Here is a 45,859-nt window from a genome sequence, read left to right on the forward strand (position 1 = left end):
TACGCCATTCTTCAGTTCGATGCCGGTACGTCGTTCCCAGGATGGCATGCGGCGCTCCCCACTCTAGGGACCGCGATGATGATCTACGGCGGGCGCAACGCCGTCGCTGCCTTGCCGCTTAAAACGGCACCGGCGCTATTGCTTGGCCGAGCAAGCTATTCGATCTATCTCGTGCACTGGCCCATCGTCGTCTTTTGGCTCCATGCAACCGGGCGCGACCTCGACACGTTCCAGGGCGTTGCCGCCATCGCTTTATCGATACTGCTTGGCTACTTGCTGCATAGTTTCATCGAACGTCCGCTAAGATACTCCCATGCCTTGCAGGGCTGGCGGCTGGTGACGATCTGCGCTTCGGCCACCGCGCTGATTGTTGCACCGTCATGGCAAAGCTGGGCTACAAAAGGCTGGACTTGGCGATTGCCAGAAGCGCTTCGCGGTGTGAACAGCTACGATCTAGATGCTCTCATGAAATACGTATGGTCGAATCACATCCGCCTACGCAGCAATACCTTTAAGCCTGGCAGAAAACATATCCTTATCGTGGGGGACAGCCAGTCCGCTGATTTTACGAACATCCTCGTGGAAGGAAACCACGAGCGGAACGTCGACATAGTCACCTATGCGTTCAACTATGGCTGCAACATTCCGTATGCCGATGATCAGCAGTATTGGGACCAAGATAATATCTACACCACGTCAGACCCTTCCCTTGAGGAGCAATGCAAAGAGAGAAGCAACGCGCTCCTTTCCAGCTCCGCACTCAAAAAGGCGGATGTGGTTATCGTCGCGTTCCTATGGGAACGATACGGTGCGAAGCGCTTGCGTGCTGCCGCCGACAAAATTGAGTCAATGAGCCCAGCTCGCGTATTTGTCCTAGGTAGAAAGAACCTCCTCAAGAGCAGCATCGATTTCGTTAACATGAACGGGAAGTTGGACGGGCTCGGGAGCTTGGCTGCGCGGTTCAAGGCTTCCGACACTCTCTTTATAAACAGCATGCTGGCTCAGCAATTTGGCAATCGCTATCTGGACATCTTTTCATCAGTTTGCCCCGACCAGGATAAGTGCGTGGTGCTAGATGAAAAGCAACACCCCATTTTCTATGATCCGGCTCACCTGACCCAGAGCGGTGCACGATACTTCGCCAAGCACGCCGCTCGAAAGCTCATCGATCTCGCCAACTTGTGAGCAAGATTGGCATGGGCCGTGTTGTCTTGTACACATTCTCGGCCACATTAGTCTCGCCAGCAGCAGGAGCACCGCCGGTGGATTGCCAAACGCAATGCTGCCTACCGAGGCCCGCTACAGCGGATGACCATAGCCAGAGGAGATTGGAGCCGCTCGTGGTGAGTGTGGCTCGCGAGAGTTGGTAGAAGGTTGGCCTAAGCGACCGAATCCTACGCCAATCTTCTCCCGACACGCTGTGATGACGGGCTAGCGGGCCTCGGCAGTGATTTCTTGGCTGAGCGTCCTGAAGGCTGTACCCCGCTGAACAGTTAACCCGTCCTTCAGTGGGCTTGCATAGGCTTGCGCTGCAATGAAGCCTGGGAAGCAAGCTAGCCCGTCCATGGACCTGAAGATAGAAGACACGCTGGAGGCCAGAATCCGTCAGGATCAGCTTGCTGACCTGAGGGCCGGTCTCTTCGTGTCAATGCCGATAAGCGCTATCCTATCAGGCCTCATTTTGACGGTGCAGGCCCTTTCAGGCAACGGCTTTGGCGCCGCGATCTGGTTCCTGGTCGTCAATGCGATAAATGTCGGCCGCCTTGCACTCGCCCGTTATCAGCTAAAGCAAACGGGACGCGAGGACGATCTGACAGGGATTTCGCCTGGGCTTCGCTGCTTTGGCATCCTTGCTCTTCTGGCAGGGTTCGCCTGGTCCTTTCTTGCTGTCCTGACCGTTGGATACACGACACCTCACGCACCGCTGCATCTGATTATTCTGGCAGGCATCTCAGCTGGTGCTGTTACATACGGCAGTTCATATGCCCCGGCTGCGACCAACTTCATCACACCCCCGCTCCTCATCACAGCGGGGTGCTTGCTGGCGAAAGGCAACTTTGAAAACTACATTTTGGCTTTTACCGTTCTGCTCTTCCTGTGCGGCCTGGTTCGAGCCTCGTTTGTCGGACAAGCGCGCTTTCGCGATGCGAGCCGCCTGAGGCATGAGGCCGAGCGGCTTGCGGCCGAAATGGAGGCCAATTCCAGGCAGGACCACCTGACGGCCCTTCTCAACAGGCGTGGCCTCGAACACGCTATCTCTCGGTTCGAGACTGCAGACGGCCCCTTCGTTGCAATGCTGGTTGATCTGGACGGGTTCAAATCCGTCAACGACACCTACGGTCACAGGACCGGTGATGAACTGCTTGTCAGGATCGCCCGCCGCGTAGAGGAGGAAGCACCGGAAGGCTCAACGCTCGCCCGCATCGGCGGCGACGAATTCGTGCTGTTTTTTCCCTCACTCAGGAGTTCGCTTTCTGCCAGTGATCTCGCATCCAACATCATAGCCAAAATTGCCCGTCCCTATCCTGAGGTCGCGTCCGTCCGGGTCGGGGCATCGATAGGAATATACTTGGCCGAAAGCCCGGGACTGACGGAAATGTTGTTGCGGGCCGATATCGCCCTTTACACGGCCAAGCGTCGTGGCAGGAACGAATTTTGCCTGTTCGATGCCGAACTCGACAGGGAACTGCAACGCCGCCAATCCATCGAACGCGACCTTCATTCAGCGATAAAGACGAGAAGCCTGGGGCCTTGGTTCCAGCCCATCGTGAAACTCGACACTGAGGCCGTGGTCGGTTTTGAAGCCTTGCTAAGGTGGTCCCATCCGATTCATGGTCCCATCTCTCCACCCGAAATCATCACAGCCGCACGCCAAACCGGAATGCTTCAGCTGCTGACCCAAACGGTATTCGCCGACTGTTGCGCTCTTATCGACGGCTTGGTGAAAGCTGACCGTCGGGATCTTCGTGTGGCGATGAATGTTTCACCGCGCGAACTGGAAGCCGGCGATATCGACGACATGGTTCTGGATGGTCTGGCGGCAAAAGACCTCCCTGCAACGATGTTCGAAATCGAGATTACCGAAGAATCCCCCGTTGACCCGGACAGAGTGGATGAAAAGCTCGGACGGCTTTCACATGCCGGCATTTCCATCGCGCTCGATGACTTCGGCACCGGCTTTTCCACCTTGGCATCGCTCAAGGACAGCCGGATACGCAAGGTGAAAATAGACCAGGGCTTCATTCGCGGCTTGGCCAAGTCCCGAGAGGACCGGCTGCTTGTCAAAACGGTCATCGATCTTGGCAGGACGCTCGGCATCGAGGTCATGGCCGAGGGCGTCGAAACAGAGGCGGATCGGCAAACTCTGCACAAGCTTGGCTGCAGAACCGCTCAAGGGTTCCTGTTCTCCAAGGCGGTGCCTCTGAACCAAGCGCTCGATTTGGCAGTAAAAGAGCACGCGAAGGAGTCGTGACCGGCACCCGCCGCCGCCGTCTCTCGCGGCCCTGCGCTCGTGAATGGTGGGTACCGAGACTTCCCTTTTTGCAACGCGTGGCAGTCCACGCTGTGCGTCAGCCGGCGAACAGTTCCTTGTAGCCGGTGAGGCGCAGGTGGCTGAGAAGCTTGGTCGTCCGCAATCTTTCGTGGCCAAGTACGAGGGCGGAGAGCGGCGTCTCGATGTCATCGAGTTTCTCGAGGTAACTGCGGCGCTTGACGCTGATGCGTGCGAGATTCTGTCCAGCCTGCGGTCCTAGCGGGCGCCCGCGCGCCTGACGGCGCGCGCCGGGTGCTCGTGAACCGAGCCCGCTTTTCTTCGCCAAGCTCAGGCGGTCTCGGCCATTCGGCTTCGCCCCCTGCCGCGGGCAGCCTGTCGGCTGCTGACGGTCGCCGGCCAGGCGGCCGTCGCGGTCTGTCTGTTGGCCTTTCCCGGCGGCGCGCGGTGGGCGGCTCTCCCTTCTAGGCCCGCCGCGGCATCCCGCAACCCTTCGCTTGGCGCTTCGGGTCCTCCTCTTCGTTCCGGTCCTTCGGATGCGGTCCGCCTTCGACGGCGGGCCTTTCCGGTCGCGACTCGCCGCCCACCCCGCTTCCGGGGAAAGGCGCGGGATTGAAGAGCGGAGGACGAAACGATGCGTGCAAATAGTAAGCGTTCCGCCAGCGGAGAGGCTGGCGCAGGCAAGGGCGGGCGCTCGGGCGCCAGCCTTTATCAGGAGATCACCGACCGCATCATTGCCGAGCTGGAGCGCGGCACCGTGCCATGGGTCAAGCCATGGGGCAGGGCGAAGGCCGGCCTTGGCCTGCCGAGGAACGCGGCCACCCAGCGCGCCTATTCCGGCATCAATATCCTGATCCTGTGGGGCGCGGTCATCGAGCGCAGCTACCCCAGCCAGAACTGGCTGACCTTCCGGCAGGCGCTTGGCCTTGGCGGCAATGTCAGGAAGGGCGAGCGCGGCACGACCATCGTGCATGCCGACCGCTTTGTTCCCAAAGACGAAAAAGAACGCGCAAAGGCCGCTGGCGACGAACCACAGGCCGTGCCGTTTTTGAAGCGCTTCACCGTCTTCAATGTCGCGCAGTGCGATAACCTGCCCGAACATCTCCATGCCGCCGCCGAGCCGCTGCCCGAGCGCGAGATCGTCCCGCAGGCCGAGGCTCTTATCCGCAGAAGCGGCGCGGATTTCAGGATCGGCGGCGACCGCGCTTTCTACATGCCGGGCAGCGATACCATTCAGGTGCCGCCGCAGCCGGCGTTCCTTCACCAGATCGACTACTACCGCACCTGCTTTCACGAGCTTGGCCACTGGACCGGCCACCCGGCAAGGCTTGCCCGTGACCTCTCCGGCTCGTTCGGCTCCAAGGCCTACGCGCGCGAGGAACTGGTCGCCGAAATCACTGCCGCCTTCGTCTGCTCCAGTCTCGGCATCGAGCCGACAGTGCGCCATGCCGACTATATCGGCTCATGGCTGAAGGTGCTGCGCGAGGACAACCGCGCCATCTTCCGCGCCGCCAGCCACGCCTCCAAAGCCGCCGATTTCCTGCTTGGCAGTGACGCCGATGCCGAAGGGGCGGACCTCAGGGAGATCGCGGCATGAGCGCGCGCGATCCCGACATGCCGCAGAGCGAAACGACACGGCGAGGCGAGCAGACGCTATTCACGGCGTCCGCCCGCTCACCATGCGCGCTCCGCTTGCCCTTCTGATCGGCGCGCCGATGCGCCCGCGCGCGGCGCAGAAGCCGCGCGCAACCAACTCGACCTGTTCTGACGAGGAGCTATCACCATGATCCTGATCACCGATGAACTGCGCGCCCGGCTTCTCGCCAATGGCGCAGCCGACACCGAAACCGACCATGTCCCCGTCGCAAAACTGTTCGACCCGACCGGGGCGGCGACCTGGCTTCTGACCGAACTCGACGCCGATGGCGACACGCTGTTCGGCCTTTGCGACCTCGGCTTCGGCTTTCCCGAACTCGGCAGCGTCAGCCTTGCCGAGCTTGAAAGCGTCAAGGGCCGGCTTGGCCTCGGCATCGAGCGCGACCTCTATTTCAAGGCGCGGTTTGCGCTGTCGGTCTATACCGAGGCCGCGCGTATCGCCGGCCACATCACCGAGGCCGAGCGGCTTCTGCGACAGGCAGCAGAAGCACTTTCAATCCAGCATTCCGAGCTTCCGCCCGACGCGGCGGGACCAGCGCGCCGATAGGCGCAAAACCGTCCCCGCCGCGCCGGCCTTCGGCCTCTGCGGCGGGGACAACATTTCCGCCGTGAACATGGAAAACGCGCGCCTGATATCTCCGACATCCTGCCATCGGTCCGCGCGCGCGGCGTCCTTGTGCCGCTTCTCGTGCGGCCCAACGGATCGCCGGAAAGCTTCGAGATCGTTGCTGGACGGCGACGCTATTTCGCGGCGAAGTCTGTCGCCGATGAGCGCGCCGAGGGCGATCCCTTGCCCTGCGCCATCATGGAGGGCGGCGACGACGCCGATGCGCTCGAGGCCTCGCTCATCGAAAACATCGCCCGCCTCGATCCCGACGAGGTGTCGCAATGGGAGACGTTTTCGCGGCTTATCGGGCAGGGTCGCACCGTTGCCGACATCGCCGCGACCTTCGGCATCACCGAGCTGATGGTCAAACGCATTCTGGCCCTTGGCGACCTCTTGCCCAAAATCCGCGAGGCCTATCGGCGCGAGGAGATCGACGCCGAGACCGCACGCTATCTCACCATGGCCTCGACGGCGCAGCAGAAGGACTGGCTGGCGCTGTTCGCCGATCCCGAACAATACGCGCCGCTCGGGTTTCAGCTGAAGCAGTGGCTGTTCGGCGGCCAGTCGATTTCCACCAAGGTCGCCCTGTTCGCCATCGAGGACTATCCAGGCCTGATCGTCTCCGATCTGTTCGGCGAGGACAGCTATTTCGCTGATGCGGACCTGTTCTGGCAAAAACAGAACGAAGCGATTGCCGCCACACGCGACGCCTATCTGGAAGCCGGATGGTGCGAGGTGGTCGTGCTGGAAACGGGGCAGCATTTCCACTCATGGGACCACGAGAAGGCCCCGAAGAAAAAGGGCGGCAAGGTCTTCATTGCCGTTACGCATCGCGGCGAGGTCGAGTGTCACGAGGGCTGGCTCTCGCGCAAGGAAGCCCGCCGCGCCCGCGAGAAATGCGACGGCGGCGAGAATCCCGAAACGCCCGACAAGCTGTCGCGTCCGGAACTCAGCGGCCCGATGCAGAACTATGTCGATCTGCATCGCCATGCCGCCGTGCGCGCAGCCATGCTCGACCATCCCGCCGTGGCGCTGCGCCTGATGGTGGCGCACGCCATCACCGGTTCCGGCCTGTGGCAGGTGCGGCTGGAGCCGCAGCGCGCCGCCAACGAGACGGTGGCGGCAAGCCTTGCCGGCTGCAGGGCCGAAGCCGCATTCGCCGAGAAACGGCGCGAGGTCTTGGCCCTGCTCGGCTCGCCGGACGAGGAGGGCGCGGTCGCCGGCGGCAATGGCGACGCCTTTGCTATCGCCAGGGTCTTCGCTCGTTTGCTGGCGCTCACCGACGACGATGTCATGCGTGTTCTCACCGTCGTCATGGCCGAGACGCTCGAAGCCGGCAGCGCCGTCATCGAGGCGCTCGGCAACCATCTGAACGTCGACATGGGCGCTTACTGGCAACCCGATGACGCCTTCTTTGACCTGCTGCGCGACAAGGAAATCGCCAATTCGCTGCTCGCCGATGTCGGCGGCAAGCATGTCGCGGACGGCAATGTCGCCGAGAAGGTCAAGACGCAAAAGAAGATCATCCGCGACTTCCTCTCGGGCGAAAACGGCCGCAGACAAGTCGAGGCCTGGCTGCCGCGCTGGATGAAATTCCCGGCCGAAAGCTACACTGATCGAGGCGGCTTCCGCGCCGCCGATCAGTGGGCCAGAGTGCAGGCGTTGTTCGCGTCCGAATGAATCGATCAAGCCCCGCGGCGGTTCTTTCGAATGCCGCCGCTTGGCGCCTCTTCGGGCGGCGCCGGCTGCACATTGGCCGTCCTTCAGGCGCGCACCGCGCGAGAAATCCCGACGCCAATTCCACGCTGTTCGGCAGCACCGCACCACGCCGGCATGCCTGCTGGGCGCCAGGCGCATGGGCACTTCTGCCGATGTGGCACAGCGTCCGAGCCTCCGCAAACCCGACACCCGCACGCCGCCTGCTTGTCGTGCTCGCCCGATCGCGCAGCCTGTCTCCATGCTCTCGCCAAGGACCATTTCCCTGCGGCTGGCTTGTTGACCTATGGGCGGGTCCGACCGCCCGAAACCCTCGCCACCAGCTTTTTTCCCCGCCGCCTGCGGCGGCTTCCTCGCGCCGCTTCGCTTCAAAAAAGCTGCCCGCTCGGGTCCTTCGCTGCCGCTGCGGCCCTGTTGGGTTCGGGCGGTCGGGACGCGCCCATCACGGTCCGCCATCGCAGGGGAATGGTCCCCGGCGACAGCAAAAAAGGAGACTTCAAATGACCGCGATCGGTTACGTCACCAGCCAAGAAAACGGCGGCTACAAGGGCCAGCTCAAGACGCTCAGCGTCCGCGCCGACATCGACATCGTGCCCAATCAGGCCAAGAGCGCCGACAACCATCCCGACTTCCGGGTGCTGACGCAAGGGGTCGAAGTGGGTGCGGGCTGGATCCGCACCGGCGAGACCTCCGGCAAGGACTATGTGAGCCTGTCGATTGCCGCCCCGGAGTTCGGCCCGCGCAAGCTCTACGCCAATCTCGGCCGCGCCGCCGGCCAGGACGATGACGACACCTACGCCATCATCTGGAACCCGGTCGACTGAACGGCCGAACTCGAGCCTCGCGCCGCAACCGGCGCGGGGCTCTTTCATTGCGAAGCAGGTCCGCCCAAAAGGCGGCGAAAACTCTCCCCCGACTCTTCGCCCGTCCCCGAGACGACCTCGCTCGCCGATCCTCGCCTTCGCCTCCCGACAGCGAAACGAGGATCATCATGGACGACGAAAACGAACGCGCGGCCCGCGCCAAGAAGGGCAGTCCGTTTCTCAGCACCGCCCAAGCCGCCTTCTATATCGGGCTCTCCCAGCGCACGCTGGAAAAGATGCGGCTGACCGGCAACGGCCCGAAATTCCGCAAGCACGGCCGTTATGTCCGCTACCACATCGACGAGCTCGACGACTGGTCGAAAGGCCGCCCGCAGGACCCCACTCCCCACGATGGCGAGGGCAGTTCCGGTTCCGCCGGCGAGGGAGGCCGCTCATGAGCCGGCGCCCTTCCATCCGTCTGATCGGCAGCCGGCTGCGGCGCATCCGGGCGCGCAAGGTAATCATATGCGCCACGATAGGCTTGGGCCTGATCGGCTTCCCCGCCTTCGTCAAACTATCGCCTTGGCTGGTCTGGAACGCCTCGGCAAGCGCGCCCGTCGGCCTTTATCGCATCGCGGCTGGATCACCGGCTCGCGGCGATCTGGTGCTCGTGCGCCCGCCAAAATCGGTTGCCGATCTCGCCGCCGAACGCGGCTATCTGCCCCGCAACGTGGCGCTGGTGAAGCGGCTTGCCGCGCTGCCTGGCGAGCATGTCTGCGCCTTCAACGACGCGATCATCATCGGCGGTGAGATCGTCGCGCGCCGGCTCGCAACCGACACCAAAGGCCGTCCGCTGCCATGGTGGAACGCGTGCCGAAAGCTTGGCCGCGACGAGGTCTTCCTGCTCGGCAGCGACAAAAATCGCTCCTTCGACAGCCGCTATTTCGGGCCGGTGCCGGCCGCAAATATCATCGGGGGGCTCGTGCCGCTATGGACCGAGTGACCCTCCTGATGCTTGGCATGATCGCCATTGCGCCATGCGCCTGTTCCGCCTCGACCGGCGCTGAGCCGGTCGACATCTCCCATAGTCCGCAGCTTCAACGATGGCAGGAGTTCACAGCGGAAGCAAGCAGACACTTCCGCATTCCCCAAGCCTGGATCCATGCCGTCATGGATGCCGAAAGCAGCGGCAAGACCACGCTCGACGGCCGCCCCATCACTTCGCGCGCCGGCGCGATGGGCCTCATGCAGGTGATGCCCGGCACCTATGAGGAGCTGCGTGTCGAGCACGGTCTGGGCACCGATCCGCACGATCCGCGCGACAATATTCTGGCCGGAACCGCCTATCTGCGCGCCATGTATGTCCGTTTCGGATTCCCTGGCCTGTTTGCCGCCTATAACGCCGGCCCGGATCGCTACGAAGACCATTTGAAGCGCGGAAAGCCGCTGCCGAAAGAGACGGTTGCCTACCTCAAACAGCTCAAGGCGGCCGGGGTTTCGGCGGCCGACATGCACCAACTCGAAGGCGAACCCAAGATACAAAAATGGCAAAACGCTCCTTCCGGACGCTCGCTCTTCTTCCTCCATGATGGTGTTCACGCCCGCGAACGCAACGGCGACCTTTTCGTGCCGCTCGGGAAGGACGGCGCGCGGCCGAAGGAGCCGGATCGCTAGCGATGGATGGGCGGGGTGTCCCGGAGGGGAGGGCGCGCAGCGGGCGGGAAGTGGCGGGCGGTGAGGCGAGCGGTAAGGCGAGCGGTAAGGCAAGATAAAGGTACCGCCTCCAAGAGGCGGTCAAGTATCTGCCTGCACATCGTTTTCGCCGGAGGCTGCCTTCAGCGCCTGGAGGCTGCGGCGCGTAAGCGCCTCATCTCGCTACGATTATCCAGGAGGCTGGCATGACAGATGACGAGTTCAGGCCGAAGCTCGGCAAAATTGGGTCACGCGGCTCGAAAGCCGGCAAGCGCTACGCCGGTCAGGTCCGGGCAGCGATCAACAGAGCAGGCGGCGGGCACCTGCGCGGCGGCCGTTTCACCGGAAGCCGGGCAGGTCGCGGCGGGGCGGCTGCGGCGCTGCTCAAATCACGCGACAGATATGCTGCTTTTCGCCAGCGCCGGGTGATGGTCAAGGCCCGCATCGTCAAGCTCGCCGGAAAGGGCTTGGACGGAGCCCGTGCGCATCTGCGTTACATCCAGCGCGACGGCGTTACCCGGGAGGGTGAACCCGGCGAGCTCTACAGCGCCGAGAAAGACCGTGTGGATGGCAGCGACTTCCTCGACCGTGCGAACGGCGACCGCCATCAGCTCCGCTTCATAGTAGCACCCGAAGACGGCATCGAGTATGACGATCTCAAGCCGCTCACCCGGCGCCTTGTTGCGCAGATGGAGGAAGACCTCGGCACCGAGCTCGACTGGGTCGCCGTCGATCATTTCAACACCGGCCATCCCCACACCCACATCATCGTCCGCGGCAAGGATGACCGCGGCGAGAATCTCGTCATCGCGCGCGAGTACATTTCGAGTGGAATCCGGGAGCGGGCCGCCGAGCTGGTCAGCCTCGATCTCGGTCCGCGAACCGACCGCGAGATCGAGCAACGCCTGTGTCAGGAAATGGAGCAGGAACGCTTCACCAGCATCGACCGGCAGCTGCTACGCATGCGCGATGGTGACGGCCTAGTCTCGCCGGACGGCCGAGACGTGTTTCGGCAGACGCTGCACCAGGGCCGCCTGCGCAAGCTCGAACGGATGGGTCTGGCCGAGGAGACCAGTCCGGGTCGCTGGCGCCTGGACGATGAACTCGAAGCGACGCTGCGCCGCATCGGCGAGCGCGGCGATATCATCAAGACCATGCATCGCGAGCTGACCGGCAAGGGGCTCGCCCGCAGTGCCGCCGACTGCGTCATCCACGATTTATCCGGCGAGCCGGCTCAGCCTGTCGCCGGCCGTGTTGTTGCGCGCGGACTGGCCGACGAGACCAACGACCGGCATTACCTTATCGTCGATGGCGTGGATGGCAGAACCCATTACATCGACATCGGCAAAGCCGAAGCCATTACCGAACCGATGCCCGATGGCTGCATCGTGCGGGTTACGCCGAGGAACACTGAACCCAGGCGAGTCGACCGCACAGTCGCCGAGATCGCCACGGTTTATGATGGCCGCTACGACGTCGATATCCATCTGAAGCATGATCCGTCGGCCACGGAGCGCTTCGCTGAAACCCATGTCCGTCGCCTGGAAGCAATCCGGCGCGCGAACGGCGGTGTGGAGCGCGAGCCGGACGGCACCTGGATCATCGCACCGGATCATCTCAGCCGCGTGGCGGAATACGAGCGTCAGCGTGCCAGGGCTGTGCCCGTCACAGTCGACAAGCTCTCTTCATTGAAGCTGGAGCAGCAGGTCGGTTTCGACGGCGCCACATGGATCGACCGCGAGCTGGTCTCTGACAGACCTGAAACCTTGCACAGCTCGGGTTTCGGCCGTGACGTGCGGGAGGCGCAAGCACGCCGGCGGCAGTGGCTGATTGCACAAGGGCTCGCGCGTGAAGAGCAGGATCGGATAGTCTACCGCGCCAACATGCTGGCGGTTCTGCGCCAGCGCGAGCTGATCCGCGTTGCCGGTCAGCTCTCGGAAGAACTAGGTCTGTCCTATGCCGAAGCGAGACCCGGAGACCGAGTAGAGGGCACGCTCCGCCGCTCAGTTGAGCTCGCCAGTGGCAAATACGCCGTCATCGAGAAATCGCGTGAGTTTACGCTGGTGCCCTGGCGGCCGGTGCTTGACCGACATGTCGGCAAGCAGGTTACCGGCTTTATGCGGGGGGAGGGGATTTCCTGGACGATCGGACGGCAGAGGAGTGGGCCCAGCGTTTCGTGAGCTGGCTGCACGGAACCCTGTGCGCCGAAAGGGCGCTCCGTTGAGAGAAATAAGTTAGCCGGATAAATTAACTGAGACAGATTTCGAAAATAGCCAAACAGCTGATATTGCAACATTATCGTTCGTTGTCCTGCTCCGACAGGCTGTGCGTTTTGGCGCGAAAATCATGGCGGAAAGCGCACGGGCGCTTTACCCTCCAAAACCATGATTCGCCTCGATCCCGCGTCCGCCAGCCCCGCCGCGCCGCCGACCGTGCCGGCTTGGGCGCTCGCGCCCGGCCGTAACGCTTGCGACGCCGACGCGGCTTTCCGGGCCGGCGACGCCTTGGCGTCGCTCGACACGCTTGCCCGCGCGCAAGCCAGCTGGGCCGGCGCCTGGCGCCAGCGGCTGGCGCTTCGCTGTGCCGCCGCCAGCATGCGGCTCGTCGGCCGCTCCGAGGACGCGGCCGCCCTGCGCGATGCCTGGCACTTGCGCCCGCCCGGCACCGACCCCGGTCCAGCCGGCGCTATTTTTGGCGCCTGGCGGCAGCTGGCGCTGCAGCCGCCTGTCGCCACCGCCGATCGTTTGGCCAAGATCGTCGAGCTGCTCGGACTCCGTTGGGACGGTGCCGCGCTCGCAGCGCTTTGCGTGGAGGTCAATACCCTAGCGGAGTCGCAGCGGCCGGCGCCATTCGCCGCCGCGGCGATCGCCGCTCATGTCGTCGCTATGAGGCCGGATGCCGAGCTCTTTGCCTGGTGGCTGGCCGACGTGGTGCTGGCGCAAAGCCTGCGCTGGCCGCGGCCGCTACCGCTGCTGATCGCCCAGGCCTTTGGTCCGGCTTTTCGCCGCGAGGCCGGCGGCAAGCGCATTCGACCCGGCGAAAAAATTTTTGAGCGCGCGGTCTGCGTCGCGCTGGTCCAAGCGGCGGCGGAGGCCTGCCGGCTGGCCGCCGATTTGTCGCGTTGTGCCGAAAGGCTCATCGCCATCGCACCACAATTGCGCGCCAAGGGCGCCGGCGACGTGATCTTTTCGCTGCTCAACGAAGACGCCGTCTCCGGATCGCTGACGACCAAAAACCTGTCCCGCTTTGCGGCGCGACGCCTGTTCGAGCGGCTGCAACAACTCGATGCCGTGCGCGAGCTTTCCGGCCGCACTACTTTTCGGCTGTTTGGGCTTTAACGATGAGCGAAGCCGCTGCCCGCCGCAAGCCGAACGATCAGCCGGCGCTTCTGGACACCGAGCTTGAGCACCTGCCGCCGGAGCTGCGCTGGCGCGAATGGATGGTCCGCGTCGAAGCGGTGATCTTTGCCGCCAGCGAACCGGTGACACGTAGTGTCCTCGCGCGGGTGGTGGGAAGAAACTGCAATCTCGAGCTGATCATCGACGACATCCGCGCCGAGCTCGCCGGCCGCCCCTATGAGCTGGTCGCGGTCGCCGGCGGCTGGCAACACAGGACCAAAAAAGCCTTTGCCGACGTCATCCGCTCCGCATTCGGCAGCACCGCGGGGCAGGGGTCGAAAGAATTGTCACAATCCGAAGCGCTGGTTTTGATGTGCATTGCCTACTTCCAGCCGATCACCCGTGGCGAGCTCTCCAGCTTCTTCGGCAAGGAGGTGTCGCGGGATCTGATCGGGGTGCTGCGCGCGCAGGAGCTCATCGCCTCGGGGCCGCGCAGCCCGCAGCCCGGGGCGCCCTACACCTATGTGACGACCAAAAATTTTCTGTCGCAGTTCGGGCTCGACACGTTGCGCCAGCTGCCGGATTTCGAGGCGCTCGAGGACGCAGGGCTGCTGTCGAAGGAGAAGCTGCTGGCCGGGGATATACCGATCGGTCTTGGCCGGGGGGAGGGCGACGGCGAAGAGGGCGAGCCAACGACAGGCGTCGTTGAGGATGAGGCGCTCTGAACTGATCGAAAAACAGGTTGCTTACGACAGCTAGCAACTCAGGGCCAAGATGACTGGTCGTGCGGCAGCCGGTCATCGGGATCGTGAACCGCGACATGGTCGCCGTCGACAAGATTGGCCGGAAAGATCACCAGATTGGTGCCGCCGGCGTGACGCAGCGACGGGAACAGGATGCCGCGAAGCCCGGCCGTGATGATCGGGTCCGCGAGCTTCCACGATGGCGGGATTTTTTTGTCGATGCGAGCGATCTGGCGCCAGGCACAATCCCATTCCTGCCAAGCGCTGTCCCAGATTTCCGGGTCGAATCCCTGCGAAAGGTCGGCCACCTCAGCGAGCGTGATCTTGTAGGCGGCAAGCGTTGCCGGCGGGACGATGCTGGCGCCCTGCTTGTATTCGTCAAGAGCCGTCTGGGTCGAACGGGACAGATAGAGTGCTTCGACGCCTGGCCGGTTGAAACGACCGCCGTCGATCGCCGCGCCTGCACCGCTGGTGGGCAGGAAAGCCCATTTGGGTGTCAGATAGCGATGGAAGATCTCGTCCGACCCGACGCGGGTGACTTTCACCCGCGCGCCCCGTTCTCGAGATCCCGGATGAAGGCCAGGACTGCTTCGACCTGGCCGTCCGCGACGAGTTCGGCCGCCGTGCGATGGCCATAGTCGGCGATCGGCTCATTGCGATACCAGTAGATTGCCTTGTCGACGTCGCTGGTGAGCTCCGTCGCGGCCGAGATCACCTTCACCATCTCGCGCATCCGGCCCTGCAGGCGCTCAGATGAGGGATTGCGCAGCGTGTTGCGATGGACGCCGGTCAATTGCGCCAGATTGGCCACCTTCACGCCAAGCGCCTGCGACAGGCGTTTCGGCGAGATATAAGGCGTGCGCGGCTCCTGAAGGCTATCGACAAAGCCTGAGATCGCGGTGGAATGTGCGAGCTGTGCGTGGGCCACGGCAAATCTTCGACCTCTCATATGCACAATATATGCACATTCCAACGCATAGCAAGTGAACAGTGGCCTGGCGCCTTCCAGCGACCTGTTTGTCCTTCCTCATCCTCGCAGCGGTTGCCGGCTGGCGGCAGCAATGCGCCTCAAGTCGGACGCTGGCCGGACCATGGTGGCGCCGTAAAGCGGACGTGCGACACGACGCAGAGGCGACGCTGTCCGGCGACAGCGACGTAAGGATGCGACCGGCGACGAAGGGAACACCCTTCGAAGTAATTCCACTTCCCGCGGACGCCTTGTACGAGTAAGTTAGACTGAGGTACTGAGGCGCTCTAGAAACGTTCGCCAGGTGTGGCAGCTGGAGACGGATTTCCGAAATTGGCCGATAGCTGTTCCGCAATATCGCTGTAGGTACCCGCTTTCTCCACATCACGGGTGAGGGACGCAAACGTCTCCGATTTCTGCCGGGCTAGTCGGAAAGCTTCATGGGTGCGCTTGTCGACATAAGTGACGTCGGCATAGGCTGAGAGACAGGCAAGGTGCCGGTCGTTCAATTCGCTCCCGTCCCATTTCCGCGTATCCGGGTGGAATCTCCTGATGGCGTTGGAAATGATGCCGGACGGCAGGCGGTCCTCCTTCACCCTCGCTATGACGTCCGGAAGCGAGAGGCGGAGTCTTTCGTTCAGCACGCCCAATTTCTTTCGAAACGTGGCCATATCGCCGACATCGGCAACCGTTGTGTCGGGACCAACCTCGGACAAGTCGACACCGACGGCCTCTAATATTCGCAAGGCTGGATTGTCAGTGTGGATCATGCCTGTATGGCGCCGGACTTCTTCCAGAAATTCTCGTGACGCCAGTTCGGGGTCAGGGATACGCTCGTCCCCACGCTCCTGGATATCCGCCGCAAGACGGCCTTGCAGATGCCGAAACTGCAGTTTCATGTCGTCCGGTGTGCGAAGCCGCTCTTTGAGGAGGTCAACGATCTTCGCATCGGAATTGTCTGCGAAACCGGATTTCGATATTGCAATCACCTCCTGGCTTCGTTGTTCCCCCTCGATGAAACCAGCGCGGAGTGCCGACCAGTTTTCCAGGAAGGGCCGAACGAGATCGGCGCCGCTGGCGAGCCGAAACATGCTCTTGGCAACTGTGTTGCGCACCGCCACGGCATCCGCTGCCTTATTCTCGAACGCCGACGCAACTTCAAATGCTTGCAGGTCAAGGATTGAACCAATCAAGTCGTCTTTTCGGTACGAGGCGATGGTAGCGACCATTGGAGTGATTGAAGATAGGCGACGCGCTGCGCCACCACATCCTCGCCTCGATGCGAGAACAGCTCTTCGAAGTGATGCCAACAAAGCAGCAGCACTCCACCGCTTTCTTCGAAGCCTTTTCCGAAAGCCGCAGCACGCTGGCGACGCGCGCTATCCTTGCTCGCTTTGTCTTCCGCGACCTTACCAAGATGCGAGGAATCCAGAGCAACGAATTTCGGCCGAATTAGCAGCATGGGTTGGTCATGTTCATTCGAAGCGACCGCTCTCCGCCCGGTCTTCCTCCAACTCGTCCCGTCGTTCTTTGGCTATCGTTGCGGCAAGCTTGGCGCGCGTTTCCTTAACGGCCGCGATTAGGCCCGGGTTAGGCCCGGTCTCAAGCCGGTCGAGCAAGCGGAGTCGAATTTCGCATTCTGTCGCAAACGACCCTTCAAAGCTTCTTGGCCAGAGGTTTATCGCTTGGAATACCGCGATCGGGTCAGGCGCGCGCTCCAGAAGCGCTTTGATGATTGGCCGCCATTCCAGATCTGCCTTGTCATCGGAGCGGGTGAACAACTGGGCGACGGCAGCGGCAAAGGGATAGCGCAGTTCCGGGTCGGCCGCGCACCATTCCAAGATGACGTCATCTGAAACCACACTGACGGGATTTGGATGGCCGTGCATCACATCCTGGACGATATCGATATTGTTCTCGCGATCCTGGTCGCTACCCGCAGCAAGCTCATCCAGCATGGTTGCAGGTTGGGTCTTGAATAGACCCTGCAAGAAATCGTCGTGGTCCCAGGCATAGACATCGTGTTTCTCAATCGCCGTTTTGAGGTCGCGCCATGCCCTGCGCGCAACGGGAGCGCCCTCCGGTCCGTTTAGGCAGGTCCTCGCAATAACGCCCAGTGTGTGGTCACTGCGATCAATACGCCTGGAGTCTGGCTCGAACGTATGCCGGCTAAGAAGAATGCGGCCAGCCTCAAGCGTTTCAGGCAGTGGCTTTCGCCCTGCGCTGCCGTCCGAATGGAGCCGCATCAAAAGGATTTGCAGGGCGATGGGATTGCCGTCGCGTTTGGCGCCAATCGCAACTACCAGATCACGAAATGCAGGTCCCGGAATTGGATCACAGACGCGCCCGCCAACCAGAACGAAGAAGTCATGGGTGGTGGCCTTGCCAAGCTCTAAGGCGCGATGGAGGCGACCAACACCTGCCTCGTCGATCGTGACGCTCGCCTGAAGATCGACTAGCCATTTGCCGAGCACGGCATCTTCTACGGCTTCGTCAAGGAATACCTGTGTTGCCGTGGGGTCCTTTGTTTGGAGCCCATTTAGGAAACCACGTAGCAGTTGCACATTTGGCTGTTCCGCTGAAGCCACTTGAGCGGCCAATCGCTTCCACATGATGCGCGGTTCGTCTGCGCCCAGGGCAAGTCCCTGCCCAAATTCGAAAAGCCGCCCATGGCCGCCAATGAGTTCCGGAAGGAGTGTGGCGAGCACCTTTTCGTCGGCAGCGACTTCTTTTCCAAATTCCACAACAGCCTCGGCGACGCGCTTCAGCCGCTCGACAATGTCCATTTCGTCATCATCCTCGAAGTCATCAAGGCTGCCGCCTCTTTCTCCGAGCACGATTCCCCGCACGCTATCGATCAAGTCCTTCGGTCTTAGAAATTCCCCCAGTTTGGTAAGGCGTTGCAGTGCCCCGGTATCCAGCATTTTTGCGCTATATCGCCGTGTTTGCCGCGTTGCGATCCAACCCTCGCGCCAGAAACCGTCCTTGGCGATTGCCCTGGAAACGCGCTCCAGCGTGTCGAACTGGCCCGCATTCGCCCACAGGCCCCGAAATTTACGGGCGATGCTTTTCTGTACACGCGCTCTGACTTTGCTGTCGTGTAGAGCGAAAAATTCTGCTGTTCTAAGAACATTGACAAACCACTGATCGTACTCGGCTTTGCTCTTCGGATGGTATCCATAGTCACGCGAGCGCGCGCCGAACTCAAAACTGGAATAGGGCCTGAATTGCTCGGTCGTCATCATGGCTTCCAACGCCTTGACGCCGAGATGGCATTCAACCGGTTTGTCTGATTTTAGAAGTTCTGTCGCTGCGTCGAGGCGCATCGACAACGGTGCGTGGGTCGCGGAAAAAGCGACGTAGAAGAGGGGCGCGATTGCCTTCTCGGCGTCGCTCTCAACCACCTCACCATGCATGCCTGCGAACTTGCACAACAGTGCCACAGAACGTTTGAACAATTCAGCGTCATAGGCGAGCGCATGCAACAGCCGGATAAGAGGTGCGCCGGCCAGCAGCGTATCCCCGTCTGCATTGGCGAAGCTATTCTCAAGCGCGGAAAGTGTTGCTCGAGGCTGTACCGGCGCGACGTTTTCAAGCATCGCGTGGCCAAGCGGATTTAGATTCGACACATCGGAAAGAAGGCCGCCCGGTGCAAGCCAGCCTTTCGCAATCGTCTGCGCCTCCTTGCTGCTGTCGAGGTAGCCAAGACGGCGCGAGAAAGAGCGCAACAGGCGTTCCGATGACCCATTCACGATCGCGGCTTCGATAACGGAATAGGGGATATTCTGAAGAGCCAGCTCCGCTAGCCGATTTGCGATGGCGTGCGGCAAGATCGCGCGCCATTCCCCACGCTTTTGCAAAAGATCGCGCCGCTTTAGTTCGGCCGCCGCAGTGAATACCTGCTGTGCGGTCTTGCCGATCAACCCGCCGAGCACGGGCAGTTCCGCATTTTCGCCCGTCAGGTCTTCCCCCTGAAATGAGTAAATCAGCGAACAAGCTTCCGCGATTTGCAACAGCCCTGCATCATGCTCGTGGCGTTGCTGGAAGAGACGCTTGAACAGTTCGGTGTGAGTGAGGCCAGAGACCGTCTCCGTTTTCTTTACTGTACTCGCAAGTGCAAGCGCTATCCGCGCGTTGCCACCGGAAAACTCGGCAATCCTGCGGCTATCGAGCTGTGATAAGTCCGGGAAGCGCCCCGCCACCAATTTTGCGATCAAAGGCACCGACGATGTTTCCAGCGAGAAAACGTCTGTGCCTTCTGGCTGGTCCTCGCGGATGTCATATTCAACGGTGATGGCGCTGACCGTTGAGCCCGCGGCGCGCACGACCTCCGATAGGTGCCTGTGCGTTTCCGGAGGGCAATTATCGATCACCAAAATCGCGCGCGTGCCGGCCGCGATCAGGTCGGAGGCAAGGCCCTTGGGTTGTGGATCAGGCGCATCTGCAATGTCGGTATAGTAGGCAAGGGAAGGGTCCAGCGCATTCGCGCCCACAGTATTGTCAAACAAGGCTTCGACCAGCCGTGTCTTGCCAACACCTGAAAGGCCGACCAGGCGAACAACCTGCCGTGGATTTCGCAGGGCATCTCGTAGGCGGTTGATGCCATTTACGGCCGACAGGCCTTCACCATCGTCTTTGTTACCCGTCTTGATGCGTGCCTCGTCATCAAGAAGATAGCGTTTATCCGCGCCCGCCGGCACGCTCGACCAGTCCCCGTAAGACTTCCACCCCGGGATGGGCCTTCCAACTCGGGAACGAACCCACGCGATTAACCCCGGATGGTTACGCACCCAGCTCGCAATGCGGTTGCCATCGTAGAAGTCGAGATGCAGCCCTGCGGCATCTCCAATACCTTTCATCGCTTCTGCCATCGCGGCTCGGCGATCGTCTAATGCGGAGTCTGCCGCAGAGCTGGTTGAGCTGACAATGATATAGGCGCCTTCCTTGGTGGCCATTTGCTCAATCACCGGACGAATGAAGCCCTTCGGCTTCATCTCCTTCGGGATTTCCGATGGTGGCATGTTGGGTTTCTTCACCTGAAACCCGGTTGCAGCCCTTGGAATGAAGCCCTCGATGTGGGTCCCGGTGGGCAGCGCCACACGCACATCAAGGCCGCCATCCTTAGCGGTTTGGTTGCCGCCCCAGGTCACGGCTGAGATAGGCAGGTCTGCGCGCAGGAGAGTGGCCTCGCAGAGAAGGCCAATCAGCGTCCGCAAATCCTCGTCGTTCAATGCAGCAATATCGTCGCGGGTAGTTTCAAACATTGGTCGAAACTAGGGGAGAGCTTAACGGCGCGTCAAATGATGTAGTCAAAGCGATAGAAGTTTCCACAAATAGGCCGATCCAGCAAAAACTAAGCGCATAAATGCCCGTCGTGAAAGGTGCTGGCGCGGGAATTTGGTCAGGAGCCAGAATCCGCCTGCCGCTGCTGCGGGGCGTCTTCAAGCGTCTTGATTGCTCGCACTGCTAGGTGCCCATGCCTGGGATGAATTGACCAGGCCCGAAGGAGTTGGATGTCGTTTGCGTTGCCGGAGTGTTCCAGGTTTGCCAGCGCTTTCTCGATTACGTCGTCGATGCGGAAAAACTCAAAATAACCCGTTTGGCGTGTCGGCTGTTCAAGCGCAGCACGGTAGATGGCAGCGATTTCATCTGGAAAATCCCGGGCGAATGATGTCACCAGCGGCTCCGGTCCTGGAAGCCGCTCCGCTCTGTCAATATGCTCGAAGTTCGAACGGAAGAATTCGCCGATAACGGCTGCCGCCACACCATATTCATGCCGCGACAAGACCGCCAGCGGCCCCGCGCAGTTAAGCTTACGTTCGGCCTGTGAGAGGTCATCACGATTCAGCCAATAGATAATCGCACCACAAGCCAGAAACGCCTGATCCGCCGGAGGCTCTGCCTCTGCCGATCGGTCAGGCAACGGATAGTGCAGACGTGCAAGCGCTGCATGCGCCATTTGGAAGGTGCGAACGGCGTCCTGCATCATCACTTCCTTTTTCGGCGGCAGGGCCGTCCATCGCACGATGGCAGGACCGGCGGCTGGGTCGCCGCACTTTGCCACTTCCGCAAGCAAGGGAGCCGAGAACGTCGAATGGCGGTCGACATCCTGCGCTGCCAGTAATAACAATGCGTTGCGGTCATCGCTCGACAAGCCGCCCCACGCTTCCCAATAGGCGCCATCATAGGGATGGTCGAATTGAGCGCTCCACAGTCCAGCGGCAGCGCCAGCCATCAAAGGATCCTCACGGTTCGCCAATACCGCGTCCATTTCGGCCTTGACGTTTGCGACATGCCCGGCCTCGTCATCATCGAGCGCGCCGAGAAATTTCAGCGCATCAATCATGCCTGTTGAATCGAAACCATTATTTGTAGGCATCAAGTCGTGGATGACGTCAATCAAGGCCTGACGTTCATCATCGGTGAGAGCGCGGGCACTCATGCCGGCCGCTTGCATAAGTGCCGAGCGCAATTGATGGGCAGCTTTTGCCCAAATGCGTTTCAGGATAGCCGGCAAAAGGGGGCCGATTGAATCAGCGTCCCGCTGGGAATATCTGTCGAGCTCGATGAGCAAGCCGACCTGGCCGGGGCTCAATGTTTTCTGAACCCAACCGTTCCCGCAGATTGGCCTCAGCCGCGATGTTCGGCCCAGAATAGAGGTGGCCGCTATTGATTGGGTTGCAAATGCATGCAAGGCCGATCTCGCACCCCCCAAACCCGGTGTAACTCATCGCATAGAGGCCGCTACGCAGGTTTATCTTCTGTTTTTTTGCTTCGTCAAAGAGCCTGTTGTATTCCTCGGCCAGCCGATCATCCATCTTTCCAACCAGATCAAGCACTTGATCGAGACGTCGGCCTGCCACAAGTTCACGCGCAATGGCCCCAAGAACCGAGCGGTCCTGGTCTGTCCATTCCTGCAAAGTCTCCGGTTTCGACAGGACGTTCCAGGCGATATCTTTCGATAGGTCAAATCGCACCGTTTCGATCTCTTGCCCGGCACGCGAAAGCACGTCGTCGCAGCGTTGGTTGGCCCAGAGCCGGGCGTCTCCGCCGAATTGCCCGGCAAGGCATGCGCTCACGATCCAGACATCCGAAAGCTTGGACAACACCTGCCGGCGAAGGCCGTCATCATCGATTGCCCCCAGCACGAAGGGCTTCATTTCAAGATGCCGTGACAGGCGCAACGCTGACACCACTGCATCCGGGTTGTCGCCAGCGCGCCGCAAAATCGCCTCGGCGCCGAATACGTTCAGGAACATTTCGTGGCTGAAACTCAGCCGGTCGCCGCGCTTGTCCAAGAGGTTTACGACCTGAAGTGTCTGCAACAGAGCTCCGGAAACACCTTCACGATCTGACAACCTATCAAGATCTCGAACCGACAGGCCGAAGCTTACCCGGTCGGTCATCATCCCTGCGATGCGCGACAGAGCGCGGATACCATCCGAAGCAGCGGGGCCAAGCCTTTCGCGCACATAAGCATCGAACAGGCCGTACTTGGTAGTTCCAGCCGGGAGGTTCTGTCCAAGCTGCCCGACCATCCTTGCCTCAAGGCCGCTTCCCACGGTGTCCAGTAGTTCGGAAAATGCTTCTGCCGATCCATTGCCTGCGGCTTGCCGGGCAATAGCCTGCTTCGTTTTCATGTCGGGCGCCTGCACGCCATAAGTATCTACGGGCAGAAGATCCTTGCGCTCAAGCTCTATCCTGCTCGAAATAACCACCGTTGCATCGTACCGCTTAACGGCGGCAGCGATGCTTCGCGTCAGGCGTTGCCGTTCCGATGGAGTGCATTCGTTGTAACCATCGACCACAAGCAAAAGGGGTCGATCCAGCAAGCCTGCAGCCCGGATCAAGGCAACGGCTGAGCGCGCGTCGAGCAGCGTTGCCTCACGGTTTGCCACCTCCCGCAAATTGCCCTCGAAATCCTTTGCCGGAATGACAATCGGCACATCCCCGCGGGCAAGCGCGATGAGAGCCCCCGTATAGGAAAGAAGGCTTTTGCCGCAGCCGGAAGCGCCCATAAGCAGAAGGTTGCCGCCCGCAATACCCCGTTCGGCAACGATGTCTGATGCAAGCGTCTCACCATCATGCACGCAACTCACCGGGACCATGGCAGACGCAAGCGGGCCGTAGGTGAGCGTGAAAGCCTCGCTATATGCGTTGAGTAGCCGTTCGGCATCCAGCAGTTCTGGGCTCAAGGCTGCATCGAGCGACGGGACTGCGATCAGGCGACGGTGCGCCGCAAATGCGCGCCACCGATCCAATGACCAGCCACGCTGTGCAGCAGCCGACGTAATGAATGCAGGCAAGGCATCGAGGCCGCAAACCGAAACCTTGAAATCACCCTTTGGGACCGTCGAGCCGACTGGGATGGCGGGAACGAATACCAGGGCCGCATAAGGGTAGGGGACCGCTGTTCCGGCAAACGCTGCCATGGCATCACGGAGCGCATTTTTTTCGGCGAGGGCCTGCACGTATAGATTGGGAATTTCTTTCCACCGCCCGGAAGCGCGGCCCACATGCCAGTCGCCGTTTTCCTCACCTCGCACGGCCGACATGAAGCCCTTTGACTCGACAACGAGTGCGCGTTGGTCGAGACCGATAACGAGATCAATCTGCCGGCCACCGAAGTTTACGTTGGCAAGGATAACCGCCGGAATGCCCTGCGCTGTTAGAAACTCGACGGCGCGCGCAAGCACGGCGCGCTCGGAAGCATGCTCGATGGGGGCTCCAATGAAAATTTCGATAGAGGCCACTCGCAACTCTTTAATGCCGGTTCAGCCCGATTATGCACGAAAGGCCGGGGGAACGCCCACCAGAGATTTGTAGATTTCTTACTTGAAAATCGCCTTACCGACGAGGGCAGAGCCAGAGTGTATATCGAAGAACTTCGTGCTATCTGACCGCCTCAGTCCTAGGCTATATGCGATCGCACGGATATAACGGGAGCTTGGAGAAGCTCCAATCCCAAACTGAATATGGCCAAGTGCTGAAGCAAGTTTTGTTTTAGTCTCTACCCCATTTTTTCAAGGTTGTTTTCAACGATGACTACGCCTGCCCATCTCGACTGGCTTGTCGATACCGGCCAGCGGTTGAAAACCGCTGACGGTGTTGAAATTGAAGTTTGGGAGCTTCAGCACGTGGACGATTCGACCGTGCTTTCTGCCTGGGCGAAGCATTTTCGTGAGCACTACGTCGATGACGACATGCTGAAGAAACTTGTCGAGGGAACGGGCAAAACCGCCGGCCAATTTCTTGTTGATACAAAATTTCCCGACGAAAAAGCAGCGCCTGGCCCCAGCGTTCGGTCGGGAGATTTTGCAGAGATTCTTGTCGCCGACTACATTGAATACAAACTCGGATACTGGTGCCCAAGGCAACTTCGCTATGACCAGAAATGGAACCGCAACGAGTCGACGAAGGGTTGCGATGTATTGGGCTTCCAGTTCGTCAAAGATGGTGGCGTTGATCCGAATGACGAGCTCTTTGTCTTTGAGTCCAAGGCGTCAATGTCGGGCAACAAACCTATTAATCGCCTGCAAGATGCCGTAGCCGATTCCGGAAAGGACGTGCTGCGAGAAGCGACGACACTAAATGCCCTCAAACAGCGTTTTCTTGAGCGCGGCGACACAGCACCGGCGCTCAAAGTCCAGCGTTTCCAAGATATTGCGGACCGTCCGTTCAAACGGATCAGCGGCGCGGCGGCGATACTGAACTCGCCTTTGTATGATGAAACGCTGATTTCCCAAACGACCACGGCTGGTCACGTCAACGCTACGAACCTAAAGCTCATCGTCATTCGCGGCGAAGCGCTTATGGATCTTGTCAACGCATTATACGCGAGGGCAGCCAATGAAGCCTGAAGCGAACGCACAGCAAGTACTTGCTGTCACCCGATCAAAAGCTAAAATGTATGAATTTGATGTGCCGCTCGAAGCGCATATCGCCTTGCCGCAGCGGCCAGAGTTATTGTTTTCACTGGCCGTGGGGTTGCTGGGCGATGCCGCTGCCTCTATCGCCGCGGGTGAAGCAGTCGCCGGCCGCGAACAAACCACACATCAGTCTTTGGTGTTCGCAGCAACCTATTTTGAGGCCTACAACGAAAGCCGCCTCGACGGTGACGTGAAGGTTGACTTCTCAATCCTTGGTGCGGCCGCGTATTACCTCGCTGACAGTCCGGGAAGCGCGGTGGTTGTTGCCCGTTGGGCTGAACCTCCCCCTGCCACGCTCGGGTCGGGGTTGGCCCTATTGTCCTACCACCTCCTGCTATCGAACTATGGGCCGATCAGCCCCACCGCTTATCAGGCATATCCAGATCGCATACTTTCCGCGATGGCGTCATACCTTAGTGGTGCTGGCAGCGAGGACGATGCGGTTACGCTTGCCCTGACAGTTCGAGAAGAGGCTTATCGTTCAGGGGATGGACGAGAGCTGTTGTACGCCGATGTGGTGACGGCGATTGTTCGCAAGAAGATCACGAATTCTGCGCGAGCAATCTTACCAGAGGCCTCAGGCCTTGCCCCGGAGGTTTGGCAGCCTGCACTCGAGCGAGCTGCCTTTCCGCGTGAGTTGTGGCCGTCTCAACAACGCATTTGTACGGCGGGCGTGCTTCGTGGCACTTCGGCGATCATCCAGATGCCGACAAGTGCGGGAAAAACCCGAGCAACCGAGTTAATACTGCGTAGCGCCTTTCTCAGCGACCGGGCATCCCTTGCGGTCATCGTCTGTCCGTTTCGCTCGCTCTGCCATGACATTCGTGGCGATATGGCCCGAGCCTTTTCTGGCGAAAATGTCGTGTTGAACGAGGCGACCGATAGCTTTCAGCAAGACCTTACCGTTGAAGCGCTTTGGGAGCAGAGAACAATCCTGATCGTCACGCCGGAAAAGCTTCTCTACCTGCTGCGAACGACACCTGAGCTTGCCCAGCATATTGGCCTCGTCATTTATGACGAAGGGCATCAGTTCGATAGCGGAGCACGCGGCGTCACATACGAACTCCTGCTGACCTCTCTTAAATTATCGCTGTTGGAAAATACCCAGATTGTTTTGATCTCTGCGGTGATAGCGAACGCCCGCAATATTGCCGGCTGGTTGATCGACGACGAGGATGCCGTTGTCGATGGTGCAGGGCTTTTGCCGACTGCGCGTCGCGTCGCATTTGCAAGTTGGCTCGCACAGCTCGGTCGGCTTGAGTATGTAAGCCCACTTGATCCTGACGATACTGAATTCTTCGTGCCTCGCGTGATTAACCGCGTGTTGCTTCAGAAGCTCAAGCCTCGAGCCAAAGACGAGTACTTTCCAAGGGCGGAAGATGGAAATTCAATCGGCCTGTATCTCGGGCTCAAGCTTGTTTCCAAGGGGAGTGTCGCTGTGTTTTGCGGGCGCAAGGACACGGCCGTCAAAATTTGCGCGAATGCCGTCGAAGTGTTTCAGCGGAGTGATGCTTTCAGCCGACCCGTCGAGCAAGCCGATCCCGAGGAGGTGCAAAAGCTGGCTTCGCTATTTTCACGCCAAATCGGAGAAACGGCTTCAACTACGAAGGCAGCAGAGTTGGGAATCTTCCCGCATCATGCCAGTGTGCCGAGTGGGCTGCGCCTTTCGGTTGAGTTCGCCATGAAAACAAACCGCATAAATTTCGTGGTTTGCACGTCGACCCTGGCGCAAGGTGTTAATCTTCCCATCCGCTACCTTATTGTCACCGGGGTCTATCAAGGCGGCGAGCGGATGCTAGTACGGGATTTTCACAATCTCATTGGCCGCGCTGGGCGTGCCGGTATGCACACCGAAGGCAGCATTATTTTCGCTGATACGAAGGTGTTCGATAAAAAACGCCAGAGACGCGAGAGGTGGCGGTGGCGAACCGCAAAGCAGCTGCTGAATCCAGCGAATTCCGAGCCGTCCAGCAGCAGCATATCGGCGATTTTTGGTCCCTTCGAATTCGGCGACCCGGTCAGGAGGGTCAGAATAAACGTCGAAGTCCTTCACACTCTGGTTTTCGATGACGACACGGCTGTTGAAAACACCGTAAATCAGATGATAGCCAATACCCTTGGGGTTCCGGCCAAGCAGTTCCGGCAATTTCTACGAGAGCGTGTGCAGATTGTGCATGGGATAGTATCATTCCTCCTCGCCCATCTGGACTTTGCCGAAGATGGCCTGGCGGAGCGTGCTGTCAATCTCGCCAAGAACACACTTGCTCACTACCTCGCTGATGAAGGGCAGAGGGCGCAATTCGAAACCGTCTTCCAAAGGATTGCTGAGCGTATTCTCGCTGGTGCTGCGACGGAAGACTCGCGAGCAACACTACGGCGGTCGCCTCTGGCCCCGACCACCGTCAATTCCATAAAAGCATGGCTAGAGGCTAGCCGTGGCGCCCTGACGCAGGCCTTCGAGGCTGGGACGCTTCTTGCATCAATGTCCCCTGTGGTCCTGCAGTATAATCGCAGCAACTCGATAACGTCCGTATCCGATCAGACTGTTATGCCACTTATCATTCAGCAGTGGGTAACGGGTGCAACCTTCGCAACGATCTTCCAGTTTCTGGTAGAAAGGAACATTCGTATCGGCGGCAATAACCGCCGCCCAACGGTTGAGGATGCTGTAGCGATTTGCGAGAGCGGACTAGGATACGAAGGCGCAATGATCCTTGCCACCATTGCCGACCTCGCGGAAGGAGATGACGGAGAATTGCCAGGTGCGCTTGCGCTTCTCCAGCAGCAACTAAAGTGCGGATTGCCGTCTCGTGCGGCTCTCGGCTTCTTCGAAGCCGGCTTTGCTGATCGCGTGGTGGCGCAGACGTTAGCCGAGGCTTTTCCAGACGTCGTTGACCGCCAATCCGCGCGAATTGCCGTTCGCGGCAGCGCCGCTCAGACGCGCGAAGTTCTTGACCAATTTCCCTCGTACTTCAGCTCGGTCCTCGACGAGTTACTGACCTAAGGCGCGGCGAAGGAGTATATCCACTGCATCACATATGACGTCATCATGAGGCCAGCACTTTGGCCGACACCGGATATCGCCGCACATCAGGGTATATTACCCCCCGAGTGACGTAACTCAGCCCGCACACCGCACTACGCAACATCTGCGTCGGCACCGACTATCTGTGACCACGGTAGCGTCGGGCCAAAACCTCGAAGTGACAATACGGCTTCCACACCCGGCAGTTCATTAGCCTAAGCCAATGGCAGCTTTCCGCCGCATCTCGGCCATTGAGCTAGCCTGGACTAATCCCAGGAGCGGACGTCCAAGCGCAGTGGTCACGTGTCAGCTTCGCGCGAGAGGCGGACATCGGTTTATCGAGCACAAGGGGCGCTCCGATTGCGATCGGGCTCCCAGCTAGGTGGCTTCGCGAAAGCGCCACGATGCTATGACCGCCGCGTCGAGCCGCCTCCACGGCGAAATATCTACATCCCCGACCTGCACATCAGGCTGAAGGCAAAAGTGCGCAACTTCCACTAGTTGGGATAGATGGACGTTCGGCTATTCTGCCCTGTCAGGAGGCACCTACGGGGCTCTTCTCAGTCGCGGTGCGCGGCGCGTCCTGCGGGGCAGCCGGCGGCGAGCAGTTGGCGCGGAGCCTCGGAACCTGTTGTCAATCTGATCGAGGGTTTCGCGGGCGGTATATGCATTGACCTCAAGAAGATCCTCGAACAAGTCAGTTCCGCGTTCTCGCGTAGCAGGGCCGAGGCGGTGCAACGTGATCGAGATGTCGACAAGCTCGGCGGCGGTCCCCGCTGTGGCGGTTCGAATGTCGCCCAACTCCCCCTTCCAGGTTGCAACTAGCGCAGATGCGATGGCCCCGACCAATTCGGCACCGTCCGGCAGAAGGGTTTGTAGCCGATCGACTATGAAGGTCGACTGGACGGGCGAATGCTTCTCGATGAAGGGAGCAATGACTTCGAGAAGCTCCAGCCATTCCGGTGTAGGCGTTATGTCGTCCACGATGCGGAACAAGTCGGTGATTGCAGACCATGTGCGGTCGTCCGCCCGCGGAATTACCCTCTTCAATATCTCGACGCACGCCCGTCGCCGGACTTCGTCGGGCCAAACGTTGACCGCTGCATAGGCAACCCCGGCAAGCGCTTCGGGCGGTCCCTCTTCGAGAATGGCGTCGACCATCTGGGTCGCCCATGAAAGCTGCGGCTGGACCACAGAGATAAGGCCCGCAAGCTCTCCACGGGCCTGCTGCACCAGTGATGCTTTGTGGCCCTCCCACTCCAGAAGCACGCCTTTCACAAAGTCGGGTATCAGCCACTGCAGATTTGCCAGCAAGATGGCCGCTTCGCGTGATGTCCGCAGGCTGGGGTAGCGCCTGAACAGCTCTACGAGGAATGCATGGAATTTCGAAGGATCTTCGGGTCGTACGTATTGCATAAAGCGCAACATCGCCCCCCACACACGCACATCGTCGCCCTTTTCTAGATGACGCTGGAGCAGCGCCACCAGTTCATCAGGAAGCTTTCGCTGGAGATAGACCCGCGCAAGCACCTCCAAGATGGGGAAATTTCCATGGGGTAGGACGCTGACCCCTCCCATTCCCCACAGCACGGATTCATCGCGGGGAGACTTATTGGAGCCCTCGGAGCCAGTATCAAGAAGAGTTTCTTCGTCATCGTCGTCGACGTTGATCTCGGCCGGCGAGTCCGAGGGCTTGCCCAGCCATCCGCTTAGCAACCCTACGATCTCATCGCTCAGCGGCTTGTCGCGAAGCAGGATGCGCTCAAGGCCGCGCGCAACGCTTCCGCGATATTCCTCTCCACCAAACCCGCGGCTCTCCAGATCGAGGATGATGCGCTCGAACGCAGGTGGATCAGTTACCTCGCCAAGCTCTGCAAGCGCATATCCAGCGGCACGAGTGCCGAACTCCGGATCTAATTGGGGGATGATCTTGAAAGCACGGTAGAGGTTCGCCTTTGCGAAACTCGCAAACTCTCGCGAGAGCTGAACATTCCCGCCCTTCATCCAGTCACGTGGATTGTTCCACTCGGTAGCGTCGGGCAGCCGTTTGAAGGCGTTGACTATCTCCTCGTCCTTTGCCTTGGACATGGAGTCGGCTGACATGGGAGAGCCAATCCAACGCGCCTCGATGCCGTGGTGAACGCGGCGCTCGCCAAACTTGCGCACACCTTCGGCGACTTTCTGCGTCGTCGCCTTGGTCAGCCGCTCGGTCGGCAGGGACTGAAGAAGCTCCAGCTTTAGGTGCTCAATGGCCTGGATGAATCTGCGGCGTTGCTTGGGGTCCCGCTCATCGCCGGGCGATGGACTGTACGATCCGACATAGTCCGAGAACTGCCTTATTTGCTCGTCGGACCAGTGCGCTGCGGCTGCTTCGACGAGACGCCTCGTTGTGCCGCTTCCGTCGTGGATGTCTCCGAGGTGAAGGCGCCTTACATCCCCCATCAAGTATGTTAGCGCGGCGTCGGCCAGCTTATCCGCATGCAGGGCCAGTGTGTGTGCGAACAGGCGATGGGCAGGGACGGAGTCTTCGTGCTGGTGCTCTAAAATCCAGTTCTTTGCAGCCTCTGGATTCTTGCCCGCGAGCGAGTCGAGGGACGTGGTGAAGGCGGCCAGAAGGGCCGGCTCTCCCAGACGACCGGCCTCTTCCTCCTCGAATCTCGGGTCAACTCCATAGGGGATCGCGTAGCCAAGATCGCCGCGCTCGCCTCTGGCATCTCTGAGTGCACCGAGCGCTCTCTGAAGCCACGGCCAGAGGATGCTCAAGAAGTCCTCTGGTCGGGTTCGAGCAATCTCATCGAGCGTGCTGTAGCCATCGCTCTGCTCAAGAAGCTTGTGGAAGGGCTCGGACGGTGAACCGTGCAGGTAGTAGGCGAGGGAACCTTCATCATCTTCTTGATTGGTCGCTGCAGCCCTCGAGGCTGACTCGGCCATCGTCGCCGTCAGCTGCTTGTCCAGCCTCGCCAGCGTTAGCTTCAATGCGACTTCCGGCTGTTCCGCACCGATCGCGGATATGGCATGCTCGAATGCGAAGTCGGCAATGTCCGTGCGCTTGATGACGTCGATTGCCATTTCAAGCTCGGCATCGGTCCACTTGGGCACTTCCTGAAGCACGGCCCAGATGTTTCCGTCATTCTCCTTATCTGAAAGCCACACCGACCTCATCAGTTTCACGACGCTGGCGCTGTCAAACTGCATGGCCCTTATGAGGGTCATTGTCGCTATGCCAACTTCGTCGAGCGTCGTCATCGCCTCTCGAACGGCAGAGTGCTGCAGGCGTTCGAACCAGCCCGGGCTTCCCTGCATGGCTTGAAGGGCAATCCGCCGGGTCGACGAAGACAGTGCGGACCGCATCAGCGGCACTTCGACTTCCGTCGGCGCCGTCTGACTGCCCAGGAACTCGACAAGCAGAAATTTCAGGTGGCGGCGGTCCGCGTGGTTCCAGATGGCTTCGATCTCGGAGGCATAGATCGGAGGATCGACATTGCGAAGGTAGGAGAGGCCCGCCCAAGTCTTCGGCCGGATGAAAAGTGACGCTTGTCGGCCCAGCACATATGCCGACAAGCGACCCTTTTTTTCGGCGAAGGACCGGGCGAGTGCGTGCTCGAACAGCGTCTGGTGCGTGAACCCGACCTTGCTATCTGAACCAAAGTCGGTAAGGATGCCGGCGGCAATCAATGCGGCGACGTTGTCGGGCTCTGTCGCGTATCGCGCGCTCGGAACCCACAAGTTCTCGTGTTCGGCCATGTCTTCGGCTATTCGCGAAGTTAGCGCGGAGAGAGCGCCGCCATTGGTCACTGCGAGAATACGTTCCTTCCAAAGTCGATCGAGCAGCTTCTGATAGTTGGTGAAGTCGTCGGCACCGCCCCCCTCAAGGAGACTGAGAAACGTCTTCAGGGTTTGGGGGAATCTCATGAGTCGTTGCGCGTCCGCGGGCCACCCCGCGGCCTTGACGCCGTTACGCTCGAGGATTTCCAAGACGGTCGACCAAGCCGGCAAGTCGAGGTGAACACTATCCGCACGCACCGTCTTGAGGCGGGTGTCGTGTTCGTACTCGAAAGTTCTCGAAGAGACGACGACATGCACGTTGTCGTCACCGCCTAGCCGCCGAACGATGTTGAGCAATACGTTCAAGCGACCCGTTTTTAGATCGATGTATGTCGCGAGCGCGTCGAGCTGATCGATAATGAGAACGACCGGCCTCATCCTGGCGATGCCTGACAGCAGGGTCGTGACGTTCTGGTCCAACCCAAGCGCTACCCGCAACGCGTCTTCGTCTGCCACCGAAGGATCGATCAGATCGGCCTTGATCGCGAGAAAGGGCAGCTGGCGCTCTCTGAGATGCCGAGCCAGCGTCGCAAGAAGAGCCGACTTGCCCGCGCCTGGCTCGCCCAGCAAGGCGGTCGTCGACCCTTCTGGGCCCTCGATCTTTGCAAGTAGCGTGTCGAGTTCGGGTCGAGGAATCTCGGTGCCGTCAGGCAAGCTCCTCGACCATTCCAAGAGCTCCCGCGACGCTGCCTCGAGAACTTTCAATGATGCACGAGCCGCGGTAAAAACGTTATCTTCGACGACGCTCGTCAACGTGACCCCAAACCTTGAGGACAACAGTTCAGCGAGAGCCGGTTCCGAAGCGCGTGAAACGTCTTCGATCCGCAGCGAGAAGATCATGTGGAACGAACCGCTTTCGGTCCGCTCTAGCTCGATGGTATCGTCGTCGAGGTGTTGTCGCAGGGCCTCTGCGATCTTCTCGCAGCGCTCGAGCGGGAAATCTTTCGCCCGCCCCGCAAACGAAAAAGCAACGCTCACGCGATCCTGCTGCGGTTCGGAAGGTGGTGGCAATCTTTCACGCGGCGGCGCCAGGACCGGCGCCTCTCCCCTGCCTCTCAGCGAGCTCGCCGGATAGCGCTTCATCCTGAGGGCAATTAGCTCGAAGGCAAACGCGGCGGCATGGGCCGCGGCGACCGGCTGGTAGATGGCGTCTTTTTCAGGGTCCTTGCCTTCGCGGGCGTCGGAGATTCCTCGGATGATGATCGCGGGCGTACTTTCCTGTCGCGCTGCAAACAGTGCACCGTAGCCCTCCATTTCGACCGCCTGCGCGTCACCGCAATGCTTCGAAATCTGCAGTTCGAGTTGTGAGGTCGCGTCGGCCGAGACAGCCTCTACCGAAACAATCGGCCCGATAACTGCGCCAGGCGGGTGCGGCTTTGGATAATCCTCGATGCTTGGCAACGTACCCCTGAGTGCAGGACGTATGCGATCCACCCACTCGCCATCCCGTTCAACCTTCGTTGCCAGTTGCACGAGAACCTGGTCGGCGGGGAATCCCGCCGTCCGAGCATTGAACTCGCCGCCCTCATACTTTCCTGAATAGGGAAAATACACTTCACTAGACGCGACCACCGATCCGATCGGAATGTCCTTCTTACGGGACCCGGCCACACCCACAAACACGATCATGTCGAAGGGTCCGCATTCCTGGGCGGGATAGATGACCGACGCCTGTGCCTCAAGATTGCCGGCGCGACTTTCGGCAACGACTACAAGGCAGTCCTCCCCTTCCGAAGAGAAGATTCCGAGCTCAAAAATTTGATGATTGCGAAGGGTCTTGTCCCCCGCCGCCTGCAGGTGCGCGCGTACCGAACGCATCTCGAGCGCAATGGCCGTGACGATGAGGACGCGGCGCAGCCCACGTCGGTCAGCTTCGGCAAAAATCTCGTCGGCGCTTTGGGGGGTCACAGGTCGTCAACAACCTTAAGAAGAACAATCATAACTACTAAACTCGCAGGGCATGAGCAACAGATTCGGATCAACGATCCCCATGCTTCAACCGCAGTTCAAAAGCAGCCATTCGAGCTAGCAGGTGAGGCGGTAGTTCGCGCCACAAGCGGTTTGTTCGCACCTCGCACCTATCTAGCGCTACCGCAATGTTGCTCCAAAGGTCTTCGCAGAACTGCCGTCAGGTCCGTTGGCTTTCAGCCGGGGAGAAGCGACTGCAATCGGGAATCCCAGTTTCCCGCAGGCCCCTCGGATATTCGGATCTGTTCACCGAGCATTCGCGATGGATCCGACCAGCGCTGCTGAACCGGCAGCGATCGTGCCACTCTGGCTCGCGATCGCAATGTTGAGCTGCCGCACTGGGCGTTCATCGACCGTATCGTGCAGACTAATCCTTCCGTCGCCTTGTCCCACTCCCACGGCAACGTCTGACGCGATCGGGAGCCACATCTCGACCGTCGGATCGTTAAGATCGGTGCGATTGGGGGCGGTTAATTTCACGACTGGCCGGCTGCCGACGATGAAGCTTTTCTTCGGCTGGACGATGCGCAGTATGGCGATGCCACGTCGCTCAAGTACACGCATCACCTGCGCACTCGGTTGTCCGATTGTCTGAACTCGAACGTTGCCTACCGTTCGAACCTTGGCTTCGGGCGTCGCCAGCGTTTCGATTTCGTCAAGTCGATGGGGTGCGGCTTGGCGGAGCTCGTCGAGTGTATCCTCAACCATTCGCAGTGCTTCAGCATCGGAGACGTTGGCTCGTTGGGTCTCAGGAGTGCGTCGCCACTGGGTTAGAAAGAATATGTACCAGAGGCGCTTTTGCTCGGATGTAAGGCCGGGAAGCCGGCCCTCCCGTGCCGGCACTAGAATGGATTGCACGACTCCTACAGCCTCGCTCTCAAGAACTGAAAGAGCGTGCTCCATTGCCGGATCCTTGGTCCCAGTTTCAGACAGCGTGCTGTACAGATGACGCTGATGGAACAGTTCAAGAGGCCTTGCGCGGCGAACCGTAACGGGTCGTTCGCGGAGGCGGCACCAGTGCAGCCAGCCATCCGAGTCAGTGAAGCCATTCAGGATCATTTGCGGCACGTAGTGATGGCGCTTGGGAACTGACATCGGTCCGATCGTCTAAGTGCTAGTTGTGATGCGCGGCGGTGCCATCAACAGATTGCCGTCGATACGACGTGGATCGAGAAACTCAGGTCGTCGGATGAGGATCTTAAGCAGGCCACGCAATGCATCGAGCGCCAGGTCCTTCGCCGCCAAATCCCGTTCTGCATGGGCGTCGGCAGCGCCAATTCGTCGTCGAGTGCCATGGACAATGGCTGATCGGGTCGAATAGACCTCCGCGATTGCCTCACTCATGGCTTTCGCACCAGCTTCACCTCCCTCGATACCTGCCAACGCGGCTGCGCGCATCCGGAGCTTCCACGAGATCGCCTGCCCGTCTCCGTCGCCAAGTAAAACCTCAAGGGCGATTGTGGCGTCGAGAATTGCGTCGGCGAGGTCACTGCGCGTCATTGCTGTGTTCAGGCGACGGGTGGCCAAGGCGAGCCTTTCGCCGGTTGAACTTTCTAATGCGTCAAGAAGGCCTGCGACCTTGCGCATCTGCGCCTTGCTGACGAGGGGTAGGTCCGCACGGTTCCAACCAAAATCGTCGAACACCTCGGGATAGCGGCGTGCGCCAACGGCATAAACATTGGGCAGCCCATAATTGTGCCGGTGACGCCAGCCCCTCGCAAGTCGGATTTCCTGCGCATAGCCAGTCTCGATCCCTGTCTCGAGCCGGAGCGCAGCGAATAGCGCATCGATGCGCTCGCGCGCTTCCGATTTGAAGTTCGATAGTGTCTGGCTAAGCTCGATCCAATTGCCGTTCGGCACATCCCATCCGGTAAGCACGAAAGCATGGGTCGCGGCCGCGAGCACTTGGTCATGACCGTTGGCGCCGTAGGCCTTCATCTCCCATCGCGCTCGTTGCAAATCTGGCGACATCCGCATGATATAGGCAGAGGGTCCGAGGCGCACCCGGTCGAAGTCGAACCGGACGAGTGCGATCGGCGCGAGCACCGCAAGCTTCAGGCGCGCGTCGAACAATCCTTTGAAGAGCGGCTTCAGAACGACAGCGCGGGTCGCGTCCGTCGCGGGGGCCGCGCCGAAGCGAAGGAAATGAACATCCACAGCCCGTGCGACCAGAAGGTCGATAGCGACCCTTGCTAACGGATTTTCCGCGTCGGAGCCCGTCGGGGGAATGCGGGCGATTTCGGGATATTCAAGGGAGAACGCTGCCAGCCTCGCCACTGCAGGGAAACGAACGGGTGGAAACCTACCTAACTGACGCGCCTCAAGGTCGTTATAGGGAGGTTCGAGCAGTGAAGCATATTCTAGCGGGCCCGCCCCCGTCCAAGCGCCATCGCCCAAAGATGGCATGCCGTTGTCGCGTAGCGAGAAGGTCGGATATCTGATCACCCGGGACGGTCTTCCGCCCCGTTGTACGCTTCGGCCAGTAGCTCGCCCAATAGTCGCCGTCGCGCGCTCTCCTGGGCGCTTTCCTCATCCATCAAGTTCTCCTAGTCGAGCAGCGACACTAAATAAGCTTCGCGGTTGGTTGCGGCTGTATCATGAGCGGCGACCTGAATCAGGCGCGCAGCGATCTTTCTTGCCATGGTGCGAGCGCTCTTGAGATCCGCGCTCGAAATCTCACCCATCTGACGTCCGTGGACATAGTTGCTGCGAACGTCGAAGAGGTGCCGATATTCCTCGCCAGCGACCGAATCGCAAAGCAGCTTTCCTATTCTACGCACCATCCTATCTGTCGGACGTAGGTTGTTGTGAAGATTGCCCTTCTGTTTAGGCCCGTAGTCAGCTTTGAGACCAAGAGAGGCCTCTACGACCATAAGGTGGGCTAGAAACTCGTCGATGTGATCACTGAGAAAGGCACGGACGAGAAAATGCGCTACTGGTGCAGCCAGCAAAGGTGTCTTACTCGCTATCAGCCAGTCCTCCCATAAGGACTGATTGACCATTGTCGGGAGACCTGAAGCCTCGTCGGCCAAGGTGTAGTGAGCTGGCTGATCCTCCTCGTGGGTCTCGCCATAAACGTCAGTGAAGGCGACCGGTAGCCAGGTCAGCGATGCGTCCTGCGGTGGGGCTTGCATCCGAACGAACAGGTCTCTGTCGGCTGTGTAAATCCACGGTACGCGAAAGCCACGCCAGTCAACTTCGGGGACTTCCGCCCAGTCTTCCCAGGGGGCCAGAAGCATCAGGAATAATGCCTCTTCGACGGCCTCAGGGAATCGCCCCTGGTGCGGCAGAAACGCGCCAAGGTCACGCTTCAGCGGTTTGTACATTATCGGCAGTGCGCGGGCGCCTGGTTCCGCGATCAATGGAATATCCTCCTCGACGATGAGCCAGTGAAAACGGGATAGCCGCTTCCAGTCGACCTTACTTGAGGGGAAAGTTCTTTGGATCCTGTCCGCTTCGGCCAAGTCCATCAGTTCTTTCTCCGAAAATCGCCGCATGCTGCTTCTTCCGAACACTACGTCCGGAGGATTCTCAGCCCAGTCCAAGGGACAAAGATGTACCCGTCGTGCCGTCGGCGCCGTAAAAGCAAGATGAAGCGCCTCCGCCGCTGCAGTCGGTGAGAGTGCCCCTTCAAGCTTGGCTGTCGCCTCTCTGAAATGTATGCCCAAGGACCTCAATGCGTCGCTGATCGCCATGGTGAGCCACAGTTTCGAACCGGCGTTGGGATAGGTCGCCTTGCAATAGTCTACGACGCGGAGAAATGCAGGATGGGCGAAGGGATTATCAGTCGACCGAGGCGTGCCACAAAGTTCGGCAATGATTCTCTCAAGCTCAGACGGCATGACAATTCCCAGAAAGAAACTTGGTGCGTGAGCAGGCTTGGTTGGCAAGAGCCCACCAGGATCCCACTAACAGCACACGTTCCAGATCGCCAAGGCCGTTATTCCCCGGCGTCACGATCCATGAGCCGAGGTGATCAATTGTGGACGCTTTCCCTGATGCGAAATGACCGCCTTGGGTCCGTCATGGGTTCGGTCCCACCGGGTTAATGTCCGCTATCATCATTCTAAACGCCGGGAGCTGCCATTCCCATTCGGCCCCTTTCCAGCCATTCATAATGTCAGCCGGAGCTGCGAAGCCAAGGCTATCGACCTCGAAGAACACACAACGCGCCTCTCCATGTTCGTGCTTTGTACCTCGATGTTGCAACCAAGTTCGAATGTCGCGCCGCCAGCAAAGTAGAAATGTCGCAAAGGGGCAATTCGCAGAGCAGGTCGCAGCAGTTTAGAAGCGCGACAGTGACGCGCTTCTTGGCGCCGACGTGAGTCCCCGATCGGGCGTCAGCTGGTCGGGGTTGCGCAGCCCGATCGGGTGCGGCTCAGTCAAGCTTCTCGGCTTTAGCTTTGAGAGCTGCCGCTACGGACGAGCTTCGTTGGCCGAGGTCGACCGCGGCGGGACCCTGTATTCGCTCAGCATCGTGACGACATCGGCGATCCGACTCTTGTCACTCTCCGTCAGCCGCAAATCGAGGTCGTCGGAGGTGCGCCCGACTTCCGGGACGGGGGCTTCAGCGGGCGCTTGCTCTCGCCGGGCGGAACCAGGCGGCCTGCCGCGCTTGCGACCACTTCTCACATAGCCGTTGCTCTCAGCGCCGTCAGGGATGCCGAACATATGGTCGGTCTGACCGGTGCGGCGTGGCCCGCGCTTGCTGCGTTGCAAGTCGCGGCCAACCTGCATCTCGGCAACCATCTCCAGAACGGCGTCCAGCCGCTTGTTCTCGACGATTGCCGAACGATGGACAGAGCGCAGCTTATCGAAGGCTTTGTAGGGCAGGGCAACGCCCTCATGCCTGATCTCGAGACGGCCATCGGGAGAGTCGCAGACGACCACCTTCTTGCGGGCGAGCTTCTTCGCGGTCTCGGTCGGGTGGAGAATGAACATCACCTTGTCATAGCGTAGCGTCAGGGCGTCGGTCAGCGTACGGACCTCCTTGCGGCACAGGGCGCCGTCCAGGTTGTCATGAGCGGCGAGGGGACGGTGCATGTCCTTCGAGTTGCGCGGCTCCTTGGCAAAGCGCACGTTGAAGTCCGCCATGAACGCAGTCGCAAAGACATTGGCCGCCTCGATCGTGCTGATGCCGCGCAGGCGCATCTCCTTTACAAGCCGGTCCTGCAGCGTCTGGTTGGCGCGCTCGACGCGGCCCTTCGCCTGTGGGGAGTTGGCGCAAATGATGTCGATGTTGAGCTCGTAGAGCGCCCGGCCGAACTGCGTCAGGCCGCTACCGCGGTCCAACTTAGAGCCGTGCGTTGTGCGGAAGATGCCGTGCTTGTCACTGTAGAATGCCAGCGGCTTGCCCCATGCCTGGAGATAGGCCTTCGCTGCATGAAAGTAGTCGAACGTGTTCTCCGAGCCGGCAAAGCGCAAATGTAACAGCCGGCCGGTCGCGTCGTCGATAAAGACGAGTAGGGCGCATTTGGGCCCGCGCTCCTCAAACCACCAGTGATGCGAGCCGTCGATCTGCACCATCTCGCCAAGACAGTCGCGCCGGCCGCGCGGCTGATGCAGCCTCCGCTTGCGCTCCCGCCGCAACGTCCAGATGCCCGCCTCCGTCATCCATTTGCGCAAGGTCTCCTTGCTTACCCCAAGCTGGTGCCGCTCAAGCAGCTTCTCGCGCGCCAGCGTTGGACCGAAGTCGATGTAATGTTCACGAATAAGCTCCAGCGCAAAGTCGCGAACGCCATCAAGAATGCGGTTGTTGGATGGACGGCCACGCGCCTTGTGGCGAAGGGCCGGCGCGCCTTCAGACAGAAACGTCTTCATCAGCCGCTGGACTTGCCTGGCCGAGACGCCAAGCAAACCCGCAGCTGTGGCACTGGTCATCCTTCGCTCGTTAACCCTCGAGAGAACCTCGATCCGCTGCAGCTCACGTTCGCTCATCAGAACCAGTCCCAACCTGCAATCTCCCGCGCTCTCGAAGGCGGGGAGATTGGCAAGGCAAAGGCAGGAGCGACATTCCTACTTTGCCAGATCCGGACATTTTAACTTAGCTGCTACACTCGAAAGTCGCATAATTGGCAGTGTGGAACGCGTGGTCATCCCGCAACCGACGCAGGCCACGCTGTGATGTCCGGAGTTGGCATTTCACGGGATTTACCAGTCCGGAATTATGAGTAGCCGGCGGGTGGTCTATGCCATTGAAAACAGGAGTGGTTTTTGGCCGCGGAGAGGGGTTTCCAATCCTAAGGCAGAGTTAATGCCCACAATGACAGTTTATTCTGGATTGGTAATAAGAGTGATTGGGGCCGTTGTTGGTCAACCCGCTTAGAGGCTGTTTTGAAAATCGGCTTGCTGGGGGTTCGGTCTGAGGCTGGGTTATGATTCAAGCGTTGGATGTGGACNAACGGTCAACGTCACCGTCAACGCGGTAAATGCAGCGCCGGTGACCGTGAATGACAAGCTTGTTATATCCAATAACACGACGGCAATATTTTCTGCCGCTGTTCTTCTGGGCAATGATACGGACGGCGACTCGGATAAATTGCAGATAGTGTCTGTATCTGGGGCGAATGTTACGTACAACGCTGTCAGTCAAACCATAACGTACAATGCAGGCCCTCTATCGAACAACGCGGTCAATGCCGGATCCTTCACGTATCAGGTATCAGATGGAAACGGAGGCCTAACCACGGGCACTGTATCGATTGATACAGTCAACGGAGACAATGTAAATCTGCTAACTCAGTACGCAACCCCAGCGTCCTATCAGGCATCCTACATCGATAGCGGATTTGGCACCGACGTCGACGACGGTGGTCCCTCAATTGACATACTCATTGGAGGCGCTGGTACAGATACCCTTCGAGGCGGTGCCGGGAGCGACATACTTCGAGGCGGTGCCGGAAGTGATACAATCGATGGGCAAGGTGCCGGGACCGATATCGACCTCATCGATTTTTCAGACGGAACGGGGGCAGGGCTCAATTTCACCTTGGTTCAGAGCGCGAGCGACACAGTTTTCAACGCTAGCGCCGCGAGCCTTGGAACCGACACATACAAAAATATCGAAGGTGTGATCGGGACGAATTTTGCCGATACACTCACCGGGTCGGCTTTCAACGACGTGCTCATCGGCGGCGGCGGAAACGACACGATCAATGGTAACGCAGGAGCGGACCGCATCCAGGGTGGCCTCGGCAAGGACACCATGACCGGCGGCGCCAATGCGGATACTTTCGTTTTCCTTGCGCCGAATGAAATGCCGATTGGATCCGGCAACCGGGATGTGATCATCGATTTCAGCCAGGCGGAAAGCGACAAGATTGATTTGTCGACCATCGACGCAAAGACACAGGTGGGATTTGTTGGCGATCAGGCATTTACTTTCGTCGCCAATGCGACTCCTGCAATCGATCCCGGAGTCCAAGCAAACAGCATCACTTGGTATCAGGATACTGTCAACAATGTCACAATCATACACGGCGATGTAGACGGGAACACAACGGCCGATTTCGAGATCCAGCTTTCGGGCCTCGTTACTCTCACAGCCGACGATTTCCATCTGTGAAACGAGCACCGACGATGACTGGTGTCGGCCCGCTTAGAGGCTGTTTTGAAAATCGGCTTGCTGGGGGTTCGGTCTGAGGCTGGGTTATGATTCAAGCGTTGGATGTGGACAGAGCAGAGCCGTGGCCGGATGGCCCAGATCGCCAAGAAGACCAAGCGCTACCCGTCTGATTTGACCGACGAGGAGTGGGAGCAGTTCGCGCCGCTGATGCNCAGAGCAGAGCCGTGGCCGGATGGCCCAGATCGCCAAGAAGACCAAGCGCTACCCGTCTGATTTGACCGACGAGGAGTGGGAGCAGTTCGCGCCGCTGATGCCCAAGCCTGGGCGGCGTGGGCGTCCGCGTGAGGTTGATTTTCGCGAGGTGATCAATGCGGTGCGTTACCTGGTTCGTTCGGGGTGCGGCTGGCGGATGCTGCCGATTCATTTCGGGCCCTGGCAGACGGTCTATGGGTGGTTTCGCGAGCTGGCGCGGCGGTTTCTGTTCCAGACGATCCACGACGTGGCTCTGATGCTGGATCGTGAGCGGGCTGGGCGCGAGGCGAGCCCTACGGCGGCGGTGATCGACAGCCAGTCGGTCAAGGCTCCGCAAGCTGGAACAAGGGGTTACGACGCCGGAAAAAAGATCGTCGGACGCAAGCGCCATATCGCCGTCGATACGGATGGACGCCTGTTGATGGTCAACCTAACGCCGGCCGATATCTCGGACAGCGCCGGCGCTCAGGCGATCTTGGATGGTATCCGCAAGCGCTGGCCCTGGGTGAAGCATCTGTTCGCCGATGGCGCCTACGATCGACTGAAGCTCATGGACAAGGCCGCCTATCTGGACTTCGTGGTAGAGATCATCCGCAGATCCGACGACCAGAAGGGCTTCGAAGTCTTGCCCCGCCGCTGGGTTGTCGAGCGCACCTTCGGCTGGATGACAAGATGGCGCCGCCTCGTGCGCGACTACGAGAAGCGCATCGACGTCTCTCACGCCATGATCCTTGTCGCTATGGGCGGCAATCTCATCCGCAGAAACGCTCATCCCTGAATTTCAAAACAGAGAGGACTCTTAGGTCGCTATTCGCCGTACCGGCGCTCCAGCGCGTTGGCAATTCGCTCGCAAAGCAATTCTGAGGTCACGACTGTGAGGTGGAGACGAAGGCGAATTCCGCGCGTATCAACTGAAACACCGCTTACTATCAACTAGGGTAGAGACAACACCGCGATCGGAGTACTCGGCGAGGTCGAGAACATCGTTGATGATGAAGTCTGGTGTTTCGCGGAGCTTCTTAGGGCGCTCATCCACCGGGTTCTCCTCCCAAATCGGTGGCTTTCCAGGCAGGCCGAGCCGAATTCGCTTGAATTCGGCGTAGCTCTCGGCAACGGCTTGAGTGTTGAATAAATGCCGAGTTGCTTTGTCATCTTCGACGACCTGGACAATTCATTGGCCGTCGACATTTTTCAATCGCACGTCATTCGGTTCTCCGGCAACCATATCCGCCATCCGTTTCCAGCAATCAAGAATGAGGAATGAAAAGTGAAAGTCCCAAGCCGCTGTACCGCTCTGTAGACAACAAGATCCCCCGACGTGACATTCAAATCCAGATTTCTGACAGCAGGTCGTCGCTACACGACGGCAATCCTTTCGATTCAGTCAGAATGCTCGACGCTCTAGAACGAAGGGCGCCTTGGTCAAAGGCGCCCTTCGCTTCGGCGACACGCTTCGACCCCCGGGAGGTCACGGGATCAAGCATTTCGCGCGAGCCGCAAAAAGCCACTTCTTTTGGCATCTCCGCTCAGCCAATGCTGGCTGAGCGGAGAGTCTAGCGCACCTAATCGTATGCGACGGGCGCCTTGGTCAAAGGCGCCCTTCGCTTCGGCGAAACGCTTCGACCCCGGGAGGTCACGGGATCAAGCATTTCGCACGAGCCGCAAAAAGCCACTTCTTTTGGTATCTCCGCTCAGCCAATGCTGGCTGAGCGGCGGGTCTAGCGCACGCAAACGTATGCGGGCGCTATGGTTCAATGCTTCGATCCGTCAGAACGAGCGCTGGAAGCGGAGCTGGCCGCCGAAGTTGTCGTCGTCATCAGCACCGGTCCAGTTGCTGACGGTCTCATCACCAAGATGGAAGTAGCTGGCTTCGGCCTTGATCGTCAGGCCGGGGACGATATCGTAAGCGATGTTCGCCACGACGCCGAGATTCTCGCCCTCGTCATACGAGATCTGGGTGTTGAACGAGGTCTTCTCGTTGATGGTGTAGGTACCACCGCCCCAGAGTGCCCAATTACCGCTCCACAGCTTGTACATGCCGCGGCCGCCGGCGGGGATTGCGAAGCCGCCATCCGTGTAGTTGTCGTCCGTGCCGTAGCCGGCCATGATGAACAGCGACAGGTTCTCCATCGGGGTGACGTCGAGGCGAACCTTGCCGGCCACTTCTTCATAGTTGCTGTCGTAGGCAACGACGCCAGTGATCGCGCCCCAGCCCTGCGTCCACTTCACACCGCCGACGACATGCGGGACGTAGCTGTCGATCGTGAAGTCGCCGTAACCTTGTTCGAGCGAAACCACGGCGGAGAAGCCGTTGCCGGCGTCGAAATAGTACTGGACGACGTTGGTGTCGAAGCCGCCGTAGGGAACCAGCGTATCGTTCATGACGTTGCCGGCGTAGCCGCTGAACGTATCGAAGGCCGATTCGTCCTTACCGACGCGCAGCCCACCGAGCTGGATCCAGGCGAAGTTCAGCGAAACGCCTCTGTTGTCGGCTTCGTTGAGGAGCGGAGATGTATCGCCTTGGGTGTTGCGGAAGTTGAAGCGGGTCTCGGTGTACGTCTTCAACGTGCCGAGCTCGGTTTCCTGGCCGGTCCAGGTCTTCAGCGCGAAGCGAGCACGCTTCCAGTAGGTATCCTGATCGTCGCCGTCCTCGACGTCGACGGTCCCCGCACCGGTTAATGTGCCGATGTCGCCGACGCCGATGTCGTAGCGGACATAGCCGCCGATGCGCAGGCAGGTCTCGGTGCCGGGGATGTAGAAGTAGCCGGCGCCGTAGACGTCACAGATGCGGACGTATTCAGCGGGTTCCGGCTCGGCAACGACGACGGCGTCGGCGGCGCGCGCACCGGAAACTGCGACCAGTGCCGCAGCGGAGCCGAGAAGAAGGCTCTTGATGTTCATTTTGATCTCCACTCAAAAGATTAAAAAAAGGGTCGGGGTATCCTTGCTGAAAAACAGCATCCCCTCCCCATCCCCACGATCGAAAAAAGAGGCTCATCGCGCTGCTTTTTCGCAGTTTGACGCTATCCGCGATTTTGAATAACGCAAGATATACTCCGCGCGACGCATTGGTATATACAAACAGCCGTTGTAATTATGTCACTAACATCTCATATATACTGTACATTTCGTGCAAACTATACAAACAACACAAACTGGACAGTTCGCACGATATTGCAAAATACATTGCGCAGTGCGTAGTGGCGCGTGCGACCCTCAATAGGGCCTTCACAGGCTCACAATGGGATCAACCGATTGCCGCGGTGCACTGATTTGCAGTTGGCTTCGTCAGCTGGACTTCATGTCGAGGAAAAGTCTCGTGCAGCCCGGATGACTTCTGCAGCCAGATCTTGCCGGAGCATCTCTATGGGAATTCGGCCATCAAGCCGAGGTGAAGGGGAGGTCAGCCAAAGCCACGCCGGTCTGGGATTGACGATCAAGGAGAGCACCTGTCGTATCCCCGGCGCGGGCCTACCGTCGATGAACTGAGCTAGGGGGAACACATGCTTGCGCGCGCCTTTCCGCAACGCAACTACATCATTGTGCCGCTGCCACCAATGCAATGTCGATCGCGGTATGCCGAAGCGTGCTTCCAGATAGGTGGGCCCTGCAACCGCGCCCGCCCAGTCTTCAATGCGCAGGCTATCGCTTTGCTGATCTCGCGCTTTTAGGACTGCGCACCCATGTGCGCCCTCGGTTCGAACCGTGAGCGGAGCCACCTCACCGGCGCTTTCATTGGAACGACGCACTGCTTCGGCTGCGAGCCTGCGAACAAATTCAGAGGCCAGGGCACTCAAATCGTCATGAATGGCCTGTCTGGGCGTTGCAGAAAGCAAATCGGCGGCAGTGCCTGTCCCCATGTGCGATGAGATTGAGCTCCCACCCTTCATAACTTCCGCGAACTGAGCAAGAACGCGCTGGACTTCCTTTGCAACCAAGCATGAAAACTCGTCCTGGCGAGGTTCATTTCCAAAATCAAATGATTTTGTCATGTGTGGCTCCCCTGCCGCGTAAGAGTCCGGTTGATTGCCTGCGCGATCGAATTGTGATTATGGGCTACGATTTCGTCATCGAAGTGTTGCGCCGTATCGATACCGAGGCCGGCTTCAAGGCGCTGCTCAGGCGTTGGATGGTCGAAAGAACGTTCGGCTGGCTAATACGCTGGCGCCGCGCGTGCGCGACTACGAACCACGCATCGACGTCTCCGAAGCCATTATCCACGTCGCCGTGGGCAGTCTTTTGATGCGCAACAGCAATTGAACTAATTCCCAAACGGACTCTTAG

Annotated in this window: 30 protein-coding genes and 2 pseudogenes (1 of these 32 running past the window's edge); 17 read left to right on the forward strand and 15 right to left on the reverse strand. The window is 59.7% G+C overall.

Annotation, left to right across the window (positions count from 1 at the left end; all coding sequences use genetic code 11):
- Nucleotides 1–1,185 carry the 3' portion of an acyltransferase family protein gene (locus CIT26_RS30815; protein ID WP_095496058.1) on the forward strand. Its footprint begins 921 nt before the window's first position, so 1,185 of the gene's 2,106 nt are visible here — the last part of the coding sequence; its start codon lies off the left edge, out of view; it ends in the stop codon at nt 1,183–1,185.
- 379 nt (nt 1,186–1,564) lie between these two features.
- Nucleotides 1,565–3,472: a putative bifunctional diguanylate cyclase/phosphodiesterase gene (locus CIT26_RS30820; RefSeq protein WP_167391594.1), complete on the forward strand. Its 1,908-nt coding sequence runs from the start codon at nt 1,565–1,567 to the stop codon at nt 3,470–3,472.
- Between the two features lie 97 nt (nt 3,473–3,569).
- Here CIT26_RS30820 and CIT26_RS38580 read toward each other — a convergent pair whose 3' ends face one another.
- Nucleotides 3,570–3,818, reverse strand: a complete 249-nt coding sequence (locus tag CIT26_RS38580) for a hypothetical protein (protein ID WP_167391595.1) — start codon at nt 3,816–3,818, stop codon at nt 3,570–3,572.
- A gap of 306 nt (nt 3,819–4,124) precedes the next feature.
- Between CIT26_RS38580 and CIT26_RS30830 the strand changes: the two genes are divergently transcribed.
- From CIT26_RS30830 to scpB, 10 genes are all read left to right on the forward strand, one after another.
- On the forward strand, nt 4,125–5,087 hold the full coding sequence (locus CIT26_RS30830; RefSeq protein ID WP_095496059.1) for an ArdC family protein: 963 nt from the start codon (nt 4,125–4,127) through the stop codon (nt 5,085–5,087).
- A 186-nt stretch (nt 5,088–5,273) separates the two neighbouring features.
- Complete coding sequence (locus tag CIT26_RS30835; protein WP_095496060.1) at nt 5,274–5,693, forward strand: DUF2958 domain-containing protein; 420 nt, start codon at nt 5,274–5,276, stop codon at nt 5,691–5,693.
- Between the two features lie 36 nt (nt 5,694–5,729).
- Nucleotides 5,730–7,433 (forward strand): ParB/RepB/Spo0J family partition protein, encoded by a 1,704-nt coding sequence (locus CIT26_RS30840; protein WP_095496061.1) that lies wholly within the window; start codon nt 5,730–5,732, stop codon nt 7,431–7,433.
- A gap of 536 nt (nt 7,434–7,969) precedes the next feature.
- Nucleotides 7,970–8,293, forward strand: a complete 324-nt coding sequence (locus CIT26_RS30845) for a DUF736 domain-containing protein (RefSeq protein WP_095496062.1) — start codon at nt 7,970–7,972, stop codon at nt 8,291–8,293.
- A 167-nt stretch (nt 8,294–8,460) separates the two neighbouring features.
- Nucleotides 8,461–8,730 carry a helix-turn-helix transcriptional regulator gene (locus CIT26_RS30850; RefSeq protein ID WP_095496063.1) on the forward strand — a complete coding sequence of 90 codons (270 nt, stop codon included), beginning with the start codon at nt 8,461–8,463 and terminating at the stop codon, nt 8,728–8,730.
- Entirely contained in the window at nt 8,727–9,275 is a 549-nt protein-coding gene (locus tag CIT26_RS30855; protein ID WP_095496064.1) for a S26 family signal peptidase, read from the forward strand. Before CIT26_RS30850 ends, CIT26_RS30855 begins: the two co-directional genes overlap by 4 nt.
- Nucleotides 9,263–9,946: a lytic transglycosylase domain-containing protein gene (locus CIT26_RS30860; protein ID WP_095496065.1), complete on the forward strand. Its 684-nt coding sequence runs from the start codon at nt 9,263–9,265 to the stop codon at nt 9,944–9,946. The genes CIT26_RS30855 and CIT26_RS30860 overlap by 13 nt, the downstream gene beginning before the upstream one ends.
- A gap of 224 nt (nt 9,947–10,170) precedes the next feature.
- Nucleotides 10,171–12,144, forward strand: coding sequence for a relaxase/mobilization nuclease RlxS (gene rlxS, locus CIT26_RS30865; RefSeq protein ID WP_095496066.1), 1,974 nt, complete (start codon nt 10,171–10,173; stop codon nt 12,142–12,144).
- Nucleotides 12,145–12,348: 204 nt separating this feature from the next.
- Nucleotides 12,349–13,302, forward strand: a complete 954-nt coding sequence (locus CIT26_RS30870; protein WP_095496067.1) for a DUF1403 family protein — start codon at nt 12,349–12,351, stop codon at nt 13,300–13,302.
- 2 nt (nt 13,303–13,304) lie between these two features.
- Nucleotides 13,305–14,027 (forward strand): SMC-Scp complex subunit ScpB, encoded by a 723-nt coding sequence (gene scpB / locus CIT26_RS30875; RefSeq protein ID WP_095496068.1) that lies wholly within the window; start codon nt 13,305–13,307, stop codon nt 14,025–14,027.
- Nucleotides 14,028–14,065: 38 nt separating this feature from the next.
- Here scpB and CIT26_RS30880 read toward each other — a convergent pair whose 3' ends face one another.
- The 7 genes from CIT26_RS30880 to CIT26_RS30910 all read right to left on the reverse strand — a co-directional run bounded on the left by CIT26_RS30880 (nt 14,066) and on the right by CIT26_RS30910 (nt 23,765).
- Nucleotides 14,066–14,590, reverse strand: coding sequence for an RES family NAD+ phosphorylase (locus CIT26_RS30880; RefSeq protein ID WP_095496069.1), 525 nt, complete (start codon nt 14,588–14,590; stop codon nt 14,066–14,068).
- Nucleotides 14,587–14,973 carry a hypothetical protein gene (locus CIT26_RS30885; RefSeq protein ID WP_095496070.1) on the reverse strand — a complete coding sequence of 129 codons (387 nt, stop codon included), beginning with the start codon at nt 14,971–14,973 and terminating at the stop codon, nt 14,587–14,589. Before CIT26_RS30885 ends, CIT26_RS30880 begins: the two co-directional genes overlap by 4 nt.
- Before the next feature lie 326 nt (nt 14,974–15,299).
- On the reverse strand, nt 15,300–16,241 hold the full coding sequence (locus CIT26_RS30890; protein WP_095496071.1) for a hypothetical protein: 942 nt from the start codon (nt 16,239–16,241) through the stop codon (nt 15,300–15,302).
- Nucleotides 16,202–16,474: a hypothetical protein gene (locus tag CIT26_RS36895; protein WP_167391596.1), complete on the reverse strand. Its 273-nt coding sequence runs from the start codon at nt 16,472–16,474 to the stop codon at nt 16,202–16,204. The genes CIT26_RS30890 and CIT26_RS36895 overlap by 40 nt, the downstream gene beginning before the upstream one ends.
- Nucleotides 16,475–16,487: 13 nt before the next feature.
- The gene (locus tag CIT26_RS30900) at nt 16,488–20,276 is read right to left on the reverse strand and encodes a hypothetical protein (protein ID WP_143747951.1); all 3,789 of its coding nucleotides are present in this window, start codon (nt 20,274–20,276) and stop codon (nt 16,488–16,490) included.
- Nucleotides 20,277–20,413: 137 nt separating this feature from the next.
- A complete protein-coding gene (locus CIT26_RS36900) occupies nt 20,414–21,586 on the reverse strand; it encodes a hypothetical protein (protein ID WP_167391597.1) in 1,173 nt (390 codons plus the stop codon).
- Complete coding sequence (locus CIT26_RS30910) at nt 21,546–23,765, reverse strand: NERD domain-containing protein (RefSeq protein ID WP_143747953.1); 2,220 nt, start codon at nt 23,763–23,765, stop codon at nt 21,546–21,548. The genes CIT26_RS36900 and CIT26_RS30910 overlap by 41 nt, the downstream gene beginning before the upstream one ends.
- 288 nt (nt 23,766–24,053) lie before the next feature.
- On the opposite strand from CIT26_RS30910, the gene CIT26_RS30915 reads away from it, so the two are divergent.
- Together CIT26_RS30915 and CIT26_RS30920 are read left to right on the forward strand one after the other, a co-directional pair.
- A complete protein-coding gene (locus CIT26_RS30915) occupies nt 24,054–24,872 on the forward strand; it encodes a Hachiman antiphage defense system protein HamA (RefSeq protein WP_095496076.1) in 819 nt (272 codons plus the stop codon).
- Complete coding sequence (locus CIT26_RS30920; RefSeq protein WP_095496077.1) at nt 24,862–27,945, forward strand: DEAD/DEAH box helicase; 3,084 nt, start codon at nt 24,862–24,864, stop codon at nt 27,943–27,945. Before CIT26_RS30915 ends, CIT26_RS30920 begins: the two co-directional genes overlap by 11 nt.
- Before the next feature lie 567 nt (nt 27,946–28,512).
- On the opposite strand, the gene CIT26_RS30925 is transcribed toward CIT26_RS30920, so the two are convergent.
- From CIT26_RS30925 to CIT26_RS30945, 5 genes and pseudogenes are all read right to left on the reverse strand, one after another.
- On the reverse strand, nt 28,513–33,699 hold the full coding sequence (locus CIT26_RS30925; protein WP_095496078.1) for a phosphorylase family protein: 5,187 nt from the start codon (nt 33,697–33,699) through the stop codon (nt 28,513–28,515).
- A gap of 306 nt (nt 33,700–34,005) precedes the next feature.
- A complete protein-coding gene (locus CIT26_RS30930) occupies nt 34,006–34,854 on the reverse strand; it encodes a DUF4238 domain-containing protein (RefSeq protein WP_095496079.1) in 849 nt (282 codons plus the stop codon).
- A gap of 12 nt (nt 34,855–34,866) precedes the next feature.
- Nucleotides 34,867–36,204, reverse strand: coding sequence for a HEPN domain-containing protein (locus CIT26_RS30935; RefSeq protein ID WP_143747954.1), 1,338 nt, complete (start codon nt 36,202–36,204; stop codon nt 34,867–34,869).
- 101 nt (nt 36,205–36,305) lie between these two features.
- Nucleotides 36,306–37,601, reverse strand: a complete 1,296-nt coding sequence (locus tag CIT26_RS30940; protein WP_143747955.1) for a hypothetical protein — start codon at nt 37,599–37,601, stop codon at nt 36,306–36,308.
- A 709-nt stretch (nt 37,602–38,310) separates the two neighbouring features.
- Nucleotides 38,311–39,696 (reverse strand): annotated as a pseudogene (locus CIT26_RS30945) (ISNCY family transposase); the annotation flags it as partial.
- A 430-nt stretch (nt 39,697–40,126) separates the two neighbouring features.
- On the opposite strand from CIT26_RS30945, the gene CIT26_RS30950 reads away from it, so the two are divergent.
- On the forward strand, nt 40,127–41,323 hold the full coding sequence (locus CIT26_RS30950) for an Ig-like domain-containing protein (RefSeq protein ID WP_280951146.1): 1,197 nt from the start codon (nt 40,127–40,129) through the stop codon (nt 41,321–41,323).
- 232 nt (nt 41,324–41,555) lie between these two features.
- On the forward strand, nt 41,556–42,353 hold the full coding sequence (locus CIT26_RS30955) for an IS5 family transposase (protein WP_095496083.1): 798 nt from the start codon (nt 41,556–41,558) through the stop codon (nt 42,351–42,353).
- Between the two features lie 989 nt (nt 42,354–43,342).
- On the opposite strand, the gene CIT26_RS30965 is transcribed toward CIT26_RS30955, so the two are convergent.
- Both CIT26_RS30965 and CIT26_RS30970 read right to left on the reverse strand, forming a co-directional pair.
- Nucleotides 43,343–44,476, reverse strand: a complete 1,134-nt coding sequence (locus tag CIT26_RS30965; RefSeq protein WP_095496084.1) for a porin — start codon at nt 44,474–44,476, stop codon at nt 43,343–43,345.
- A gap of 398 nt (nt 44,477–44,874) precedes the next feature.
- Nucleotides 44,875–45,567, reverse strand: a complete 693-nt coding sequence (locus tag CIT26_RS30970; protein WP_095496085.1) for an antitoxin Xre/MbcA/ParS-like domain-containing protein — start codon at nt 45,565–45,567, stop codon at nt 44,875–44,877.
- A 68-nt stretch (nt 45,568–45,635) separates the two neighbouring features.
- Between CIT26_RS30970 and CIT26_RS38070 the strand changes: the two are divergent.
- Nucleotides 45,636–45,835 (forward strand): annotated as a pseudogene (locus CIT26_RS38070) (transposase); the annotation flags it as partial.
- Nucleotides 45,836–45,859: the final 24 nt, after the last annotated feature.

This window comes from Mesorhizobium temperatum (assembly GCF_002284575.1).
Taxonomy (GTDB): domain Bacteria; phylum Pseudomonadota; class Alphaproteobacteria; order Rhizobiales; family Rhizobiaceae; genus Mesorhizobium; species Mesorhizobium temperatum.

What these genes read in the sequence shown, in the direction of transcription:
- CIT26_RS30820 (WP_167391594.1), top strand. Translation starts at nt 1,565, where the DNA reads ATGGACCTGAAGATAGAAGACACGCTGGAGGCCAGAATCCGTCAGGAT.
- CIT26_RS30830 (WP_095496059.1), top strand. Translation starts at nt 4,125, where the DNA reads ATGCGTGCAAATAGTAAGCGTTCCGCCAGCGGAGAGGCTGGCGCAGGC.
- CIT26_RS30835 (WP_095496060.1), top strand. Translation starts at nt 5,274, where the DNA reads ATGATCCTGATCACCGATGAACTGCGCGCCCGGCTTCTCGCCAATGGC.
- CIT26_RS30845 (WP_095496062.1), top strand. Translation starts at nt 7,970, where the DNA reads ATGACCGCGATCGGTTACGTCACCAGCCAAGAAAACGGCGGCTACAAG.
- CIT26_RS30850 (WP_095496063.1), top strand. Translation starts at nt 8,461, where the DNA reads ATGGACGACGAAAACGAACGCGCGGCCCGCGCCAAGAAGGGCAGTCCG.
- CIT26_RS30855 (WP_095496064.1), top strand. Translation starts at nt 8,727, where the DNA reads ATGAGCCGGCGCCCTTCCATCCGTCTGATCGGCAGCCGGCTGCGGCGC.
- CIT26_RS30860 (WP_095496065.1), top strand. Translation starts at nt 9,263, where the DNA reads ATGGACCGAGTGACCCTCCTGATGCTTGGCATGATCGCCATTGCGCCA.
- rlxS (WP_095496066.1), top strand. Translation starts at nt 10,171, where the DNA reads ATGACAGATGACGAGTTCAGGCCGAAGCTCGGCAAAATTGGGTCACGC.
- CIT26_RS30870 (WP_095496067.1), top strand. Translation starts at nt 12,349, where the DNA reads ATGATTCGCCTCGATCCCGCGTCCGCCAGCCCCGCCGCGCCGCCGACC.
- scpB (WP_095496068.1), top strand. Translation starts at nt 13,305, where the DNA reads ATGAGCGAAGCCGCTGCCCGCCGCAAGCCGAACGATCAGCCGGCGCTT.
- CIT26_RS30890 (WP_095496071.1), bottom strand. Translation starts at nt 16,241, where the DNA reads ATGGTCGCTACCATCGCCTCGTACCGAAAAGACGACTTGATTGGTTCA.
- CIT26_RS36895 (WP_167391596.1), bottom strand. Translation starts at nt 16,474, where the DNA reads ATGCTGCTAATTCGGCCGAAATTCGTTGCTCTGGATTCCTCGCATCTT.
- CIT26_RS30900 (WP_143747951.1), bottom strand. Translation starts at nt 20,276, where the DNA reads ATGTTTGAAACTACCCGCGACGATATTGCTGCATTGAACGACGAGGAT.
- CIT26_RS30915 (WP_095496076.1), top strand. Translation starts at nt 24,054, where the DNA reads ATGACTACGCCTGCCCATCTCGACTGGCTTGTCGATACCGGCCAGCGG.
- CIT26_RS30920 (WP_095496077.1), top strand. Translation starts at nt 24,862, where the DNA reads ATGAAGCCTGAAGCGAACGCACAGCAAGTACTTGCTGTCACCCGATCA.
- CIT26_RS30930 (WP_095496079.1), bottom strand. Translation starts at nt 34,854, where the DNA reads ATGTCAGTTCCCAAGCGCCATCACTACGTGCCGCAAATGATCCTGAAT.
- CIT26_RS30940 (WP_143747955.1), bottom strand. Translation starts at nt 37,601, where the DNA reads ATGCCGTCTGAGCTTGAGAGAATCATTGCCGAACTTTGTGGCACGCCT.
- CIT26_RS30955 (WP_095496083.1), top strand. Translation starts at nt 41,556, where the DNA reads ATGGCCCAGATCGCCAAGAAGACCAAGCGCTACCCGTCTGATTTGACC.
- CIT26_RS30965 (WP_095496084.1), bottom strand. Translation starts at nt 44,476, where the DNA reads ATGAACATCAAGAGCCTTCTTCTCGGCTCCGCTGCGGCACTGGTCGCA.
- CIT26_RS30970 (WP_095496085.1), bottom strand. Translation starts at nt 45,567, where the DNA reads ATGACAAAATCATTTGATTTTGGAAATGAACCTCGCCAGGACGAGTTT.